This window comes from Streptomyces sp. NPDC048288 (assembly GCF_043201555.1).
GTDB lineage: Bacteria > Actinomycetota > Actinomycetes > Streptomycetales > Streptomycetaceae > Streptomyces.
Window position 1 is genome coordinate 112234 of record NZ_JBICZD010000011.1, and the last position, 57101, is coordinate 169334.

45 protein-coding genes and 1 tRNA gene (2 of these 46 only partly in view) are annotated in these 57101 nt (G+C 71.3%); 23 read left to right on the plus strand and 23 right to left on the minus strand.

The features are described from left to right. Together ACGFZS_RS34775 and glmS are read left to right on the plus strand one after the other, a co-directional pair. Nucleotides 1-249, plus strand: the 3' portion of a protein-coding gene (locus ACGFZS_RS34775) for a hypothetical protein (RefSeq protein WP_355710602.1). Its footprint begins 9 nt before the window's first position; 249 of the gene's 258 nt are visible here — the last part of the coding sequence; its start codon lies beyond the left edge, outside the window; the stop codon is at nt 247-249. A gap of 20 nt (nt 250-269) precedes the next feature. Further along, nucleotides 270-2087: a glutamine--fructose-6-phosphate transaminase (isomerizing) gene (glmS, locus tag ACGFZS_RS34780; protein WP_393798443.1), complete on the plus strand. Its 1818-nt coding sequence runs from the start codon at nt 270-272 to the stop codon at nt 2085-2087. A 158-nt stretch (nt 2088-2245) separates the two neighbouring features. Here the strand turns inward: glmS and ACGFZS_RS34785 are convergent, their stop codons facing one another. Both ACGFZS_RS34785 and ACGFZS_RS34790 read right to left on the minus strand, forming a co-directional pair. Continuing rightward, nucleotides 2246-2812, minus strand: a complete 567-nt coding sequence (locus ACGFZS_RS34785) for a GPR1/FUN34/YaaH family transporter (protein ID WP_359215514.1) — start codon at nt 2810-2812, stop codon at nt 2246-2248. A gap of 154 nt (nt 2813-2966) precedes the next feature. Then, the gene (locus ACGFZS_RS34790; RefSeq protein ID WP_359215517.1) at nt 2967-3494 is read right to left on the minus strand and encodes a universal stress protein; all 528 of its coding nucleotides are present in this window, start codon (nt 3492-3494) and stop codon (nt 2967-2969) included. A 342-nt stretch (nt 3495-3836) separates the two neighbouring features. Here ACGFZS_RS34790 and ACGFZS_RS34795 point away from each other — a divergent pair, with 342 nt between their 5' ends. From ACGFZS_RS34795 to ACGFZS_RS34810, 4 genes are all read left to right on the plus strand, one after another. Beyond that, the gene (locus tag ACGFZS_RS34795) at nt 3837-4100 is read left to right on the plus strand and encodes a hypothetical protein (RefSeq protein ID WP_359215520.1); all 264 of its coding nucleotides are present in this window, start codon (nt 3837-3839) and stop codon (nt 4098-4100) included. 377 nt (nt 4101-4477) lie between these two features. Next, nucleotides 4478-5650 (plus strand): helix-turn-helix domain-containing protein, encoded by a 1173-nt coding sequence (locus ACGFZS_RS34800; RefSeq protein WP_355710612.1) that lies wholly within the window; start codon nt 4478-4480, stop codon nt 5648-5650. Nucleotides 5651-5792: 142 nt separating this feature from the next. Continuing rightward, the gene (gene orn, locus ACGFZS_RS34805) at nt 5793-6395 is read left to right on the plus strand and encodes an oligoribonuclease (RefSeq protein WP_351497616.1); all 603 of its coding nucleotides are present in this window, start codon (nt 5793-5795) and stop codon (nt 6393-6395) included. 125 nt (nt 6396-6520) lie between these two features. Next, nucleotides 6521-6593 (plus strand) — tRNA-His (locus tag ACGFZS_RS34810). An 856-nt stretch (nt 6594-7449) separates the two neighbouring features. On the opposite strand, the gene drmB is transcribed toward ACGFZS_RS34810, so the two are convergent. From drmB to ACGFZS_RS34830, 4 genes are read right to left on the minus strand one after another with little or no spacing between them, the layout of a single operon-like run. Beyond that, nucleotides 7450-9309, minus strand: a complete 1860-nt coding sequence (gene drmB, locus ACGFZS_RS34815; RefSeq protein ID WP_393798444.1) for a DrmB family protein — start codon at nt 9307-9309, stop codon at nt 7450-7452. A gap of 1 nt (nt 9310) precedes the next feature. Then, complete coding sequence (locus ACGFZS_RS34820) at nt 9311-12571, minus strand: helicase-related protein (RefSeq protein WP_393798639.1); 3261 nt, start codon at nt 12569-12571, stop codon at nt 9311-9313. Then, a complete protein-coding gene (locus ACGFZS_RS34825; protein ID WP_393798640.1) occupies nt 12564-14486 on the minus strand; it encodes a UvrD-helicase domain-containing protein in 1923 nt (640 codons plus the stop codon). Before ACGFZS_RS34825 ends, ACGFZS_RS34820 begins: the two co-directional genes overlap by 8 nt. After that, on the minus strand, nt 14486-19180 hold the full coding sequence (locus ACGFZS_RS34830) for a DEAD/DEAH box helicase (RefSeq protein WP_393798445.1): 4695 nt from the start codon (nt 19178-19180) through the stop codon (nt 14486-14488). Before ACGFZS_RS34830 ends, ACGFZS_RS34825 begins: the two co-directional genes overlap by 1 nt. Before the next feature lie 352 nt (nt 19181-19532). Between ACGFZS_RS34830 and ACGFZS_RS34835 the strand changes: the two genes are divergently transcribed. The 5 genes from ACGFZS_RS34835 to ACGFZS_RS34855 all read left to right on the plus strand — a co-directional run bounded on the left by ACGFZS_RS34835 (nt 19533) and on the right by ACGFZS_RS34855 (nt 24206). Then, nucleotides 19533-19853, plus strand: coding sequence for a hypothetical protein (locus ACGFZS_RS34835; RefSeq protein ID WP_393798446.1), 321 nt, complete (start codon nt 19533-19535; stop codon nt 19851-19853). A 653-nt stretch (nt 19854-20506) separates the two neighbouring features. Beyond that, on the plus strand, nt 20507-21316 hold the full coding sequence (locus tag ACGFZS_RS34840) for an alpha/beta hydrolase (protein WP_393798447.1): 810 nt from the start codon (nt 20507-20509) through the stop codon (nt 21314-21316). Further along, nucleotides 21313-22143, plus strand: coding sequence for an SDR family NAD(P)-dependent oxidoreductase (locus ACGFZS_RS34845; protein ID WP_393798448.1), 831 nt, complete (start codon nt 21313-21315; stop codon nt 22141-22143). Before ACGFZS_RS34840 ends, ACGFZS_RS34845 begins: the two co-directional genes overlap by 4 nt. Nucleotides 22144-22271: 128 nt before the next feature. Then, nucleotides 22272-23261 carry an alpha/beta fold hydrolase gene (locus ACGFZS_RS34850; protein WP_393798449.1) on the plus strand — a complete coding sequence of 330 codons (990 nt, stop codon included), beginning with the start codon at nt 22272-22274 and terminating at the stop codon, nt 23259-23261. 63 nt (nt 23262-23324) lie between these two features. After that, on the plus strand, nt 23325-24206 hold the full coding sequence (locus tag ACGFZS_RS34855; RefSeq protein WP_393798450.1) for an alpha/beta fold hydrolase: 882 nt from the start codon (nt 23325-23327) through the stop codon (nt 24204-24206). Between the two features lie 15 nt (nt 24207-24221). On the opposite strand, the gene ACGFZS_RS34860 is transcribed toward ACGFZS_RS34855, so the two are convergent. Continuing rightward, a complete protein-coding gene (locus ACGFZS_RS34860; protein WP_393798451.1) occupies nt 24222-27005 on the minus strand; it encodes an ATP-binding protein in 2784 nt (927 codons plus the stop codon). Nucleotides 27006-27194: 189 nt separating this feature from the next. Next, a complete protein-coding gene (locus tag ACGFZS_RS34865; RefSeq protein ID WP_393798452.1) occupies nt 27195-29909 on the minus strand; it encodes an AAA family ATPase in 2715 nt (904 codons plus the stop codon). Between the two features lie 132 nt (nt 29910-30041). Between ACGFZS_RS34865 and ACGFZS_RS34870 the strand changes: the two genes are divergently transcribed. The 3 genes from ACGFZS_RS34870 to ACGFZS_RS34880 all read left to right on the plus strand — a co-directional run bounded on the left by ACGFZS_RS34870 (nt 30042) and on the right by ACGFZS_RS34880 (nt 32515). Next, a complete protein-coding gene (locus ACGFZS_RS34870) occupies nt 30042-30617 on the plus strand; it encodes a TetR/AcrR family transcriptional regulator (protein WP_393798453.1) in 576 nt (191 codons plus the stop codon). A 101-nt stretch (nt 30618-30718) separates the two neighbouring features. Next, nucleotides 30719-31513 carry an SDR family NAD(P)-dependent oxidoreductase gene (locus tag ACGFZS_RS34875; RefSeq protein ID WP_393798454.1) on the plus strand — a complete coding sequence of 265 codons (795 nt, stop codon included), beginning with the start codon at nt 30719-30721 and terminating at the stop codon, nt 31511-31513. 57 nt (nt 31514-31570) lie between these two features. Continuing rightward, nucleotides 31571-32515 carry a methyltransferase gene (locus tag ACGFZS_RS34880; RefSeq protein WP_393798455.1) on the plus strand — a complete coding sequence of 315 codons (945 nt, stop codon included), beginning with the start codon at nt 31571-31573 and terminating at the stop codon, nt 32513-32515. Nucleotides 32516-32732: 217 nt separating this feature from the next. Here ACGFZS_RS34880 and ACGFZS_RS34885 read toward each other — a convergent pair whose 3' ends face one another. From ACGFZS_RS34885 to ACGFZS_RS34905, 5 genes are all read right to left on the minus strand, one after another. Beyond that, nucleotides 32733-33788 carry a LacI family DNA-binding transcriptional regulator gene (locus ACGFZS_RS34885; RefSeq protein WP_393798456.1) on the minus strand — a complete coding sequence of 352 codons (1056 nt, stop codon included), beginning with the start codon at nt 33786-33788 and terminating at the stop codon, nt 32733-32735. Between the two features lie 96 nt (nt 33789-33884). Beyond that, nucleotides 33885-35342: a GH1 family beta-glucosidase gene (locus ACGFZS_RS34890; RefSeq protein ID WP_393798457.1), complete on the minus strand. Its 1458-nt coding sequence runs from the start codon at nt 35340-35342 to the stop codon at nt 33885-33887. 141 nt (nt 35343-35483) lie between these two features. Further along, nucleotides 35484-36404: a carbohydrate ABC transporter permease gene (locus ACGFZS_RS34895; protein WP_393798458.1), complete on the minus strand. Its 921-nt coding sequence runs from the start codon at nt 36402-36404 to the stop codon at nt 35484-35486. Between the two features lie 14 nt (nt 36405-36418). After that, nucleotides 36419-37411 carry a sugar ABC transporter permease gene (locus tag ACGFZS_RS34900; RefSeq protein ID WP_365344211.1) on the minus strand — a complete coding sequence of 331 codons (993 nt, stop codon included), beginning with the start codon at nt 37409-37411 and terminating at the stop codon, nt 36419-36421. A gap of 389 nt (nt 37412-37800) precedes the next feature. After that, entirely contained in the window at nt 37801-39117 is a 1317-nt protein-coding gene (locus ACGFZS_RS34905) for an ABC transporter substrate-binding protein (RefSeq protein ID WP_393798459.1), read from the minus strand. A gap of 628 nt (nt 39118-39745) precedes the next feature. On the opposite strand from ACGFZS_RS34905, the gene ACGFZS_RS34910 reads away from it, so the two are divergent. Together ACGFZS_RS34910 and ACGFZS_RS34915 are read left to right on the plus strand one after the other, a co-directional pair. Beyond that, nucleotides 39746-41173 (plus strand): GH1 family beta-glucosidase, encoded by a 1428-nt coding sequence (locus ACGFZS_RS34910; protein ID WP_393798460.1) that lies wholly within the window; start codon nt 39746-39748, stop codon nt 41171-41173. Between the two features lie 147 nt (nt 41174-41320). Beyond that, entirely contained in the window at nt 41321-42004 is a 684-nt protein-coding gene (locus ACGFZS_RS34915; protein WP_393798461.1) for a hypothetical protein, read from the plus strand. Between the two features lie 52 nt (nt 42005-42056). Here the strand turns inward: ACGFZS_RS34915 and ACGFZS_RS34920 are convergent, their stop codons facing one another. From ACGFZS_RS34920 to ACGFZS_RS34950, 7 genes are all read right to left on the minus strand, one after another. Then, a complete protein-coding gene (locus tag ACGFZS_RS34920; protein ID WP_393798462.1) occupies nt 42057-42347 on the minus strand; it encodes a hypothetical protein in 291 nt (96 codons plus the stop codon). A gap of 81 nt (nt 42348-42428) precedes the next feature. After that, nucleotides 42429-42647: a trypco2 family protein gene (locus ACGFZS_RS34925; protein WP_393798641.1), complete on the minus strand. Its 219-nt coding sequence runs from the start codon at nt 42645-42647 to the stop codon at nt 42429-42431. Between the two features lie 54 nt (nt 42648-42701). Further along, nucleotides 42702-43115, minus strand: coding sequence for a DNA-binding protein (locus tag ACGFZS_RS34930; RefSeq protein ID WP_393798463.1), 414 nt, complete (start codon nt 43113-43115; stop codon nt 42702-42704). Beyond that, entirely contained in the window at nt 43097-43381 is a 285-nt protein-coding gene (locus tag ACGFZS_RS34935) for a hypothetical protein (protein ID WP_393798464.1), read from the minus strand. The genes ACGFZS_RS34930 and ACGFZS_RS34935 overlap by 19 nt, the downstream gene beginning before the upstream one ends. A 59-nt stretch (nt 43382-43440) precedes the next feature. Then, entirely contained in the window at nt 43441-44907 is a 1467-nt protein-coding gene (locus tag ACGFZS_RS34940; RefSeq protein WP_393798465.1) for a cellulose binding domain-containing protein, read from the minus strand. Between the two features lie 110 nt (nt 44908-45017). After that, entirely contained in the window at nt 45018-46418 is a 1401-nt protein-coding gene (locus tag ACGFZS_RS34945) for a HAMP domain-containing sensor histidine kinase (RefSeq protein WP_355711392.1), read from the minus strand. Continuing rightward, the gene (locus ACGFZS_RS34950) at nt 46415-47125 is read right to left on the minus strand and encodes a response regulator transcription factor (protein ID WP_355711391.1); all 711 of its coding nucleotides are present in this window, start codon (nt 47123-47125) and stop codon (nt 46415-46417) included. Before ACGFZS_RS34950 ends, ACGFZS_RS34945 begins: the two co-directional genes overlap by 4 nt. A gap of 98 nt (nt 47126-47223) precedes the next feature. On the opposite strand from ACGFZS_RS34950, the gene ACGFZS_RS34955 reads away from it, so the two are divergent. Continuing rightward, nucleotides 47224-47754, plus strand: coding sequence for a hypothetical protein (locus ACGFZS_RS34955; protein ID WP_393798466.1), 531 nt, complete (start codon nt 47224-47226; stop codon nt 47752-47754). Nucleotides 47755-47769: 15 nt separating this feature from the next. Here the strand turns inward: ACGFZS_RS34955 and ACGFZS_RS34960 are convergent, their stop codons facing one another. Next, nucleotides 47770-48639 carry a fused MFS/spermidine synthase gene (locus tag ACGFZS_RS34960; RefSeq protein WP_365682153.1) on the minus strand — a complete coding sequence of 290 codons (870 nt, stop codon included), beginning with the start codon at nt 48637-48639 and terminating at the stop codon, nt 47770-47772. Between the two features lie 36 nt (nt 48640-48675). Beyond that, nucleotides 48676-49062 (minus strand): hypothetical protein, encoded by a 387-nt coding sequence (locus ACGFZS_RS34965; protein ID WP_359215598.1) that lies wholly within the window; start codon nt 49060-49062, stop codon nt 48676-48678. A gap of 255 nt (nt 49063-49317) precedes the next feature. Here ACGFZS_RS34965 and ACGFZS_RS34970 point away from each other — a divergent pair, with 255 nt between their 5' ends. Then, the gene (locus ACGFZS_RS34970; RefSeq protein WP_393798467.1) at nt 49318-50745 is read left to right on the plus strand and encodes a hypothetical protein; all 1428 of its coding nucleotides are present in this window, start codon (nt 49318-49320) and stop codon (nt 50743-50745) included. A gap of 104 nt (nt 50746-50849) precedes the next feature. Here the strand turns inward: ACGFZS_RS34970 and ACGFZS_RS34975 are convergent, their stop codons facing one another. Then, complete coding sequence (locus ACGFZS_RS34975; RefSeq protein WP_393660503.1) at nt 50850-51446, minus strand: histidine phosphatase family protein; 597 nt, start codon at nt 51444-51446, stop codon at nt 50850-50852. Between the two features lie 211 nt (nt 51447-51657). On the opposite strand from ACGFZS_RS34975, the gene ACGFZS_RS34980 reads away from it, so the two are divergent. The 5 genes from ACGFZS_RS34980 to ACGFZS_RS35000 all read left to right on the plus strand — a co-directional run. Continuing rightward, nucleotides 51658-52611 carry a phosphatase PAP2 family protein gene (locus tag ACGFZS_RS34980; protein ID WP_393798468.1) on the plus strand — a complete coding sequence of 318 codons (954 nt, stop codon included), beginning with the start codon at nt 51658-51660 and terminating at the stop codon, nt 52609-52611. Beyond that, nucleotides 52565-53782 (plus strand): hypothetical protein, encoded by a 1218-nt coding sequence (locus ACGFZS_RS34985; RefSeq protein ID WP_393798642.1) that lies wholly within the window; start codon nt 52565-52567, stop codon nt 53780-53782. Before ACGFZS_RS34980 ends, ACGFZS_RS34985 begins: the two co-directional genes overlap by 47 nt. Next, a complete protein-coding gene (locus ACGFZS_RS34990; protein ID WP_393798469.1) occupies nt 53773-55362 on the plus strand; it encodes a hypothetical protein in 1590 nt (529 codons plus the stop codon). Before ACGFZS_RS34985 ends, ACGFZS_RS34990 begins: the two co-directional genes overlap by 10 nt. Continuing rightward, nucleotides 55359-56696: an AAA domain-containing protein gene (locus ACGFZS_RS34995; RefSeq protein WP_393798470.1), complete on the plus strand. Its 1338-nt coding sequence runs from the start codon at nt 55359-55361 to the stop codon at nt 56694-56696. The genes ACGFZS_RS34990 and ACGFZS_RS34995 overlap by 4 nt, the downstream gene beginning before the upstream one ends. 112 nt (nt 56697-56808) lie before the next feature. Next, nucleotides 56809-57101: the 5' portion of a hypothetical protein gene (locus tag ACGFZS_RS35000; RefSeq protein ID WP_393660506.1), read on the plus strand. 73 nt of this gene lie beyond the right edge of the window; 293 of the gene's 366 nt are visible here — the first part of the coding sequence; its start codon is at nt 56809-56811; its stop codon lies beyond the right edge, outside the window.

Sequence of the window (57101 nt, forward strand, 5' to 3'; positions counted from 1 at the left end):
GAACTCGTTGATCATCTGGCGCGGTCCACGCCCCTGAGCCGGGGCGAGGCGCTGCGGGTGATCCAGGACGTGCTCGCCTACTTCGACGAGCCGGCCGGGGACTACGTCCGGCGCCGCCACCGCGAGCTCCAGGCGGAAGGCCTGGTGAACGCGGAGATCTTCGACCGGATCGCGGCGGATCTGAAGTACAGGGCGGTCGCCCCGCCGGAGCTCACCCTCCGGCAGCTGCGCCGCATCGTCTACGGCTGAGGAATACGGAACACCTATATATGTGCGGAATTGTCGGATACATCGGTAAGCGCGATGTCACCCCCCTCCTCCTGGAGGGTCTCCAGCGGCTGGAATACCGCGGCTACGACTCGGCGGGCATCGTCGTGACCACGCCGAAGTCCGCCGGTCTGAAGATGGTGAAGGCCAAGGGCCGGGTCCGGGACCTGGAGGCCAAGGTCCCGGCGCGCTTCAAGGGCACCACCGGTATCGCCCACACCCGCTGGGCCACCCACGGCGCCCCCTCCGACCTGAACGCCCACCCGCACATGTCGGCCGACCAGAAGGTCGCCGTCGTCCACAACGGCATCATCGACAACGCCGCCGAGCTGCGCCGCAAGCTGGAGGCGGACGGCGTGGTGTTCCTCTCCGAGACCGACACCGAGGTCCTCACCCACCTGATCGCCCGCTCCCAGGCGGAGACCCTGGAGGAGAAGGTCCGCCAGGCGCTGCGCGTGATCGAGGGCACCTACGGCATCGCCGTCATGCACGCCGACTTCCCCGAGCGGATCGTGGTGGCCCGCAACGGCTCCCCCGTGGTCCTCGGCATCGGCGACAAGGAGATGTTCGTCGCCTCGGACATCGCGGCCCTGGTCACCCACACCCGCCAGATAGTGACCCTCGACGACGGCGAGATGGCCACCCTCAAGGCCGACGACTTCCGCACGTACACCACCGAGGGCACCCGGACGACGGCCGAGCCGACCACCGTGGAGTGGGAGGCCGAGTCGTACGACATGGGCGGCCACGACACGTACATGCACAAGGAGATCTTCGAGCAGCCCGACGCGGTCGACCGCGTGCTGCGCGGCCGGATCGACGACCGCTTCTCCACCGTGCACCTCGGCGGCCTCAACCTCGACGCCCGGGACGCCCGTGCCGTGCGCCGCGTGAAGATCCTCGGCTGCGGCACCTCGTACCACGCGGGCATGATCGGCGCCCAGCTGATCGAGGAGCTGGCCCGGATCCCCGCCGACGCCGAGCCGGCCTCGGAGTTTCGCTACCGCAACCCGGTCGTCGACCCCGACACCCTCTACATCGCGGTCTCCCAGTCCGGTGAGACGTACGACGTCCTCGCCGCCGTCCAGGAGCTGAAGCGCAAGGGCGCGCGGGTGCTGGGTGTGGTGAACGTGGTGGGCTCGGCGATCGCGCGGGAGGCGGACGGCGGCACGTACGTGCACGCGGGTCCCGAGGTCTGCGTGGTCTCCACCAAGTGCTTCACAAACACAACGGTGGCGTTCGCGCTCCTCGCCCTCCACCTCGGCCGCATCCGCGACCTCTCGGTCCGCGACGGCAAGCGGATCATCGAGGGCCTGCGCAAGCTGCCCGCCCAGATCTCGGAGATCCTCGCCCAGGAGGCGGAGATCGAGCAGATGGCCAAGGAGTACGCCGAGGCCCGCTCGATGCTCTTCATCGGCCGCGTCCGGGGCTACCCGGTGGCCCGCGAGGCCTCCCTGAAGCTGAAGGAGGTCTCCTACATCCACGCGGAGGCCTACCCCGCCTCCGAGCTCAAGCACGGTCCGCTGGCGCTCATCGAGCCGGCCCTCCCCACGGTGGCGATCGTCCCCGACGACGACCTCCTGGAGAAGAACCGCGCCGCCCTGGAGGAGATCAAGGCCCGCAGCGGCAAGATCCTCGCCGTGGCCCACCAGCACCAGGAGAAGGCCGACCGCACGATCGTCGTCCCGAAGAACGAGGACGAACTCGACCCGATCCTCATGGGCATCCCGCTCCAGCTCCTCGCCTACCACACGGCGAAGGCCCTGGGCCGCGACATCGACAAGCCGCGAAACCTGGCGAAGTCGGTGACGGTGGAGTAAGCGCCCCGTCAGGGGCGCGGGGAACTGCGCGAGCAACCCCCACGCACCCGCACGGGCCGACGAAACCGAACGGACCCCTCACGTGGGCCACATGGCCACGGAGGGGTCCGCTCTCTGTGTCGCCGGGGACGCCCAACTCCCCGGCGTCGGCTGCCGTTTCAGCCGTGGGCCGTCACCCCCCGGCCGGCAGCCCGCCTCGGAATCGCCGTCGGCCAGTGCGCGAGCGCGGCCGTCGCGGCGTACCAGGCCACCGCTCCCGCCGCCGCGGCGACCCACCCACCGACCTTGGTCAGTGACGAACTGTCGGCGAAGCTCGCGACCGCGAGGAGCAGCATGGACAGGAACAGCAGCCCGTGCATGGCCTGTCCGAGCGTGTCGCCGCCCGCGAGGGTCAACGACAGGGCCACGAGGGCGAAGAGGAGCAGGAAGAGCCCGGCGCCGTTGGCCGAGGCATGGCCGCCGGACGAGACGGCCCAGGTGAACCAGAGGGCGCCGAGGGCCACATAGCCCGTGCCGTTCGCGGCGTCACGGTCACGGAAGGCCAGCAGGCCGACGAGGAAGAGGGCGACTCCGCCCACGTAATGGGCGACTGACACGGCGTCGGACGTGGTGACGTTGTCGATCACGCCGGTGGTGCCGAGGCCGAACGCCAACAGGGTGATTCCCAGGGCGAGTCGGCCGGCCACGGTAGTGGTTCCGCTTCCCGCGGAGACGTCATTGTCCACGGCGGGCTCCCTTCATGCTTTGTGCAGTTGTGCGCGGTGACCGATATATGCCCTTCACAAGGGCACAAACACCTCTGCACGCCAGAAAATTCAGGCACTGCACGAAGGGAGCCGGGCCGTTCCCACGGCACATCTCACCTGGGAGAACGGGGAGTTACGGAATGACAACGACGGGCCGCTTGGCCCGCTTGGCGAGCCGCCCGGCGACGGAGCCGAAGATCCGGCCGACGATCCCGTGGGTCGACCCCACGACGATCGCGTCCGCCTCGTACTCCCGCCCCACCTCTTCGAGTTCATGGCAGATGTCACCGCCGCGCTCGACGAGGATCCAGGGCACCTCGGACAGGTAGTCGGCGCAGGCGAGCTCCAGACCGAGCACCTCGGTGCGGTGGTCCGGCACGTCGACGAAGACGGGTGGCTCGCAGCCGGCCCACACGGTGGTCGGCAGTCGGTTGGCGACATGGACGATGATCAGCCCTGTGCGGGAGCGGTGTGCCATCCCGATCGCATAGGCGAGGGCGCGCTCACTGGAGGTGGAACCGTCGAAGCCGACGACCACTCCGTGCTTGAAGGCGGGATCGCAGGAAGGACGTGGCTCTTCCGCCGCCAGCGCATCGGCCGCCGTGGGGTCGGCGACCGGCCGCTTGCGGTCCGCTGGATCGAAGAATTCGTGACCGGCCATGGCTGTCTCGGCGTTGGGATCCTTGTGTAGGGGAGGGACGACAGTGTGCGGCGGAGCTGTGTCCGGGAAACATCTTCCCAACCCCATACCCCCAAGGGTACGGCGGCACGCCTCCTCAGCCCAGATCCCGCGCACTCTCCGTAGGGGACGTTCCCCGGAGTCGGTTGGGGGTTCCCCGGAGCATGCACGAGGCGCGCCCGTAACGCAATGGTTGCTGCCCCGTACAGGCGGTTTGCACAGGATTCGGACAGGACGGACGCCCACGCACGGTGACCGACCGCTCGAACACGCGTTGATCACGGCACGAGTGCACCACGAGGGAGTACGACAGGGAGTACGACGATGTCCGGACGGCGCCCCACCGCCCCCGAACCACACCCCGCCCCGGACGCCGCGGGCGACGTGGTCCGCTGGGCCGCGTTCTCCTGCGTCCTCGTCCCGGTGGTCCTCCTCTGGTACGGCACCTCGCTGGCCGGCGCCGCCGGAACCGCCCTCGGCCTGGCCGCCGTCACCACCGTCTGCCGGTTCCTGCTGCGCCGCTCGGAGCGCGGGGCGACGGTCCGGGGAGGCGGACGTCACAGCAAGGGCAGTACACCGGTCGACTGACCGGTTTCCGTGCACACGAACGCTTCTTTTCAGCCAACTTCCCGCCCCTGTCCAAGAGGCGCCCCCACCACCCCCAAACCCCCGTTCCACCTGCACGGAAAGGGGCCAGGGGACCCCTCGCACCCTACGCGGTTTGGCCACTGCGACGAGGCGCACTTCCCTGCACGGCCCGTGAGTGCAACGCTTCGTGATCGAATGCTTCACGCCAAGTTGTCATGTCGACAATCGACGGCGTGTCGAACTGGTCAACGCGACACCGCGGAAACCAGTAGATTCGATCTTGACGTCTTACGGCGGGGGACTCGTGCAGGACCGAGGGGAAACGTGCAGGAGCGACACAACCGAGGAGCCGCGACCACCGAGGGGGGCTTAGCAGGATGAGCCACGACTCCACTGCCGCGCCGGAAGCCGCGGCCCGGAAACTGTCCGGGCGACGCCGCAAGGAGATCGTCGCGGTGCTGCTGTTCAGCGGCGGCCCCATCTTCGAGAGTTCCATACCACTGTCGGTGTTCGGGATAGACCGCCAGGACGCCGGCGTACCCCGCTACCGACTGCTGGTGTGCGGAGGCGAGGAAGGCCCGCTGCGGACCACAGGGGGCCTGGAACTCACCGCGCCGCACGGCCTGGAGGCGATCGCACGCGCCGGCACGGTCGTCGTACCGGCCTGGCGCTCGATCACCGCGCCGCCGCCCGAAGAGGCGCTGGACGCACTGCGCCGCGCGCATGAGGAAGGGGCCCGCATAGTCGGGCTGTGCACGGGCGCGTTCGTGCTGGCCGCCGCCGGCCTGCTGGACGGCCGCCCGGCCACCACCCACTGGATGTACGCGCCGACGCTGGCCAAGCGCTATCCGTCGGTGCACGTCGACCCACGAGAGCTCTTCGTGGACGACGGCGACGTCCTGACGTCCGCCGGTACGGCGGCCGGAATCGACCTCTGTCTCCACATCGTGCGGACGGACCACGGCAACGAGGCGGCCGGCGCGCTCGCCCGGCGCCTGGTGGTCCCGCCCCGCCGCTCCGGCGGTCAGGAGCGCTATCTCGATCGGTCTTTACCAGAGGAGATCGGCGCCGACCCGCTCGCCGAGGTCGTCGCCTGGGCACTGGAGCACCTCCACGAGCAGTTCGACGTGGAGACGCTGGCGGCCCGCGCCTACATGAGCCGCCGGACGTTCGACCGCCGTTTCCGGTCCCTGACCGGCAGCGCCCCGCTCCAGTGGCTGATCACCCAGCGCGTGCTCCAGGCGCAGCGGCTCCTGGAGACGTCGGACTACTCGGTGGACGAGGTGGCGGGCCGCTGCGGCTTCCGCTCCCCCGTCGCCCTGCGCGGCCACTTCCGGCGCCAGCTGGGCTCGTCCCCGGCCGCGTACCGGGCGGCCTACCGGGCCCGCCGGCCGCAGTCCGACCGCTCCGAGGCCCCGGAACCGCCCCCGCTGCCGCCGACGGGTCCGCTGCCGGTCCAGTACCCCGAGGGCGTATTGCCGATGCAGACCCGCAGGTCAGCGGCGGTAGGCCTGTCAGCCAGCCTGCCGGGCCCACGCACCGGCAGCTGAGGTGACCGTCCCGCCCACCCGACCGGTTCGGGTGGGCGGCGTCACACCCTCACCCACCCACCGAGCACGGCGGCCGGTCCCGCGCGCCTTCGGCGCCGCACCGGGGGCACCCAAACGCCGACGTCAGCTTTAGGGTGGTCGCATGAACGATCGCATGGTGTGGATCGACTGCGAGATGACCGGCCTCTCGCTGTCCGACGACGCGCTCATCGAGGTGGCCGCGCTGGTCACCGACTCCGAGCTGAACGTGCTCGGCGAGGGCGTGGACATCGTCATCCGTCCGCCGGCCAAGGCACTGGAGACGATGCCGGAGGTGGTGCGGCAGATGCACACCACGTCCGGCCTGCTCGACGAGCTGGCCGGCGGCACGACGCTCGCCGAGGCCGAGGAGCAGGTCCTGGCCTATGTCCGGGAGCACGTCAAGGAACCCGGCAAGGCCCCGCTGTGCGGAAACTCCGTCGGCACCGACCGCGGCTTCCTGGCCCGGGACATGGCCGCCCTGGAGGGATACCTCCACTACCGGATCGTCGACGTCTCCAGTGTCAAGGAGCTGGCCCGGCGCTGGTACCCGCGGGCGTACTTCAACAGCCCGGAGAAGAACGGCAACCACCGCGCCCTCGCCGACATCCGCGAGTCGATCGCCGAGCTGCGCTACTACCGCGAGGCCATCTTCGTACCCCAGCCCGGCCCGGACTCGGACACCGCGCGGACGATCGCGGCCAAGCACGTCCTGCCTGCGGAATAGCCGTTCGGAAGCCGTTCGGAAGGTCTCCGGAGGGACCCCGGTAAAGCCGTGCGCGAGCACCCCTTCGGACCCTGTACACTTTTTCTCGGCCGGTCGGAAAGACCACAGAATGACCGCCGGTCGTGGTGGGTGTAGCTCAGCTGGTAGAGCACCTGGTTGTGGTCCAGGATGTCGCGGGTTCGAGTCCCGTCACTCACCCTATGGGATAGGCCTGTGACCTGCGAAAACGCAGGTCACAGGCCTATCTGTCGTTTGGCCACGGCCGAACGGCGGCTCATCCGCCCGCGATTCGAGTCGTCCGGGAAGGAGCAAATAGGCCGTAAGTCCGCATAGAACTCCACTTAACGTATGCATCTAGTGACACACTGTGTAGATTTCATTCATCGATCCGCCACTGAGTGACGGGTCCTGATCAGAGCCATGGCCCGTCCTTCAGAAGGGCGGCGTAAACCGTCGCGGCACTGACGCCGAAGCCAGCCTGCAGTTGTTCCCGTATCCGTGCCCGTCCGCGCATAGTTGAGAAGTGCCGCCGTGACTCGCCGGCGCCCGAACGCGTAGAGCGCGGGCTCGATGAACCAACGGCAGAAGCTGGGGTCGGGTCATAGGCGGCTGCGGCCATCAACGGCGCGAAGAACTCCTCGTACAGGGTGACGCGTTCGAGTAGTGATCGGCATGCAGGCGCGGGGCGCCGTAGGGGTCGTGGTGTTCGGCGCGGATGGCGCGGATCTCAGCGACTGCCCGGTCCTCGGCCGCCTGACGTCCGGCTCGGGCCAGTGCGGTGGCCTGATGCCAGTAGCATCTGGAGTGGGACACTCCAGGAACCCGGCACAGCCGCTTGGCGCCGAAGTCGGCGAGATTGCCGGAGATGAAGTGTCCCAACGGCAGGGGCTCACTTCACCTCCCGAGCTTCGTGATCCATTGTCAGGGTGTCCACTCCCAAGGAGCAGACTCGCTCCTGGCTCCTTCGTTCAGGCTGCTGCGGGAGATCGGCTGCCTCCGCCAAGACAGTCGGAGAGTGGCACCGGAACGGCGTCCGCGGAACATCGGGACCGGATCACTCGTCTGCCCGGGGGTAGTAGCCGGTGATCCCCAGCTCGGGGGAGCCCACGAGCAGCGCGCGGTCGAGCAGGATGTTGTTCAGCTCGCAACTGGTCTCTGGGAGCAGGATGCATGCATGGCACGCGGCGAGGTTGAGTCCGTCCGCGCCGCTGGCGTCGGCCTCCATGCACAGCGGGTCGGCCGAGCACCACGCGATGCGGCGCAGTGCCGCGTCAAGTGCGGAAGTGAGTCGGTCGGGCTGTCCTTGGGCGATGATGCCGCCGAGACTGCCGGCCGAGTCGCTGGTCGCGGTGTACAGGAGGAAGGCCGCCATCTCGTCCGAGACGTACAGGCGCTCCCGCAGGGCGGCGGCGGGGTAGCCGCAGTCCAGGCTCCACTCGTTGATGAGCGCGTGCGCCAGGGTGTGCACGAGGACCAGTCGGGGTGACACCGGTGATTGAGGCTGCGCATCGCCGCGTTCGTGAAGCATCTTGAGGTGCCGCTTCCGCAGGGCCTTCACCCGAGCGCCCGCCGGTTCGGATTCCACCGTGGACTCCCAGGCGCGCAGGCGGTCGGTGTCCAGTCGAACGAAGACGCCCTCGCCGATCACCTCGATCGCGGGAAGCCAGGAAACCGCGCCTCGATGGAGCCGGGCACGCCGACCGGGCGGGTCGGACGGCATCGGGGCGATGACCCGGGTGAACGCGGTCAGGGCACGCACTTCACGCAGTCGCTTGACGAGCATCGTCTGCTCGACGCCGGGCACAGTCGGTGAGCTGGCCGTGACGTTCGCGGGGACACACACGAAGTGTTGGTTCTCGGGGGTGTCCTCGGTGGTGGAGCTCAACTGACGGAACTCCTCGGTGCGTAGCCGGTCCGCCAGTTCGAAGGCGTCCGGGTTCTCCGGGTCGGCGTCCTGTTCGCGTTCGGCCGCCTCGAGGGTGCGCACGGCATCGACGATGTCCGCGGGGGTGTAGCGGCCGTCGGCCAACCATCCCTCGTCCAAGGCGTACTCGGCGATACGTGCGTCGTCCTTTCCGACAAGGTGCCTGCGGTGCTCGCGCCGCATGACCATCTGCATCAACGCCTTGTGCCACGGCGGAATGGTCAGGGCGGAGCGGACCACCGGGAACCAGGCCGCGGATGCACCTCGCTGCAGGGCTTGCAAGGCTTCCCCACAGCCTGGTTGCGTCGCCTCGTCACCGAACCAGGGACGGTGCCCCTTGCAGGTGATGCCCAGCCGTGCCATCTCCTTACCGCTGAAGGCTCCCTCGAGGGAGGCCTTCTTGCCGCAGCTGCATTCGATCACGATGGAGCGTAGGGATGCGGTGCGCCCGGTGGAGATCAGTTTCATCCGGCACCGGTCCGTCGATCCGTGAGATGCGGCTTCCCGGCGTCGGTGGGTCCACTCCCAGTAGGGGAACTCGGACAGGTGGCCCTTCGCGCAGGCCACGATGAAGCGGGAGGGGGTGACCGTCCGATCGCATTGTCCGCAGTGGCCGCGGCCCTTGGGCGAGTTGAACCCGCTGTAGGGCTTCAGCGCGCCGCATCCTTGGCAGGAGTACGTGGTGGGGAAGCGTCGCACGCGTACCCCGTCACCGGCAGGTGGATCGGACGCCGGAGGCAGGTGGAAACCCCGTACGTGCAGGTCGCTTTCGAGTCGGGGTTCGTGGATGTCGAAGTCCGGTTCGACCTTCCATGTGTCCAGTCCGCTCACCAGGAACGACTGGTCGCCGATGGCCACCATCGCCCCCACGCCGTAGGTGGTGATCTGTTGGGCGCGGCGCACCGCGCCGAGCCGTCCCAGTACGCCTTGGGGCGACGGCTCCTTGCCCTCTTGGTCTAGGCGACGTCGGCTGCCCGAACGAAGTCCCATGTCAGGCCTCCAGATACAGGTCGGATTCGACGTCCACGTCGCGGAAACTCCACATGGTATCGATGGCTTCGGTCAGGTCGTCATCGTTGTGGGCGCGCAGCAGTGCAGTGTCCGCCTGGCGCTTCTCGCGGGGGCGTCGACGCCGGGGTGCCTCGTAGACCAGGTGTGGGTTGTCGGCAGCGTATGCGCACCAGTCCTCGATGATCCAGTCGATCTCTTGTGCCACGTGGTCGGCTTCGACCGGGTCGATGTTCCGGGCCCTCTCGACGAGCGCGTTTCTCAGATCGACGAGCCGGTCGGCGTAATTCTTGACGCTGCCTGCGGCCGTGTTGGGACGGGCGTCGGGGATGGTGAGGCGAGCGAGCCCGATGAATGCGGCGTGCAGGGCACGGTCGCGCGCTCGCGGCGAGAAGGGGGTGACACTGGTGGACTCGACCTGCCGGTAAAGGGCCGAGTGGTAGGGGACGAACCCCTCGTAGTGTGAACGGTCACGGGAGCGGGCCGAGTTGAAGAGAGTGACGACGAGCCCGGGATGCAGACGCCCCACGCGACTGGTCGCCTGGATGTACTCCGCGGTGGTCTGTGGCTGTCCCAGCACGGCCATGAGGCCCAGACGGTCCACGTCCACGCCCACGGAGATCATGTTGGTGGCCAAGACGATGTCGGAGGCGGTCTTGGGCCAGCCGGTCTCCAACTCCTTGAGTTTGTCGGGGATGCGGCTGGACGCCACGCGGCTGGTCAACTCGGTGAGCTGGTCCACCTCGCGTGCACGCCCCTTCGGCAGGCCGTCTGCGCTCGCCAGGAGCTCCAGACGCTGGTGGACGTCGTCTCGGACCTGTAGCTCCGCGGCGGCCAGTAGGCGAAGGCTGTTGAAGTAGCCGACCAGCGTCCAGTACGCGTCACGTGTGCACTCGTCGCCGTCGATGACGGCTGCGTGGTGCAGCAGCGCCGCGTAGGCGCGCACCAGCAGTGTGGCCTGGGAGGTGCCGGGGGCGAGGAGCCCGACGTAGCGGCGGGTGGCCTTCTTGTCCGCCGGCGTCTCGACGGCGAACCAGGAGTCGCGGGCGTCGAGGCCCGCGGGCGGGAACTGGGCCACCTCCGGTCGGTCGAAGAGGGCCTTTCCCTGCTCCTGGGCGCGACGGATGGTCGCCGTGGACGCGATGATCTTCGGGCGGTCGCAGGCCAGGTCGATCGCCGCCTCGTAGAGTCCGGCGAGGGTCCCGAGCGGTCCGGAGATGAGGTGCAGCTCGTCCTGGACGATCAGTTCCGGTGGCGGGGTCTCGAGGTGTTCGATGTCCTGGTTGAAGATCGCCGCCACCTGTTCGCGCCAAGCGATCTGAGCGAACTTGTCGGCCGTCGCGATCACCAGGGTGGGGTGGTGATGGTAGACGGCTTCGTCCACCAAGTGCACCGGCAGGCCCCGGTGGAATGCACAGCCGCCGTTCGGGCAGCGGATTGCCAGGCGTCGCTCCTGTGCCTCCACGGTGTAGGCGTGGTGGTCCAGTACGGTCCCGCACCAAGGGCAGGACCTGAGCTGCACGGGATTGGCTTCGTGGAGCTGTTTGCCTTCGGCCAGCCTGCGCAGGCCCGTCTCCGCGGACTTCTCCTTGTCCTGTTTGGTGGTCAGGTAGTTGGGGGTGGCGGCTTTGCCGACCCACATGCCGATGGAGATCGGCTCGTCCCCGAGGACCTCGGGTTCCTTGCGGCGCATGTTCTCCATGACGCAGATGAGTGCGGAGGCCCGTTCGAACTGCTGCAGTGTCAGGAGACGGAGCGTGTAGCGCATGAGCACGGTCACACCTGCACCCCGCTCCCCGAGGCGCAGGCGGCGTAGGAAGGTGGTGAAGGCGATGAGACCGAGGTAGGCCTCGGTCTTGCCACCGCCGGTGGGGAACCAGAGCAGGTCCGCGGTTTCGCGATCGGGGTGGTTGGGGTCGGTTATGCCGTCGAGGCACAGCAGGAGGAACCCGATCTGGAAGGGACGCCAGACTCCGTCTTCGACGGGCTCGCCGACCTTGTCCTTCTTGATCCACGAGGTGCGGGCTCGCTGGGTTGCCATGGCCCGGTTGGCCAGGCGGAAGGCACGCATGGCCTGAGGATCGCGCTCCAAAAGAGCGATACCCGAGTCCATGCGGCGCCGGGCCCGGTCGCACAGCTCGAGCTGTTGGTCGAGAACCCGCGCGAAGTCGGCATCCACGCGATGGTGGGCGCGCAGCGTCGAGGCGTCGATCCGGCGATCCGCGGTCCAGGCGCCGTAGGCGGTGGTCAGCCCTCGCAGAGCCCGGACGACGTCGATGTCGTCGGCGTCGGCCAGCCACCGCATGCCCAGCGAGTCCACATCGATGTCCGGGTTGGAATCGGTCAGCAGCACCTCGTGGGACGGCGCGAATTCGCTCCACACCGCTGACGTCGCGGCCGGTGCACAGTCCTGCGGCCGCAGGTCGCGCGGTGTGGGGGGCCGCCAATGCCAGTCCGCCGCGCAGCCGTGTCCGGTGGCGAAGTTGGGGGCGTGCCGGTGCAGCAGTCGGCTCAGGACCACCTCGTCGTCCGTACTGGGCGGCGCGGGCCGCTCAACCAGAGCCAGGGAGCCGTCGCCGGTCGCGACACGGATCTGTGTCTGGAAGAAGCAGAAGGTGTCCCGGATCTGCCCCGATGCGATCTCGTGGGTATTGACCAACGTCGCGGTCACGGCGACAACGCCCCGGGGAGCGTTGGGGCGGCGTACCCGTACACGTAGTTCGAGGCCGGGGGCGAGAGGGCGCGGTTCCTGCCGCAGCTCGGTGACGTTCACCGGCACGGACGGAAGGGACAGGGGGCGCCGCCGCCAGTACAGGTCCTGCTCATCGGTCGTGCGTCGTTCCGCACGCTCGGCCGTGGTGGGGACGCCAGCTTTGTCGACCGGGTCGTACACGGCGGCGGTGACAGTAACGGTGACGGTCTGACAGACCGCGGGGTCGACGGCGAAGGTCAGCCCCAGGGCCGAGGGCTTGCGGACGCTCGCCAGGGTGACGCCGGTGTCGGGGGTCTCGTCCATGGTCAGGGTGGAGTCGGCGTCTTCGTGGTCGAGTTCACGGGCCTCGGCGACGAGACCGTCCTTATCCCGAATGCGTGGGAACAGCACACCGAGGGCGTAACTGGTCACGGGCCAGTCGCCGATGGTCTCCGTCGAATCGGCGTCCGCCCCCGTGGGACCGAGGAGGTCGCGGCGCAGCCGCTTGACGAGTTCCTCCCTGAACCGATAGTGCTCGTGATGGTCATTCATGGCTGCCCTCCGACACGCCGGTGGTGTGGTCGTAGTGGAAGCGGCCCAGTCCGCCCAGGCGCGGGGCGAGCCAGACGCCGTGATCACCCAGCCCCGCAGCGCTGCCGGCGGCGGCGCTGCCCCTCACCGTCTCGGCGGACTCGATACGAACGCCGGTGATCTGACGGGGCCACGTGGACGGGCGATGTTTCGGCCCCTGGCGTTGATATCGGTGGAGGTCCTTCCGGAAGGAGTCCGACACCACCCCTATCGGGCGGTCGCCGGCGTGTATCAGATAGCCGGGCGACATGCCCCCGAAAGCGTCCCCCTCCTCGCCGGTGGGAGGCGTGGCGTCGATCCTGTCCAGGGTGACGGAGGTGCCGGCCGTCAGCTCCTCACGGAAGAGGCGCTGCAGGTCCCTCACGTCGCTGGTGAATCCGATCGTGCCCGCGGGGTGGGTGACGTGCACGTCCCCGCTCTTCATCTCGACGCCCCTGCGTTCCCATTTCTTCCAGCCGTAGCGACCCCACCGCCCGGTTACGGGGCAGCGACGCACCTGACGGACGTCGGGTGAGGGATGACGGTAAAGCTCCTCGCGCGGTCGGGTCATCGCGACGTACAGGGCCCGGATCTCCTCGGAGGCCAGGGTGGGGGAGTCGAAGCGTGCCGCATCCAGAGGGTCGGGGTCGACGACTAGGACGCGGTCGAACTCCAGTCCCTTCGCGCGGTGGAAGGTGGACACCATCAAGTGGTGTTCCGGCTGAGCTGTCAGCTCGTCCGGGAGCCGGTCGCCAGCCAGCGCGTCGCGCAGACGGTCGAGTACGACGGCGCGGCCGGTGGGGTCACCGAAGGACCCACGCAGCAGCCGCCACAGGCGGTCACCGTCGGGGACCGCGAGAAGCACGTGCCCGGCGTGCTGGAGATCGTCCCAGGCGCGGCGGGACAGCGAGGAGCCGTCGACTTCCCGCAACAGGGCCTCCAACCACACGGGGGCCGAGCGGTCCCGAGTGCCCCGGCGCAGCTGGTGATCGACGCCGAGCGTGTGCAGCTGCTCGGACAGGAGCAGCGCCTGGCCGTTGGTGCGGCACAACAGTGCGGTGGAGCGATCCGGGTCGTTCAACAGGTCCCGGAAGTAGGCTTCGTTGAGGTCGCCGAAGTCGTTGGTTGCCAGCAGCTCCTGACGGAGTTCCTCGTGAAGGGCCTCGGCGCCACTCGCGTCGAGATCACCACTGTGGCACACGCGGGCTTCGAACCGCAGAGCTGTGCGCGCCTGTTCCGTGCGGGCGCGGAAGTTTTGACTGAGCGTGAGGTGAACGAGGTCGTCACCGAACAGGGTGCGCAGAGAGCGGAAGAAGCGCCCCGGTTCTCGGACCAAGTCCTCCCTATTGCTGACCGAGAAGGCGTAGATCGCCTGCGCGGGGTCGCCGACGACGGTGAATCCACAGTCGAAGCGTTCCAGCAGATTCTCCACCAAGGTGCTGCGTCCTCCCGTCAGGTCCTGCACCTCGTCGACGACGACGTGGCGAAGGTCCTTTTCGAACAGGACGTCCGCCCGGCCGTCGGCGATCGCGTCGGCGGCCTGCTCGATGCGTTCATCGAAGGAGGTGCTGCGCCAGTCTGTTGCGGGATCGATCCGGGTGAGCACGTCCAGCGCCCAGGAGTCGAAGGTCGTGACCCTGACCTGTCGTGCCTCCTCACCGCCCTGCAGGAGGATCCGCTCTCTGAGTTCCCGCACGGCGGCCCGGGAGAAGCTCAGTACCAGGATCTCTCCTGCGCTCAGCCCTTCGTCATCCAAGAGGTGGTCCAGGCGTCGCACCAGCGTGAAGGTCTTGCCTGCTCCAGCTCCGGCCGTGACCAGGACCAACGCGTCGGCGGGCTGTTCCACGACGGCCGACTGCTCCGGAGTGAGAGGGCTGTTGGTTCCGTACGCATCCATCAGTAGGCCTCCTTCCACAGGTGCTCGAACTCCGTGTACGCCAGGGCACGGCCGAAGTTCTCGATGTTGTCGCGGACGTTGAGGATGAGGCACTCGGGCTCCCCGCCGTTGGCGGGGCCGCGCAGTCCACGACCGATCATCTGCACGTAGGTGTTGGGGCTGTAGGTGGGGCGCGCCACGACCACGGCACGGACCTTCGGCGCGTCGAAGCCCTGTGTGAGGACCCCGTAGTTCGTCAGGACCCGTATCTTGCCGTTGCGGAAGTCCTCGATGCGTTTGGCCCGGATGCTGGATCTGGTCTTCGACTCGATGAAGGCGGCCGAGACTCCGCGATCGTTGAGCAGCGCGGCGAGGACCTTGGAGTGTTCCACGGAGGTCGCGAAGACGAGGACGGGCCAGCCTTTGTCGAGCTTCTCGATCTCCGCCACGATGCGCTGGGTACGGGAGACGTCGTCGGCGAGTTCCTTGGTGATGTCGTCGGGAATGCGCATGCCGTTGTTCTGCAGGACCGTCTCGGCCTGGGCAGGCGACAGTGCGACGCGACCGCCGGGGAGCTCGCGCTGCTCCACCTTGGAGAGCACCCCGAGGCGTTGCAGGTGTCGGTGCGCCGCGTTCTCGTCGTCCCCGTCGAAGGCGCCAAAGTCAAGGCGGCGCTCACCGAAACGCTTGACCAGGCGTCGGGTCTCCTCGTCGTTACGGCCGCGATAGGCGGTCGCGGTCAGGCCTATCAGGGGGCGGGAGACCCGGTACTGATCGATGCCCAACAGATCCAGGATCTTGGTGTAGGTCTTGGGGATCGCGAAGTGTGCCTCGTCGATGATGACCGCCGCGGCGTAGCGCAGCCACGCGTACCGTTCGTCGGCCAGACGCTGGACGAGGGTGTCGTCGATGGCGACCACCAGGTGATGTCCGTCGCTGAACGGCTCGGGATGGTGGCCCTGACGCATGCGGCTGATGTGCAGCTTGGAGGCGGAACCGAGGTGCGGCCACAGGAACTCCCAGGTGGCGATTGCCTGCTCGCACAGCTCCTCACTCTGCGCGATCCACAGCACCGGTCCGACCAGGTGGCCGTCGCGCATGGCGCGGATGGTCGCCTCTGCCGCGACACGGGTCTTGCCGGCTCCGGTCGGCAGGCTGAGCATCGCCCGCTGCGGGGTGTCCTGGACCAGGAGGCGATACATGTTGGTTACGACCGTGATCTGATAGTCGTGCAGTTCGGCGAGGGTTCGAGGCCCCATGACGGCGAAGCTCGTGGGGGGTGGCGTGTCATCCGGGTCGCCGGCCCAGGACGCGGGGAAGCCGTAGGTGCGCAGGAACGCTCGAGTCCTGGACCCGCCCACCCACTGCGTGGGCGTGTCTTCGAATCCCGCCTCACGGAAGGCCGTGGCGAGGGTGCGCAGGACGTCGTCCCCGTAGGAGGCCATCACCAGGCGCGCGACACGCAGGTCGTCGGCCGGGGCGCCGCGCAGCTCCTCGTCGGTGATCAGCAGACCCGCGGGAAGCCGGTCGCGCAGACGGTCGACGCCGAGGGCCAACAGCAGTTTGCGGGCGACGTCGGGCTCCCGGCGCACCTCGACGAACTTCTCGTTCTCCCGGTCCTTGACCTGCTGCGCCAACAGGGCGTGGCAAGCGGCCTCGTCGAGGCGAAGGCCCAGCGCGGCGACAACCGCCATCAGCATCGACAGTTCGTCCTCGGGGCCGCACAGCAGGATGTCGGAGCCGGAACGCGTCTGGGTCAGCGGTTCTTCCTTCCGCCCATGGCTGGGGGTGGTCACCACGCGCACGAGCGAAGAGCATTGAACGATCCGAAGGTCCGTGTCGTGCGGGAGGCGCTGCTTGAGCCGCGGGTAGACGTCGAACAGAGGGGTTGGATCGCCGGCCGGTACGTGCTCGATCTCCTCCTTGATGGCGTCTTCGGCATCGGGCATCAGCCACAGCCTGCGCATGAGCTCGACGTCCGCCGCGGTCGGCGCGAGGAGCGCGGGCAACCGATGGGCCCTCAGGGAACGGTACTTGGCAGGATCGTGGGTCACATAGATGTCGCCGTCCGGCCGGGACGCCCACTCCTCACCGACGCGGCACCGGGTGTCCTCGTCGCTCGGCCAGGGGATATCGGCTTCGCCCTCCGCGGCCCGGGCGAGGAGGGCGTAGGCGCGACCGACGAGGACGTCGTCGTCGGTGGCGGCGAGGCGCTCGAACAGGACATGCCAGGCACCGGCCGGGACGTCACGGATCTGCGTGGCCAGACCCAGCGCCGCCGCGATCTCGGAGTCGACCTCGGCGACGGGAAGGAGGTCACCCTGCGCGCGCAGCTCGGGGGCGACCGACCCGGTGACGCGGTGCAGCCCCTGACTGGTGGGCAGGTGCGCCCTTTGCTGTATCAGCCACACGATGGGGGAGGCGACCGCGACCTGCGCACCCGTGTTCGGGCGGCGCACGGTCCAGGTGTGCGGGACGCCGTGGCGGGGCAGGGCGCGGACGTAGGCGGCGCGTCCCTCTTCGGAAAGATCCAACAGCAGTGCCAACGGCCCCGCGGTGTCGGAGCCCTCGACAACGATCGCCTTGGGACCGACGTGTCGGCCGGGAAGCGACTGGTTGAACTCGCCGAGCGCGTACTCGAAGTACCCGACGAACCACGCTGCCTCCTGGTCGACATGCGCAAGAGTCGGGATCTCCGAGGCCCCCAGATCCCTGAGCACCGCCATGTCCGGACCGTGGAAACGCGGATCGACGGCCGCGTGCGCGTCGCGCGACAGGTCCGAGGGGACAACGCGACCGGGCAGCAGGCACACGTTCAGAGGACGGAAGCGGCCATCGCAGCACCGTACGTGGATCGTCTCCCGGTAGCCCGGGCATCGGTCCCGGATCGCAGCCACCGTCGGGGCGCCACCGGCCTGGCGCGCAAGCTCCCAGAACTGGGCCCAGCCGCCCTCCGTGTACCCGGCGAAGCCGATGTCCAAGACGGCTTCCAGGCGGCCTACGGCGCTGGCCTCGGTAATGCCCAGGATGGACAGGGCCTTCGAAGCCTCCCGGTCGAGGGCGATCTCGGGATGCACGTACTTCTGACCGTCGTGAAGAGGTCCGGACGCCGTGACACGCCGGTACACGCCTCCCGGTTCGGGGACGTGGAATTCGCCGTCCTCGGTCAGCAGGATGCTTGCACGGGCGGCCTCCGCGGCGTGCCCAGAGCCCTTGGACTTCATGTCGGCGGCGATGACCAGAGCGAGGATGCTCGCCGCGGGAGTACCGTCCGACACCACCGCCTCGAGCCAGTCCTTGACGGACGCGGCGTGTCTGTCCGCCCGTTCCATGACGTCGCGCGCGCGTGAGCGACGCTCGCGGGCCTCGACGCTGTGATGCACCCAGTCCGCCGGACGACCGGGGTGTTCGGCCCACAGTCGCAGCCACTCCGGCTGCAGGTTCTCGGGGTGCAGGTGCAACTTCTTCGGCTCGCGCAGAGTACCTGTCTGGTCGGGAATGCACGCACGCACGACCGCCGCGTCCAGCACATCCGAGCTGAGCTGGCGGTCCGCCCACTGGACGGCCTCGCGTCCGCGGGCGGTCAGCAACGTGAGATACGAGCCGGGGTCGTCCGCCTCCACGAGCTTGGACACGGAATCGACGATCAGCTCCGCGGCCGCTCGGATCAGTTCGGTGTTGAAGGGGCTCGTCTGGAGGTTCTGGCGGTCGGGGTTGGTCTGCCAGGCCGCGTTCAGCACGCCGGTGAGGGTCGTGTTGTAGTGGGTGGGGAAAAAGGCCCAGAACTCGCCGCGTTCAGAGCGGTTCTTCACCCCCTTGCCGGGCACCGCCCAGGAGATGCGAATCGTCGGTCGACCGTGCTGGTCACCCGCCGCCTCCAGCGCCCGCGGCGAGGGCGAGTGATCGCGGGAGAACACCCGCCACTGCTCCGTGCGGATCTGCTTACCGTCCAGCTGCTCGCGGATGGTGTGGGCGTCGCCGGAGGCGTCCTGGTTGATGACGCGCAGGCGGTGACGGCCGCTTCGCGCGTCCTCGAGTATGACGGTGTCCACATGAGGGGAGAACAGCTGGAAGTGCACCGGGAAGTTGTGGAGATCACCGCCGAGCCGCTCAGCCGCACCCGGCTTCAACGGCAGCACTACGACCGTGGAGGCCCACTCCATCAACGTGTCGAGGCGGCGGTCTCGCTTGCGTTCCGCGACGTCGTCCAACACCTGGGCCATCCGAAGGACCGGCGTCTCCTGATCCTCCGGAACCGGCACGGTGGCCCGGATCAGTTGAGAGGACCACTGCTTGTCGAAACCAAAGCTACCGCTGGTGCTGAAGAAACGAGGGGTGTCACAGACACTGAGCACGGACTTCACGCCCACGCCGAAGCGCCCGATCTTCCCGCCGCGTTTGGCCGACGAACTCATGTGCAAAATCGTGTCCACGCCCTGCGGGGAAACGGGGGTACCGGTGTTGGCGCAGTACAGGTGAGTGTCCGTCAGGACGACCTGGATACGCCCCTCGCCCTCGTTCTGGATCTCGTCGGCGCCGTTCTGGACGAGTTCGTAGATCTGCCGGTCGCTGTAACCGCCCCTGAAAATATCGCGCTCCAGGTGCGCATGTTCCAGCACGTGCCGGTGGTCGGCTCGATAGACGTCGAGACTGCGTCGCGACAACTCGCCTACGGCTGTCAAGACATCAAGCAGATGGGACTCGAATTCCTGCATGGTGCGCGTGACTCCCTTTGACCCTGAAGCATCAGGGTCAGCATCGTGATCGATGAGTGTGCAACAGGAGCTGCGCACCGCATGCAGACGCAGACGACGCGCGCGGGGATCGCGGTTGCAGCGTCGCCTCTGAGGTACAGCGGCATCCTTTCGCTGGCCACAGTGGTTATGGGGGAGGCCCACAGTGAGCGAGTCAAGGTTAGAACTTGTGAAGCTTCAGCGACAAGACAGTGCATGAGATGCGTGCATTCATGTTGAAATTGATGGGCAGAGACACATGCACCCAGGATCACTATCAATGGTCTCGATTTAAGCCGTTCGTGGTTCGAGTAGGTGCAGGGTGATGGTGCGGGTGACGAGATGGGTTCGGGGGCCGTTAGAACTGCGGGTCGGCATCGAGTCCGAGACCGGCACCCTCGTCCGCAACCAGCTGACCATGGGGCCCGCCGGCGAGATGCCCCTGCCCCGCCCGGGCGTGTACGAGGGCTACGCATGGGGGGCCGGACGCGAAGCGACCTCCGCCTACTACGACGAGACTCTGACCAGCATCAGCGACGACTGGACCCCGGAGCAGATCCGGCAAGCCCGGAACCAGTGTCCCGCCAACGAACGCTACGTCCTTGACCTGGCCTTCGCGCGGGAGCCCGAACCGGACGACGAGGATGACGACTGACTGCCCGCGATCGCCGGACACGGGGACTCTTCGCGGAGAGGTGCGCCACGCCAAGCAACTCTGCTTGACACAGAGAGGCAGAGACAACGGTCAGGGATTCGGTGCCCGCTGTCACTGCCCGAGTCGGCAACCGGAGCCCCTTCAGCAAGGCTGCAAAAAGGGATCGGTTTCACCGTGCGGACGGCGACGGAAGCATGAAGGGCCGCCAGGAAGACAGGACCGCCCTATCCGGCGAGCGGCGCGCGGCGCGCGAGGGCACTAACCCCCGCGCCTCACGCGCACCCATCGTCCCCAACGGGAACGTTTGGCCATGGCCAAACCGGATGCCGCACAGCGTCATCCAGCGTCATCACCTGTCACCCGTACGCCCGGATTTGCCCACCTGCACAGCAAAGACGCAGGTCACGATAGCGATACGAAACAGGTTCGAGTCCCGTCACTCACCCTTGCATGAAAGGCCCCCGGCCTGCGGAGACGCGGACCGGGGGCCTTTTTCGTCGCTCGTGTGAAGGCCTCGATTCCCGTTCGTGTCATACGAGTTGTGGGCTTCTGTGCGGGCGTCCCGCTGGGGTGTCTCCCCGGTGCGAAGGGGCCGGGGTTTCCGGTTTCGTGTACATGCCGGGTCAGGACACCGACACAAGAGAGGCCCAGCCATGACCGTTCCCGTTCCCGTGGTCTTCGTTCACGGACTCTGGCTGCACAGCACCTCCTGGCAGCCGTGGATCGATCTGTTCCGCGCGGAGGGCTACGACCCGTCCGCGCCCGGGTGGCCCGGGGACCCCGACACCGTCGAGGAGGCGCGGCAGAACCCGGAGAGCGTCGCCGGCTACGGCATCGACGACGTCGTCGAGCACTACGCGGCCCTGATCGAGGCGCTGCCCGTGCGGCCCGTCGTGATCGGCCACTCCTTCGGCGGGATGATCGCGCAGAAGCTGCTCGGCCAGGACCGCGCCGCCGCGGCGGTCGCGATCGACGCCGCGCAGATCAAGGGCGTGCTGCCGCTGCCGCTGTCCGCGCTGAAGGCGACGTTCCCGGTCTTCAAGAACCCGGCCAACAAGCGCCGGTCGGTCACGCTGACCGCCGAGCAGTTCCGGTTCGCCTTCGGCAACGCCGTCGCGGAGGAGGAATCGGCGGCCCTGTACGAGCGGTGGACCATCCCCGCGCCGGGCAAGCCGCTGTACGAGGCCGCCTCCGCCAACTTCAACCCCCACTCGCCGGCGAAGGTCGACACGGAGAACAGCGGACGCGGCCCGCTGCTGCTCGTCTCCGGCGGCAAGGACCACACGGTGCCCGAGGTCGTCACCCGGGCCACCCTCAAGCAGTACCGGCACTCCGAGGCCGTCACCGACATCATCAACTTCCCCGACCGCGGGCACTCCCTGACCATCGACGGCGGCTGGCGCGAGGTCGCGGACACCGTTCTTAGCTGGCTGCGGCGGCAGAGTGTGGAGACCGGGCGATGAGTTCCGGTGCGTCCCGGACCGTCGGATCGTCCGGCGCGGACGCGGGCCTGGCCGGGCGGACCGTCGTGGTCACCGGGGCCGGGCGGGGCATCGGGCTGGCCGTGGTCGAGGCCTTTCTCGCGGCCGACTCCCGGGTCGTCGCGGGGTCGAGGGAACGCACCGAGGCCCTCGACGCGCACGTGAAGCAGGGTGCCGAACTCACCGTCGTGGAGGTCGACCTCGCGACGCCCGACGGTCCGGCGGCGCTGGTCGCCGAGGCCGTCGCGCTCCACGGCGGTGTCGATGTCCTGGTGAACAACGTCGGAGCGGTACGGCCCCGGGTGGACGGCTTCCTGGGGGTGACCGACGAGGACTGGGAGTGGACGTTCACGGTCAACCTCATGGCCGCCGTCCGCGCGACCCGGGCCGCCCTGCCGTACCTCCTCGCCACCGGCGCGGGGCGGGTGGTCACCGTCTCCTCGGTCAACGCCCGGCTGCCCGACCCGCTGGTCATCGACTACGGCGCGGCGAAGGCGGCGCTGACCAACTTCTGCAAGGCCCTGTCCAAGGAGGTCGGGCCACACGGTGTGCGGGTCAACACCATCGGTCCCGGCCCGGTGGAGACGGCGCTGTGGCAGGGCGTCGGCGGTGTCGCCGCCACGGTCGGCGGGGCCCGGGGTGTCGACCCCCGGGAGGTGGCCCGCGGCGCGGCGGACCAGACGGTGACCGGCCGCTTCACCCGGCCGTCCGAGGTCGCCGATCTCGTGGTCTACCTCGCCGGTCCGCAGGCGGCGAACATCACCGGCGCCGACTTCGTCATCGACGGCGGCCTCGTCGAATCCCTCTGACCGGCCGTCACGACTCCCTCTGACCGGCCGTCACGGCTCCTTCTGACCGGCCGTCACGACAGGGCGGGCGCCGCGTGTTCCGTGCCGCGCCTTTCCTGCCTCCCCCCGCGCATTCCCTGGAGAGATCAGTGAGATTACGTCTGTCCGGATCCCGCCCCCTGGCGGCCGCGGCCCTCGCCCTGGCCGTCTGCCTCGGCGCGACCACGCTCACGGCCTCGGCCTCGGCCAAGCCGGTGTCTCCGGCCGGTGAGCGGATGCCCGCCGGCTTCAGCGAACACCGGACCCGGGTCGCCGGGACCGGCATCGACTACGTCATCGGCGGCCACGGCCCGACCCTGGTCCTGATCCACGGCTACCCCCAGACCTGGTACGAGTGGCACGGCATCATGCCCGCGCTCGCCGAGCACTACACGGTCATCGCGCCGGACCTGCCCGGCGCGGGCCGCAGCGACGCCCCCGCGTCCGGCTACGACAAGAAGACCATGGCCGCCACGCTGCACGCGCTCCTGGTGTCGCTCGGCAAGGACCGGGACGTGAACGTCGTAGGCCATGACATCGGCACCATGGTCGCGTACGCCTATGCCGCGCAGTATCCGCGCAGTGTCAGCAAGCTTGTGCTCAGCGAGGCGCCGATCCCGGACGCGGGCCTCTACGAGTTCCCGTCGCTGACGGCCCAGGGCCCCGGGGCGTGGCACTTCGGTTTCTTCTCCTTGCGGACCGGCCTCCCGGAGAGCCTGGTCCGGGGCCGCGAGCTGACCTGGACGACCGGCTTCATGCGGGGCATCGCGGTGCACAAGGACGCCCTGGCCCCGGAGGACCTGCGGGTCTTCGCCTCCTACCTGCGCGACTACGCCCACCTGGAGGCGAGCTTCGCCTGGTTCCGGACGTTCCCGCAGGACATCGCCGACAACGCGCGGTTCGGGAAGAAGCCCCTGACCATGCCGGTGCTCGCGATCGGCGCCGACGGCAGCCTCGGCGCGTCGGTCGCGCGGCAGGTGCGGCACTACGCCACCCACGTCACCCCGGCCGTCGTCGCCGACTCCGGCCACTGGATCTACGAGGAGCACCCGGAGGAGACGACCGCCATGCTGCTGCGTTTCCTGGGCACCCACCGATGACGAGAAGGCGACGATGACGAGGAGGCGGGGGTGACGGGGATGACGGGATCAGGCGCCCTGGGGATGACGGATCACGACGGAGTCCCGTTGGTCCACGGGCGGCCGCGGGTCAACGGGGTCGATCTGCACTGTGCGACGGGCGGCAGCGGCGAGCCGGTCGTCCTGATCCACGGCGTGCCGAAGACCATGTTCTTCTGGCGCCACGTCATCCCGCTGCTCACCCCGCACCACACGGTCGTCGCGGTGGACCTGCGCGGATTCGGCGGCTCCGGACGCCCGGCGACCGGGTACGACACGCGGACCCTGGCCGCCGACGTCGCCGCGCTCATGGCGACGCTGGGACACGACCGGTACCGCGTGGTGGGCGAGGACTGGGGTGCGGCCGTCGCCTACGCCGTCGCGGCCTTCCACCGCCCGAAGGTCGTCCAGCTCGTCTTCCAGGAGACGAGACTGCCCGGCCTCCCCGTGCCCGCCCTCGGGCCGCTCGACGCCGAGGATCCCCGCACCGGCTGGCATCGCACGCTGTTCGGCCTGCCGCACTACCCCGAACTGCTGATCACCGGCCGGGAGCGGGCCTTCTGGACGTACTTCATGCGGCGGATCATGTGGGACCCGAGCGCGTACACGGCCGCCGACGAGGACGAGTACACCCGAGGGCTCGAAGAACCGGGCGGCAACCACGCGGTGTTCGAGCTGTACCGGGCGACGGAGACCGACGCCGAGCAGAACCGGGCGCAGTTCGCCGTCCCGCTGGAATGCCCGGTGCTGGCCGTCGGGGGGCGCGCCTACCTCGCCGCGGAGCCCGGGGAGCAGATGGCCCGGGTCGCGGTCGACGTGACGCCTGTGGTGATCGAACGGGCGGGGCACAACATCCCGTTGGAGGCACCCGCCGAACTCGCGCGCCGCTACCTCGACTTCTTCGCGGCCGGGACGGCGGCCGCCTGAACGAGGACCGCGGCGTCATTCCGCGGGCGCCGGGCCCGGTTCGCCGATCGCGCGGGGGATCTGTCGGCGGGAGGTGATGCCGAGTTTGCGGAACACCTTGTTCAGATGGAACTCGACGGTCGAGGCGGTGACGAACAGCCGCGTCGCGATCTCCGTGTTGGTCAGCCCCGCGGCGGCCATGGAGGCCACCTGCCGTTCCCTCGGCGTGAGATCGAACCTGGCCTCGTCGGTGCGCCTGCGGGCCTTCTCGCCGGTGGCCAGCAGCTCGGTCCGGGCCCGCTCGGCGTACGGTGCCGCGCCGAAGGCCTCGAAGCTCTCGTACGCGGCGCGCAGGTGCTTCCTGGCGTCGGAACGCCGTTTGCGGCGGCGCAGCCACTCGCCGAACAGGAGCCGGGTCCGGGCCAGTTCGAGGGCCAGCGGCTGCTGTCCGAGCAGGTCGACGGACTCCTCGTAGAACTTCCGGGCGTAGTCGCCGTCGGCCGTCAGGGCCCGGCCGAGGGCCAGGGCGCCCAGCGCCCAGGGGGTACCGGCGAGCGGGGCCCGTTCCTCCAGCCGCGCCAGGGCTCCGCGCACGCCGGCCCGGTCGCCGGTGCGCACGCCGGCCTCGACGAGCAGCGGCAGCACGAGGTTGCCGCAGGCCGGGGGGTCGGCGTCGAAGACGGCTCGGGCGTGCTCCGTCGCCTGCCGGTAGTGGCCGCGTCCCAGCTCGAAGAGGGCCAGCGCGTGCCGCGCCAGCAGCTGGTGCAGGCCGAGGCCGATGGTCCGCAGCTCCGCGGTCCGCCGCACCGCGGCCCGCAGCTCGGCCTCTTGGCCGGTCAGGGCGAACAGGTGGAGCCGGTTGATGTCGCCGCCGCCGGGGAAGCCGGTGTCGGCCGCGATGACGTCGAACTCGGCGAAGCGGACCTCCGCTTCCCTGAACCGGCCGTCCCAGAGGAGGTGGCGCGCCTCGGCGAGCAGGGCGATGCCCAGGGCGTAGAGCGCTCCCGTCTCGCGGTTCGCCGCCGCCAGCCGGCCGGTGAGTTCGCGCCCGGCCCGGACGTCCCACAGGTCGTCGCAGGCCATGGACATCATCACCGCGAACGGGCTGTGCGCGTCCTCGATCCGGTCGCCGCCCCGCAGCCCGTCCAGAGCCGCGCGCAGCACGGGGGTGCTGTGCTCGTAGCCCTGGGCCACGCGGCGGGCCAGACCCTCCATCAGCAGGTCGCGGCCGCGCGCGGCGGGGTCCGGGTCGTGCCGGGCGGCGACGGCGGCGGCCGCGACCTCGCCCAGCGACGTGCCCCGTGTGCAGTCGTGGGCGACCAGCGCGGCGTGCAACGCCTCGCAGAGCAGTTCCCAGGTCAGTCCCGGGTCCCGCGTGTCCAGCCCGGTCACGGCGTCCATCAGCATCGCGGGGATGTCGGCGACGACGATCTGGAGCATCTGTGCGGTCGCCCGCGTCCGCAGTTCGCGCATCCGCATCACCGGGCCGCGGATGTCGGCGCCGGCCAGGTCCATCGCGGTGCCCGCCGCCGACGCGTCGCCGGACAGCAGATGGGCCTGGGCCGCGTCGAGCAGGCGCTCGGCCCGTTTGTCCGGGTCCCCGGTGAACTCGGCGGCGCGCGACAGGAACAGGGCCTGCTGGGAGTAGCCGCCGCGGGAGCGGGCCCGCTCGGAGGCGGCCTCCAGGTCGTCGGCGACTCCGTCGTCCACGCCCTCGGCGGCCTCGGCCCGGTGCCAGGCGCGGCGGTCGGCGTCCCGCACGGCGTCGCAGACGGCGGCCAGGGCCGCGTGCACCCGGCGGCGCTCGCCGGGTTCGGCTCCGGCGTAGACCGTCGAGCGGATCAGGGGATGCCGGAAGGCCGTCGGCGTGTCCCGGCCGAGGATTCCCGCGGCGACGGCCGGCCGGGCGGCGCGGGCGGACAGGCCCAGCCGCCCGGCGGCCCGCCACATCGTCCCCGTGTCGTCCGAGGGGGCCGCCGCCAGCAGCAGCAACAGGGTTCCGGTCTCCGGCGGGAGGGCTCGGACCAGGCGCCGGAAGTGGCTCTCCAGGAGCCGGCCCACCGGCAGCGGCTCGGGCAGCGGGGCGATACCGGACAGCTGCTCGGCGGCCAGGGCGTCGGTCAGCTCCAGCAGTGCGAGGGGATTGCCGCCGGTACCGGCGACGATCCGGTCGGCCACCGTGGTGTCCACCCGCCCGGCGCCGAGGGAGAGCAGTTCCCTCGCCTCCGGCTCCGGCAGGCCGGTCACCGCGTGCGTGTCCAGCGCGTCGAACAGGCCGTTGTCGCCGAGCCCGTCGCGGACGGCGATGATCAGGCCCAGGGAGTCGGCGTGTAGTCGGCGGGCGGTGAACGCGAGCGCCTCGGCCGACTCCCGGTCCAGCCAGTGCGCGTCGTCCAGCAGGAACAGCAGCGGCTGCTCGGCGGCGGCCTCGGACAGCAGCGTCAGCGTCGCGAGACCGACCAGATAGCGGTCCGCGGGCGGCCCCGGAACCAGTCCCAGGGCGGCGTCCAGCGCGGCCCGCTGCGGTCCGGGCAGCCGGTCCGCCCGGTTCAGGAACGGCCGCAGCAGCCGGTGCAGCGCGCCGAAGCCGAGTCCGGTCTCGGACTCGACCGCGGTCAGCCGGACCACCCGCAGTTCCGCGGCCCGGTCGGCGGCGTGCTCCAGGAGCCGGGTCTTGCCGATCCCGGGTTCGCCGGTCAGGACGAGGGCTCCGCTGAGGCCGTCGCGCACCGCGTCGAGCAGCCGCCCGATGGCCTCGCGTTCGGTGTGGCGGCCGACCATCGGCGGTCCGGATGCCTGCTGGACGCCGTTCCACACCATGGGACCGCTCCCCCTTGTCGATGTCCTGGCAGCCGCTGTCCTGGCAGCCGCTGTCCTGGCAGTGGCAGTCCTGGCAGTCGCAGTCCTGGCAGTCGCAGTCCTGACGCTGTCCTGACATGGGGAACGCTAGGAACACCGGGCCGGTGGAAGCGAGCGTCATGTGACGGTGGTCTGCCGGTCCGGTGCCGGTCAGCGCAGTGCGCTGACCACCGTCCGCAGCTCGGCGCGCGAGACCACGCCCAGCTTGGGGAAGATCCGGTGGAGATGCGAGCTGACGGTGCGGTGGGACAGGTAGAGCCGCTGGCCTATCTCGCGGTTGGTCAGCCCGTCGGCGGCGAGCCGGACGATCTGCAGTTCGTGGGCGGTCAGCCGGTCCCGGGCGTCCGGGGCCCGGCGGCGGCTGGTCTCGCCCGCGGCGCGCAGTTCCCGGCGGGCCCGTTCCCCCCAGGGGATCGCGCCGAGCGCGTCGAACATGTCTCGGGCGGCCCGCAGATGGTCGCGGGACTCGACGCTGCGCCGCCGGCGGCGGAGCCATTCGCCGTAGGCCAGGTGGGTGCGGGCCCTGGTCAGCGGCCAGGCGCTGAGGTCGGTGCCCAGCGCGGCCGTGAACAGCGGGTCGGCGTCCTCGTCGGCGGCCAGCAGCGCCCGGACCAGCCGCAGATCGGCGTGGAGCACGGGCGCGGAGGTGACCGTGGCGATCTCCTCCAGCTCCGTGACGACGGGCCGTACGGCTTCCCGCCGCCCGCAGTGCGTCGCCGCGTCGACGAGGTCGGCCACGGTCGTCAGCCGCAGGGACACCTGGAACGCGGGGTCCGCCGGATCGTGCAGCCGGCGGAAGTGCCCGAAGGCCTCCTCGAACCGCCCCGCGCCCAGCGCGGCCAGCCCGCGTGCGGTCGTCGCGGTGGCCAGCACCGGACGGGCCCCGGCCGGCAGCCCGGTCTCCTCCGCCTCCTCGGCCAGTCCCAGGGCGGACTCCTCCTCGCCGCGCAGCGCGGCCAGCTTGGCGGCGGTGGCGGTCATCAGCGCGTACATCATCGGCTGGCTGGTCTCGCGCGCCAGTCTTCGTGACTCCTCGGTCGCGGTGATCGCCGCGCCGAGGTCGCCGACCACGAGCGCGCTCCACGCGTCCGCGCCGACCGTCCGGGCCAGCAGTCCCAGGCGTCCCTGGGCCCGCAGCGGCGCGCCGCCGGCCGCCGAGAAGGCCCGCGCCAGATCGAAGCCGCCGACGAGGAGCGAGGCGGTGCTGAGCATGCGGTAGGCGCGGCCGCCGTCTCCCTCCCGCAGGGCGACGTGCCGGGCGCGGTCCAGGACGAAGGCGCCGCGCTCGACCGGCGCGGCGTAGGCGCAGATGGCCAGCCGCCAGGGATCGAGTTCGTCCAGCTCCATCCGCTCCACGGCCCGCAGGACCGTACGGCGCCCGGCCGGGCCCGGGTCGGACCAGAAGCACAGCTGCGCGGCGCTCCACAGGATCCGCAGCGCGAGCGCCCGGTCCTCCGCGGCCATCTCCTCGGCGAGTGCCGTCAGGGAGTTGGCGCCGGAGGAGTGGCTGTGCAACCCCTCGTCGAAGCGGCCGCGCAGCCAGACGACCGTGGCGTGCTGGCGCCGCGACAGCGGCCCGGTGAGCGCCTGGCCCAGCAGCCGGGTCACGGTCTCGGGCCGGCCGAGCTCGACGGCGAAGTCCGCGGCCCGCAGCAGCCGTTCCGCCCGGCGGTCGGCGTCCTCGCTGAGCGCGGCGGCCTGTTCGAGGGTGGTGACGGCCGCCGCGATGCCGCCCCGGCGGGCGGCCCGGTGCGCGGCGTCCTCCAACGCGGTGGCGACCGACTCGTCCGGGTCGTCGGCCGCGGCGGCCTGGTGGCGCAGCCGCCGGTCCGGATGGTCGTCGAGTACGGCGGCGAGTGCGGCGTGCGCGGCGTGGCGGACGGCGGTGGGCATGGTCTGGCGGATCGCCGAGCGCATCAGCGGGTGCCCGAACCGCAGTTCCGTACCGGCGACCTGGACGAGCCGGGCGCGTACGGCCGGGTCGAGTTCGGCGGTTCCGGCGGTGCGGCCGGTGAGCTGCCGGGTCGCGCGGTAGATCTCGGGGAGGGACGGGCTGTCGTCGAGGGCGGCGATCCGCAGCAGGCTGCGGGTGACGTCGGGCAGGGTCTCCAGGCGGTCGGTGAAGGCCCGTTCGAGCCGCTCGGTGAGGGGCAGTTGGGTGATGTGCGGGTCGGGCGAGGCGCCGAGGGTGCGGGAGAGCTCGGTCAGGGCCAGGGGGTTCCCGGCGGCCTCGGCCAGCAGCCGGCGATGCGCGGTCGGCCGTAGATCGGGGGCACGGTCCGCGAGGAGTTCCGCGGCCTGGCCGTCGGTGAGCGGGCCCAGGGTCACGGAGGTGAGTTCGTCGGAGTTCAGACGCGACCGGTAGCCGTCGCGTGCGGCTCCCACGACGACCACCGGCTCGGTGCCGATCCTGCGGGCCACGAAGGCCAGGACGCTGGCGGTGGCGTCGTCGAGCCACTGGACGTCGTCGACCAGAACCAGCACCGGCGCGGCCGCGGCCGCGTCGGCCAGCAGGTTGAGGACCGCCAGGCCGACCAGGAAGACGTCGGGGACGGCGGCCCCCGCGTGCCCGAGCGCGGTGTCCAGGGCCTGCCGGTGCGGCGCGGCGAGCCCGGCGGCGGCCGCGGCCAGCGGGCGCAGGACGAGTTGCAGACCGGCGTAGGGGATGTCGCTCTCGGCCTCGACGCCGCTGGTGCGCAGGACCCGGTGGCCGAGCCCCTCGGCGAGGGCGGCGGTCTCGGCGAGCAGCGCGGTCTTCCCGATGCCGGGCGCCCCGCGGACCAGCACCGCGCTCCCGTGGCTGCGCGGCTCGGCCAGCAGCCGGCGCAGCAGCTCCAGCTGATCGTCCCGACCGATGAGCTCCACGTTCCCCCCATCAGCCGGGCCACCGGACTCGGTCTGCCTGGAGGGTCAGACTACTGCGCCGTGGACCGCGCCGGGCGGGCCGAGCCACCCATTGTGGATTGACTATTCCACAAAGCGCGCTACGCTGTCCCCATGGCACGCAACAGGGAGTTCGACATCGACCGGGCGGTGGACCGCGCCATGGATCTGTTCTGGCGCCAGGGCTATGCCGAGACCTCCCTGCCGGACCTGCTGAAGGAACTGTCGATAGGCAGCGGCAGCTTCTACGCGGCCTTCGGCTCGAAGGAGCAGCTCTACCTCCGCGCCCTCGACCGCTACACCTCCCTCCAGGGCCACGACCTGGAGGCGGCCCTGGACGGGACGCCCGGGATCCGGCCCGCGATCCGCGGGGTACTCGCCTCCCTGGTCGAGGCGGACCTGGCCGACCCCACGCGCGGGTGCCTCGTGGTCAACACCGCCACCCAGTGCGGCGACCAGCCCCAGGCGACGGACCGCGTCAGCACCGCGATCCGGCAGGTGGAGTCCTTCCTCGCCGGCGCCCTGGAACGGGCGCGGGCACGAGGGGAGATCTCCGCCGAGAAGAACCCGAAGGAACTGGCGAGGTTCCTGACCACGTTCATCCAGGGGATCCGCATCGTCGGCGGAGCGCGCATGGAGAGGGACTTCATGGAGGACGCCCTGTCCACGGCGATGCGCGCACTGGACTGAAACCCCGCCGAAAACCCCCGCCCCGGAGCGCCCGCGCCCGCGCTTCGCCCTACCCTCATTATGTATTGATCAATCCAGAAAGAATCCCGGAAGGAACCGTCATGGAACTGCACCTCAAGGACAAGGTCGCCGTCGTCACCGGAGCCAGCAAGGGCATCGGCCTGGCCGTGGTGGAGAGGCTGGCCCACGAGGGCGTCAAGGTCGTGGCCGGCAGCCGCTCCTCCACTCCCGAGCTGGACGCCCTGGCGGCCGGGCACGACGTCCTGATCGTGCCGGTCGACCTGTCCACCGCGGCGGGAGCCGAGACCCTGGTCCAGCGGGCCGTGGAGCGCCACGGGCACCTGGACATCCTGGTCAACAACCTCGGCGCCGCCGAACCCCGCGAGTCGTTCCTGGAGGTCGACGACGCCGGCTGGCAGCGGATCTTCGACCTGACCTTCTTCAGCGCCGTCCGCGCCAGCCGCGCCGCCCTCCCCCACCTGATCGCGGCGGGGGACGCGGCCATCGTGAACATCACCTCGATCAACGCCCGGCTGCCCTTCCCCATGGTGGTCGACTACTCGGCGGCCAAGGCCGCGCTGACCAACCTCAACAAGTCCCTGTCCGAGGAGTTCGCGCCCCAGGGCGTACGCGTCAACGCCATCGCCCCGGGCCCGGTCCGCACACCGTTCTGGACCGCGCCGGGCGGCTTCGCCGACGCCACCGCCGCGGCCGCCGGGACCACCGCGCAGGAAGCGCTGGACGTCGTCGTACCGCAGAGCATGGGCATCACGTCCGGACGCGTCAGCGAGGCGCACGAGATCGCCGACCTCGCCCTGTTCCTCGCCTCCCCGCTCGCCGCGAACATCACCGGCACGGAGACCCTCGTCGACGGCGGCCAGACCAAGACGCTCTGAGCCCCGGGCGGCGCCAGCCCCGCGCCATTCAGCTTCCGACCCAAGTGGAGAAAAGAAATGTCGGTCGACGACCGGATCACCCCCGAGCCGCTTCTTCAGCTCGGCCTGGGCTTCATGGCCTCCAAGACGCTGCTCAGCGCGGTGGAGTTGGGAATCTTCACCACGCTGGCCGACGGCGGCCGCGACCACGAGTCCCTCACCTCCGCGGCGGGCCTGCACCCCAGATCCGCCGCGGACCTCTTCCTCGACCGGGCCAAGCCGTCGTACGTCGGCGGCATCCTGGAGATGGCCGACGCACGCCTCTTCGGCTTCTGGAACAACCTCACCGACGCGCTGCGGACCGGCGCCCCGCAGAACGAGGTCGCGCACAGCGGCGCCCCGTTCTTCGCGACGCTCAGCCAGGACCCGGTCGCCTGGCGCGCCTTCCTCAACGGCATGAACGGCGTCAGCACGCCCCTCGCCGCAGCGCTGGCCGCCGACTTCGACTGGACCGGCCGCCGCCATGTCGTCGACCTCGGCGGAGCCCTCGGCGCCGTGCCCGCCGCCGTCCTGCGCTCCCACCCGGACATCACCGGAGCCGTCTTCGAACTTCCCCCGGTCCGCCCGGTGTTCGAGGAGTTCGTCGCCGCCCACGGCCTGACCGGCCGCCTCACCTTCCACGGCGGGGACTTCTTCGCCGACCCGCTGCCCGCGGCCGACGTCTACGTCATGGGCCAGATCCTCCACGACTGGAACCCGGAGCAGCGCCGCTTCCTCCTCCAGAAGGCCTACGACGCCCTGCCCGACGGCGGCACCCTCATCGTCTACGACGCCATGATCGACGACGAGCGCCGCCACCACACCTACGGCCTGATGCTGTCCCTCAACATGCTCATCGACACCGAGGGCGGATCCGAGTACACGGTCGCGGACGCCACCGAGTGGCTCCGGGCCACCGGCTTCGCCAAGGTGGAGACCCGCCCCCTCGTCGGCGGCTACACCGCCGCCTACGCCACCAAGTGAGCTAGGGCCTGTCGTTTGGATCATGCCGGCGTCGCGGGGCGTGGCACGCACATCTGCCGCGTTGTCGTCGGTTGTCGACGTCCCCCAGCCTACGGCCGGGAGGTGCCCCCACCGCGTCGCCGCCCTCCTCCGCCTTGCAGCTGCACGCACCACGCCCCGCTCGGGTCGGCCGACAAGGCACCGTGAGCCACGGCCGGCCTGATCCAAACGACAGGCCCTAGGAGGACGCCCGGGCCACCAGTGCCGTCGGCAGTACCGCGTGTCGGCGCTCCAGTTCCCGGGCGGCGGCCGGACGGCGGTCGGCGATCTCGGCCAGCAGCAGGTCGATCATGGCGCGGCCCATCCCCTCGATCGGCTGGCGGACGCTGGTGAGCGGCGGGTCCATGTGACGTGCGATGGCCGAGTCGTCGTACCCGACCAGCGCCACGTCCTCGGGGATACGGCGGCCCGCCACCCGCAGCACCTGGCGGGCGCCCGCCGCCATCACGTCGGAGCCGGCGAACACGGCGTCGAGGCCGGGCTCGCGCTCCAGCAGCCGGGCCATCGCCCGCCGGCCGCCCTCCTCGGTGAAGTCGCCGGGCTCGATGAGGAGTTCGTCCGCCGCACGGCCCGCGTCGCGCAGGGCGTCGCGGTAGCCGTCGACGCGGCGCTGGGCTCCGTAGACGTCGAGCCGGCCGGTGATGTGGGCGATCGTGCGGCGGCCGCGGGTCAGCAGGTGCTCCACGGCCGACCGGGCGCCGCCGTAGTTGTCGGAGTCCACCGAGGTCAGCGTCTCCTCAGCCGAGCGGGGGCCGCTGATCACGGCCGGGATCTCCAGCTGGGCGAGCAGGTCGGGCAGCGGGTCGTCGGCGTGCACGGACACCAGCAGCACCCCGTCCACCCGGTGCGCGGCCAGGTACTGCGCGAGCCGGCGCCGCTCGCGGTCGCTGCCCGCGAAGATCAGCAGCAACTGCATCTCGGTCTCGGAGAGTTCGGCACCGACGCCGCTGAGCATGTCGGAGAAGTACGGCTCCGCGAAGAACCGGGTCTCGGGCTCGGGCACGACCAGCGCGATCGCGTCCGTGCGGTTGGCGGCCAGCGCGCGGGCGGCGGTGTTGGGGACGTAGCCGAGTTCGTTGACGGCCGCCTCCACGGCCGCGCGGGTCGCGTCGCTGACCCGGGGCGAGCCGTTGATCACCCGCGACACCGTGCCGCGGCCCACGCCGGCCCGGGCGGCGACCTCCTCCAGGGTCGGCCGCCGAGCGCCCCGGCCCCGCTCACCCTTGACCGTCATGGTCGCCGCCTTCCGTTCGCAGCCCTCAGGCCAGGAAATGTAACAGCCGGGGCCCGGCCGCTCCGGGCCCCGTCACGCCCCCGGGGCCGTACCGGGTCAGCCCTGCTCACCGGCGCTCGGCAGGGCGTTCCGGCGGATCACCTCCGCGTACCAGTGTGCGCTCGCCTTGGGGATGCGGCGCTGGGTGCCGTAGTCGACGTAGACGGCGCCGAAGCGCTTGGAGTAGCCGTAGGACCACTCGAAGTTGTCCAGCAGCGACCACAGGAAGTAGCCGCGCACGTCCGCTCCGTCGGCGACGGCCTGCCGGACGGCGTCCAGGTGGGAGTGGAGGTAGGCGATCCGCTGCGGGTCGTTGACCCGGCCCTCGGGCGAGACGTAGTCGTCGAAGGCGGCGCCGTTCTCGGTGACCATCAGCGGCAGCCCCGGGTGCGAGGCGGCCAGGCCGGTCAGCAGGGTGTGCAGCCCGCTCGCGTCGATGGCCCAGTTCATCGCGGTGAGCTGGTCGTTGGCCAGGTGGAAGGTGACGTCGTCGGCGCCCGTCCACGGGGAGTGGTCGCTCGCGCCGTGGCCGTCGTTGCGGGTGCCGGGGCCGCCCTCGACGGCCGCGGAGACCACGGTCGGCGAGTAGTAGTTGACGCCGAGCAGATCGATCGGGCGGGAGATCTCGGCCAGGTCGCCGTCGTGCACCAGCTCCGCCCAGTCCACCAGGTGCGCGGTGTCGGCGAGCAGGTCCTCCGGGTAGGCGCCGTCCAGGATCGGGCCGGTGAAGATCCGGTTGCCGACCGCGTCGATACGCCGGGCCGCCTCGGCGTCCGCGGCGCTGTCGGTCAGCGGGCGCACCTGGTGCAGGTTGAGGGTGATGGAGGTCTGCGCGGTCGACGGCAGGTTCTCGCGCAGCGCGCCGACCGCCAGCCCGTGGGCCAGGTTGAGGTGGTGCGCGGCGCGCAGGGTGGCCGCCGGGTCGGTGCGCCCCGGGGCGTGCACGCCGGATCCGTAGCCCAGGAAGGCGCTGCACCAGGGCTCGTTGAGGGTGGTCCACACCCCGACGCGGTCCCCGAGGGCGCGGGCCGTGATCTCGGCGTAGTCGGCGAAGCGGTGCGCGGTGTCCCGCTGCGGCCAGCCGCCCGCGTCCTCCAGTTCCTGCGGCAGGTCCCAGTGGTAGAGGGTGGCGACCGGGGTGATGCCCGCTTCGAGGAGTTCGTCGGTGAGCCGCCGGTAGAAGTCCAGGCCGCGCTCGACCGCGGGCCCCCGTCCGGTGGGCTGCACCCGGGACCAGGAGACGGAGAACCGGTAGGCCTTGAGGCCGAGGTCCTTCATCAGCGCCACGTCGCCCTTGTACCGGTGGTAATGGTCGGCGGCGATGTCACCGGTGTCGCCGTTGCGGACCCGTCCGGGGGTGTGGCTGAAGGTGTCCCAGATCGACGGTGTACGACCGTCCTCGGCGGCGGCACCCTCCACCTGGTACGCGGCGGTGGCGGCCCCCCAGACGAAACCGGGCGGGAAGGAGGTGTCTGAGGCCGACTGGGCAGTGGTCTCGGTTCGTACGGCGGTCATCTGAGAGCGCTCCCGGAGTGGCGTGGAGAAGAAAGGGGGGAAAGGAGGCAAGGGGGGAAGGCGGGCAAGGGGGCAAGGCGAGCGGGGGAAACGGGGCGGTGGGGCGGGCCACCGGGAACGGGTGGGGCGGCCCGCCCGGCGTCAGCCCTTGACGGCGCCCGCCATGATGCCTCCGACGATCTGCTTGCCGAAGATCACGAAGACGAGCAGCAGCGGCAGCGTGCTGATCAGCGCGCCGGCCATGACGATGCTCTGGTCGGGGGTGTAGGAGGCGCTGAGCTGGCCGAGCGCGACCTGGAGGGTGGGGTTGTCCTGGTTCAGGGCGAGGAAGGGCCAGAAGAAGTCGTTCCACGCCTGGACGAAGGTGAGCATGCCCAGCACCATCATCGCGGGACGGGCCGCGGGCAGGACCACGTTCCACACGATGCGGATGTTGGTCGCGCCGTCCACCTTGGCCGCCTCGATGAGCTCGTAGGGCAGGGCCTCCAGCAGGTACTGGCGCATGAAGAAGACACCGAAGGCGCCGACCAGGGTCGGGAAGATCACCGACTCCAGTTTTCCGCCCCAGCCGATGTCCGCCATCATCATGAACAGCGGGACCACGCTGAGCTGCGGCGGGATCGTCAGGGTGGCGATGACCGCGGTCATCAGGGCGCCCCGGCCGCGGAACCGCATCTTGGCGAAGGCGTAGCCGGCCAGGGTGCAGAAGAACAGGGTGGCCGCGGTGATGCAGCCCGACACGATCACGCTGTTGACGATGGCCTTGCCCAGGTGGGCCTGTTCCCAGGCGGTCTGGAGGTTGCTCCACAGTCTGCTGCCCGGCAGCAGCGGCGGTGGGCTGTCGAGGACCCGCTGCTGGTCGTGCGAGGCGGCCACCAGCGTCCAGTACAGCGGGAAGACCGAGCCCAGGCCGACGACGACCAGGGCGAGGTAGGTGAGGGGGCCGCCCTTGAGCTGCTGCCCGGCGCCGAGCTTGAGGCGTACGCGGTTCCTGCCCGGGGAGGCGACCGGCGGCACCGGGTCGAGGCTCGGTGCGGTGTTGGTGGGGCTGGTCGTGGTCATCGATATCGCTCCCGTCAGGCCGCGCTCTTGCGCAGGAACCGGCCGACGATCAAGTTGATCAGGGCGATGAGCAGCAGCAGGGCGAGCATGGCCCAGGCCACCGCCGCGGCCGGGCCCAGATGCCCCAGCTTCCAGCCGTAGTTGTAGAGGTAGATGCTGAGGGTTTCGTACTGGTGCTCGTTGCCGCCGGTGGAGCCGAGCGTGCCGCCCTGGAGCAGCAGCGGCTCGCCGAACAGCTGCATGGAGCCGATCGTCGAGATGACGATGGTGAACAGGATCGTCGGCCGCAGCGAGGGAATGGTCACCTTGCGGAACTGCTGCCAGCGGGTCGCCCCGTCGATGGAGGCGGCCTCGTACAGGTCGGTGGGCACGGCCTGCATGGCCGCCAGGTAGATCAGCGCGTTGTAGCCGGTCCAGCGCCAGATCACGATGACCGAGATGGCGATCTTGGACGTCCACTCGCCGTTGCCCCAGTCGGTGTTGCCGATGCCGACGAAGTGCAGCACCCAGTTGAGGATGCCGCCGTCGGCCCGGAACACCAGGGCGAAGACCAGGGCCGCGGTCGCCACCGAGGTGGCGTACGGGGTGAGCACGACCGTCCGCCAGAACGTGCTGGCGCGCAGCTTGTAGTTGAGCAGGTGGGCGAGGCCGAGGGCCACGAGCAGCTGCGGGACGGTCGAGATGACGCCGATCAGGAAGGTGTTCGTGACGGCCGTCCAGAACTCCGAGTCCTGGAGGATCTTGGTGAAGTTGTCGAAGCCGACCCACTGCGACTGGTCGAGGCTCGTCATCTCCACCCGGTGCAGGGCTATCCAGCCCGTGTAGAGGAGCGGGTAGAGCCCGAAGGCACCGAAGACGAGGAAGAACGGAGCGATGTACGCGTACGGGGACGCGAGGTCGTCGAAGCGCCACAGCCGGCTGCGCCAGGTGCCGCGTCCGTTCGGCACGGCACCGGAGCCGCCGGCGGGCGGGGTGGGGGCACCCCGTGTGGGTGTCGTCGTTGCCACGGGGGATTTCCTTCCTGGGGGGATTCGGCCGGGGAACGGGGGCGGGACAGGGCGGGGCCGGACGGCGACGCCGGGGTCTCGCACCGCGCCGGACCCGGCCGGGGGACGCGGCGCGCCGGTGTCCGGCGCGCCCTACCCACGCGCCGGGCACCGGAACCTCGTACGGCACGGCGCGGGGGGGGGGGGGGGGGGGGGGGGGGCCCCCCCCCCGGGGGGGCGGCCCCCCCCCCCCCGGGGGGGGCGCGGGGGGGGGGGGGCGCCCGCGGGGGGGGGGGGGGGCCGGGGGGCGGGGGGGCCGGGCGCCCCCACCCCCCGCGCGGGCCCCCCCCCCCCCCCCGGCCGGGGGGGGGGGGGGGGGGGGCGGGGGGCCCCCCCCCCACCGCGGGTCGTCAGCCGATCACCTTGTCGATCGCCTCGGTCGCGGCCTTCCACGCGTCGGCGGGCTTGGTGCCCCGCTGCTCCATGTTGTTGATCTGCGTGGAGATGGTGTCCTTGATCGTCGCGTCCTTCGGGCCGAGCACCGCCTCGGGGATGGTCTTGGCCTCGTCGGCGTAGATCTGGCCGATCGGCGCGTTGTTGAAGTACGGGAGCGTCGCGTTCTTCACGCCGGGCAGGTCATAGGCGCCCTTGTTCGACGGGAAGACACCGATCGCCTTGAAGACCTCGGCCTGCTGCTCCGGGGCGGTCAGCCACTTGACGAGGTCGGCGGCCTCCTTGGCGTGCTTGCCGCTCTTGGGCACGGCCAGGAAGGAGCCGCCCCAGTTGGCGGCGGTCGAACCGGGGGCCTTGGCTATGTCCCACTTGCCCTTGAAGGCGTCACCGGAGTTGGTGGAGATCTGCCCGGCCATCCACGCGGGGCAGGCCACGGTCGCCACGCTGCCCTTGCGCAGCGCCGCCGTCCAGGCGTCGGTGAACTGCGCCAGACCCTGGGTCAGCTTCTTCGACGCGGCTTCGGCAGCCAGGTTCCAGCCCTGCTGAACGGAGGCGCTGTCCTTGTAGATCGGCTTGCCGGAGGCGTCGTAGTACTGCTGCGCCGAGGAGCTGACGACCGCGTTGTACATGGCGCTCGCGGAGTCCATGAAGTAGGTGCCGGACGGCGCCTTCTTCTTGTACTGCTCGCCGAGCTTCAGGTAGTCCTCCCAGCCGCCCGCGACGGCCTTGGCGACCGCGTCGCGGTCGGAGGGCAGACCCGCCTTGTCGAAGAGGTCCTTGCGGTAGCACAGGGACATCGGGCCGATGTCGGTGCCGGCGCCGATGACCGTGCCGTCCGAGGCGGTGGCCTGCTTCTCCTTCCAGGAGACCCAGTCGTCCACGTTGATCGTCTTGCTCAGGTCGGTGAACTTGGCCGCCTGGGTGTCGACGACCTCCTTGATGCGGCCCACCTCGATGCCGGTGACGTCCGCCAGGCCACTGCCCGTGTTCAGCTGCTGAAGGAGCTTGGGGTAGTAGTCCTGCTCGTTGGCGGTGGTCTCTTCCTTCACCGTGATGTTCGGGTGCAGCTTGTGGTACTTCGCGAACAGGTCGGCCTCCTTGTAGCCGAACTGCCCGAAGTCCGCCACCGTGAGAGTGATGTTCCCGTTGGAGTCCGAGGCGTCCGAGTCGCTGTCGCTGCTGCAACCGGTCAGCAGCAGCGCCGAGGCGGTCAGGACCGTTGTGGTCAGGGCCGCAGCTCTGCGGCCGCGGCGACCGGGTCGGGTGATGCGCATTCCACTACTCCTTGTTCCAGTGGGGAACGGGATCTCAGGAAACAGACCGCCGGGGACCGGCGATCCGGACCTGCCCTCTCGGTGCGAGCAGCGGCCGGCCCACCGCACTCGACGTGCGGCGAAAAGGTGCTGGTCAACGAGGTGCGGTGACGACAGAGGGAAAGGCCATGGGGTGGTTCGCTCCACACGGGAGAGATTCCCCGGCTACCCGTGGGACCGCTCCCACGCGGCATGCCGGAAGACTGGTTCCTGTCGGGCCGACTGTCAAGACTTGAAAACGGCGTTGTTGCCCAAGCGTGTTCCGGACGTCACGGGAACGTGTCGCGCCGGGGGGTTTCACCGGCCCGACATCAGCCCGCCTCATCCAGGAATCACGCAGGTCACAGACGCGACAGCGGTCGACGTCCCGGGAATTGAGCCGCTCACCACCGCACGCCCGGGGTTTCCCGGACCAGAACGCGGCACACCCGGACCGGACGCCGAGAGGTGAACGATGGGCTTTCCGGAGCGCCCACCAGGGACCGGGCGCCCCGGGCCGCCGGCGGGTCCGCGGGAGCCCGGCGACACCCCTATGCCATGGGAGCGCTCCCATGCATAATGGCGACAAGCCGACCATGGGAGCGCTTCCATGCCCGATTCGCCGACCGAGGCCTTTCCTCCCGCCTTCCTCTGGGGCGCCGCGACCTCCGCATATCAGATCGAGGGGGCGGTGCGGGAGGACGGCCGCACCCCCTCCATCTGGGACACCTTCAGTCATACGCCGGGCAGGACGGCCGGCGGCGAGACCGGTGACATCGCTGTCGACCACTACCACCGCTACCGCGACGATGTGGCGCTCATGGCGGACCTGGGCCTGAACGCCTACCGCTTCTCGGTCTCCTGGTCACGCGTCCAGCCGACCGGCCGGGGCCCGGCGGTCCAGGTGGGCCTGGACTTCTACCGGCGCCTGGTGGACGAGCTGCTGGCGAAGGGCATCAGGCCCGCGATCACCCTCTACCACTGGGACCTCCCCCAGGAGCTGGAGGACGCGGGCGGCTGGCCGGAGCGGGACACGGCGTACCGGTTCGCCGAGTACGCGCAGATCGTCGGCGAGGCGCTCGGCGACCGGGTGGAGCAGTGGATCACCCTCAACGAGCCCTGGTGCAGCGCCTTCCTCGGCTACGGCTCCGGCGTGCACGCCCCCGGCCGTACCGACCCGGCGGCCACCCTGCGCGCCGCGCACCACCTCAACCTGGCCCACGGCCTGGCCACTTCGGCACTCCGCTCGGTGATGCCGGCCCGCAACCAGGTCGCCATCAGCCTCAACTCCTCGGTGGTACGGCCGCTTTCGCAGGACCCGGCCGACCTGGTGGCGGTCCGCACCATCGACGACCTGGCCAACGGCGTCTTCCACGGCCCGATCCTGCACGGCGTGTACCCCCCGTCGCTGTTCGCGGCGACGGCGTCGGTGACGGACTGGTCCCACGTCCGGGACGGCGACCTCGCCGCGATCCACCAGCCGCTGGACGCGCTGGGGCTGAACTACTACACGCCGACGCTGGTGTCGGCGGCGCGGCACGCGACGGCCGGTCCGCGCGCGGACGGCCACGGCGCCGGCGCCCACTCCCCGTGGCCGGGCGCCGACGACGTCGCCTTCCACCAGACCCCGGGCGAGCGCACGGAGATGGGCTGGACGATCGACCCGGCGGGCCTGCACGAGCTGATCATGCGCTACACGCGGGAGGCGCCGGGCCTGCCGCTCTACATCACCGAGAACGGCGCCGCCTACGACGACAAGCCCGACCCCGACGGCACCGTCCACGACCCCGAGCGCATCGCCTACCTGCACGGCCACCTCTCGGCGGTCCGCCGCGCCGTCACCGACGGCGCGGACGTGCGCGGCTACTACCTGTGGTCCCTGATGGACAACTTCGAGTGGGCGTACGGCTACGAGAAGCGGTTCGGGGCGGTGTACGTCGACTACGCGACCCTCGCCCGCACCCCGAAGTCGAGCGCGCGCTGGTACGCGGAGGCGGCCCGCACGGGAACGCTGCCGCCGGCCCGGCCGGCGGCCTGACCGGGCAAAAGCGGGGCGCGGCACCCGGAGGGGAGTGCCGCGCCCGTCTCACAGGAACCCCTCAGCGGCCGATCAGCGGCCTCTCAACTCCCTGGCGTCTCCTAGGACGTACGAGGTGATCGGGCCTCGGGGACAACGGAGGACGTCATGGGTTTCGTCGCGCTGGTGATGGTGGCACTGCTCGTCGCCGGGGTGGTGGCCTTCGCCGGCCGGAACCGGCAGCGGGCCGCGGCCGGTGCCGGGCGGACGGCACAGCAGGACTTCACCGCCGACGCCGGCGCCGAGGCCACCCGCTGGGTGGACCGGCTGGGCGGGGGCATCGCGACCCTCGACGCGGGCGACGAGCGCGCGGCGCGCCAGGCGCTGGCGGACGCGGCGGAGCGTCATCGCGCGGCGCGGAACCAGATGGCGACGGCGTACACCCCGGCGCAGTACGCGCTGGTGACCCAGACCGCGGTGGAGGGCCTGCACTACGTACGGGCGGCCCGCACCGCCCTCGGCCTCGACCCGGGCCCGGCGCTGCCGCCGATGGGCGCGGCGACGGCGGGGCAGCAGGTGACGGTGGGCGGCCAGACGTACACCTCCGCGGACCGCCCGGGTGCCGGGACGCCGTACTACTACCCGGGCGGTTCGGTCGGCGGCCGTTCCGTCCCCGGCGGCTGGTACAGCACACCGTGGTGGAAGACGGCCCTGGTCGCGGGCGCGGCGGGGGTGGGCGGCATGCTCCTCGCCGACGCCATCCTCGACGGCTTCCACCACCACGGCCCGCCACTGGGCGGCCCCGGCGGCCCGGGCGGGTTCGGGGGCTTCGGGGGGCCGGGGATCTTCTGACGGGGCGACCGCTCGACCACGTCGAGCGGTCTTCCGTGCCGCGTCCGATGAGCTAGGCGTCGTCGAGGCCCAGGTGCGCGAAAACGGCGTCCCGCACGTCGCGCACGGCATCAGGATCGACCACGGCGAGGACGGAAACAGCGTGAGGCGGCGAGGCGGCGAGCGAGGTGTGCGCGCCGCTTCTGCCGGTGACCAGAACGCCGAGGTCGACGGGAGCGCGCGCAGCGTGACCGGTCGCGTCCAGGGTGCGCTCACCCCTTCGGTCCGCCTGGAGTCCGGCCCGCACTGCGGACGCCCCCTCGATGACATGCGCGGCCGTCAGCACCTTGCCCGGCGCGATCACATAACCCGTGCCGCGCCGGCCGGAAGCACCGCTCGGCAGAGTGACGATGATCTCCGCGACCTGCTCCGGCCGCAGCCCCGCTCAGCACTCGCCGTCAACCTCGCCGCCTGCGATCAGCACCGGCCGCACCGTGCCGTCCGCGCCTGCCTCCCTGCTGACGGCGACGGTTGCCTCAACGTCCACCGGACCGAGTTCGAACCGCAGGGCCTCGCCCTGCCCTTCGAGTAGAGCGGTAGTCAGCTGTTGTCGCAACTCGCGGATCACGTCGGCCAGTTCGATCAGGTTTCCCCCTTGCGCCACAGTGCTCAAATGCCACAAGCCACCGTCTTGGCACAGGGCTCCCTCACACTCCGACTAGACAGCCACCAGCCGTACTCTCTCGCCGCAGAGTCTGGTCATGTCGTCGACGTCCGAGGTGATCATGACGACCGGACGGCGTTGCCGCAGTGCCATCTCCGCCACGGCCGCGTCAATCGCGTACTTGTGACCGTGCAGTCCCGCATCGATCAGCATCGCGGAAGCCGCCTTCGCCTCTTCGTCACCGACGGACACGATCCGCAGACCTGAGAGGACCCAGCTCAGCCGTGCCTTGTCGGTCTTCCGATGGACCGCCTCGATGAGGGTGAGCGCGCTGATCACCACTTCCATGCCTCGCCTGCGCGCCTCGGCGACCAGAGCCACGACGGGCTCGTGATCGCCGACGAACTTGGACAGCCCGTCGCAGTCCAGGACCAGGGTGCCCTCATGGCTCAGCTTGCGGCGGGCCACTGGCCCTCCTCGGCGAATACCTCGTCGAAGATCTCGCGCGCCCGCAGCGCCTCCTGCTCCGAGATCGTCCCCTTGCGACGTTCGTAGTCCGCCAGGTACTCGTCCAGGATCTCACCACGCAGTTCACGCTCGACCGCGGCCGTGATGAAGGCCGAGAACTCCCGCTTGCCCACCCGCTGCCGGATCGCCTCGGCCGTTCCTTCCGGAAGCGAGAGGCTGACCCTGGTCGCGGGCCCTTCTCCGACTCCGTATGAGATCTCGTCCATGGACCCGAGATTATCAAAGAAGTAGGAAAAGGGCCTGTCGGCGACCGCGCGGGGCGCCGTCAGCCGATGGCGGCGAACGCCTTCGAGAAGGCGTTCTTGTCCTGGAGGATCGAGCTGCAGGTGGCGTCCGCGGTGGGCTTGGCGCCGCCGGCGCACTGCTGGTCGCGGGTGGCCGACCACATGGAGAGCCAGCCGATCCCCTTGGACTTGGCGAAGTCGACCAGCTGGGTGGCGTCGTCGACCTTGAAGACCTCGGCGGAGACGTCGTTGACGCCGATCATCGGGGTGACCGCGACGGCCTTCCAGGCGGCGGAGTCGGAGAGGCCGAGGACGCTCTTGATCTGGGCCTGGGTGGCGGTGGCCGCCTGGACGGCGTAGGTGCCCATGTCGCCGTTGTACGCGGGGCCGTAGTCCATCGCCATGATGTTGACGGCGCTGATCTTCACGCCGTTGGCCTTGGCGTCCGCGAGCAGGTTCACGCCGTCCTGGGTGAGGCCCTCCGGCATCACGGGGAGGGTGAACGACACGTCCAGGTCCGGGTGCTGCGCCTGGAGCTTGGCGATGGCCTTGGCGCGGTTGGCGTTGGCCGTGGTGTTGGGCAGCGCGCCGCCCTCCACGTCGAAGTCGGCCTTGGTCAGGTCGTAGGCGTCCACGACCTTGCCGTACGCCGTCGCCAGCGCGTCCGCCGAGGAGCAGGTGGTGGCGAGTTCGGAGCCGGACGCGCCGCCGAAGGAGACCCGGACGTCACCGCCCTTGGCGCGCAGGGCGCCGATCTGGGACGCGACGCCGTCGCTCGCCAGGTCCGTCACCCCGCCCCACTTCGGCGTGCAGCCGCCGCCGTCGGTGACGAAGGCGAGGTTGTAGTTCTTCACACCGGTCGCGTTCGCCGCCGCGAGGAGGTCGAACGCCGGGTAGAGGGAGGTGTCGACGTACGGGGCGAAACCGGCGGAGGCGGTGGTGCCGGTGCCGCTGCTCTGGGTGGGGGTGGCGGAGGCCGTGGCCGTGGGGGTGGCCGTCTTGGTCGGGGTCGCGGTCGGGGTCGGAGTCGGAGTCGGGGTGGCGGACTGCGTCGGGCGGCCGCTGGGCTCGGGGGTGGCCGTGCCGTCCGCCGAACAGCTCGCGTTGTCGATCCGGCAGCCGGTCGGGTCCCCGCTGCCGTTGACCACGAAGCCGACGGTGTCCGCCTCGCCGGCCGCCAGGCCGTCCGTGTCCCACTTCGGCGGCTTCACGGTGACGTGCTGACCGCTGACGGTGTACTCGGCGTTCCACAGCGAGCTGAGCCTGGCGCCGGCCGGCAGGTCGAACTCCAGCGTCCAGTCCTGCTCCCTGGCACCGCTGTTGTTCGTGACGACGTACTGGGCGGTGTACCCGGTCGACCAGTCGCTGGTCTTCGTGTACGCGGCGCCGACCCCGGCGGCCTGCGCGATACCGGTGAACAGGATCGCCCCGCCACCGACCACGGCCGCCGCGACCAGACCGCCTATCGCCTTGTTCCTGCCACTGATTCTGCGCCGGTGCGTGCTCATGCGCGTGCCTGCCTTCGCCTGCCGAATTGGGGGGGTGCGGCAGCACGCTAGCGACCGGGATTCGGACAAACGGCCTGATAGGGACGGCCGTTGGGGATCTTAGGGTGCGCTTAAGGAAGGGATCGGGACCGATTAAAGGTCGAGACCATTCTCCGGCGACGCATCGACCCCCGGTGCCCCCTGCCCCTGCGCTCCGGCTTCCCGCCGTCCAGCTGGAGCCAGATCCGCACCTCGGTGCCGCCCAGCACCGACGAGCCGATCCGCACGTCCCCGCCCGTCGACTCGGCGAGCCGGCGCACGATGTCCAGGCCGAGCCCGGTCGACCCGGCCGCCCCGGACCCCCGCCCCCGGGCCATCGCCGCCTCGGGGTCCCGGATGCCCTGTCCGGCGTCGGAGACCAGCACGATCACCGCGTCCTCCGCGTTGTGCACGTCGACCGCGAAGGCGGTGCCCTCGGCGGTGTGCCGGAAGACGTTGCCGAGCAGCGCGTCGAGCGCGGCGGCCAGGTCGGCGCGGGCCACGGGTATCCGCACCGGCCGCTCCACGCCGGCCACCCGCCACTTGCGGCCCTCGTCCTCGGCGAGCGCCGACCAGAACCCCATGCGCTCCCGCACCACCTCGGCCGCGTCGCACCCGGCCCCCGGCCCGATCGCCGCCGTCTGCGGCTTGGCCTCCCGGGCGGTACGGATGATGGTGTCGACCTCCCGCTCCAGCTGCGCGACGGCGGCCCGGGTCTGCTCGGCGGCGGTGCCGTCCCCGAGCGAGGCGGCGTTCAGCCGCAGCACGGTGAGCGGGGTCCGCAGCCGGTGCGACAGATCGGCGGCCAGCTCCCGCTCGTTCGCCAGCAGTTGGACGACCTGGTCGGCCATCGAGTTGAACGCGACCGCCGCCAGCCGCAGTTCGGTCGGCCCCTCCTCGGGCACCCGCGATCCGAGCCTGCCCTCGCCCAGTTCGTGCGCGCCCTCGACCAGCCGCCGGGCGGGCCGCACCATCCGCACACCCAGCCGGTCGGCGACCGCGACCGAGCCGACGACCAGCGCCAGGCCGACGGCCGCGAGCACCGCCCAGGCCGTGGAGACACCGTGGGTCACCTCGGACTCGGGCACGTACACCTCGACGACCGCGATGGCCCCGGAGCTCAGCGCCACGGGCTGCAGCAGGGTCGACCCGCCGGCCACCTCCGTGGTGGAGGCCCGCCCCAGCTTCCGTACGGTCGCGATGTCCCGGCCGGCCGCGCGCTGCCGCCCGATGTCGACGGCGGCGCCGCCGTCCGTCGCCGGTATGTGCACGGCCATGCCCGCGTCCAGCCCGGCCGCGGCCACCACCCGCTCCAGCTGGTCCCGGTCGGTGGTGATGGACAGCGCCGGGGCGACGGCGGCCGCCTGCCGCTCCGCGTTGGAGAAGGCGCGGTCGCGGGCCAGTTCCTTGACGACCAGGCCGAGCGGGACCGCGAAGGCGACCACGACCATCGCGGTGACCGCCAGCGCGACCTTGACCAGTGCCCATCTCATCGGACCGGCCCCCGCTCCGCGCCCGGCGGCTCCAGCTTCACGCCGACCCCGCGCAGGGTGTGCAGATAGCGCGGCCGGGCCGCGGTCTCCCCCAGCTTCCTTCGCAGCCACGACAGATGGACGTCGATGGTCTGGTCGTCCCCGTACGACTGCTGCCAGACCTCCGCCAGCAGCTCCTTGCGCGGTACGACGACCCCGGGCCGCCCGGCCAGGAACGCCAGCAGGTCGAACTCGCGCCGGGTGAGATCGAGCCGCGTCCCGTCCAACTCGGCCTGCCGGCGCAGCGGATCGACGGTCAGTCCGCCGACCCGCAGCACACTGGACGGCGCCGGCTCGCCCCCGCCGGACCGCGCCCGGCGCAGCACGGCGGCCATCCGCGCCGACAGGTGTTCGACGGAGAACGGCTTGGTCAGATAGTCGTCCGCACCGGCGTTGAGCAGCCGGACGATCTCCGTCTCGTCGTCGCGCGCGGTGGCGATGATGACGGGCACGTCCGTGATGCCGCGCAGCATCTTCAGGGCCTCGGAGCCGTCCAGGTCCGGCAGTCCGAGGTCCAGGATCACCACGTCGAAACGGAAATGGGCGACCTCGCGCAGCGCCTCCAGTGCGGTGCCGACGCTGCGCACGGTGTGCGAGGCGTCGGCGAGCTGCCGGATGAGCGCCGAGCGTACGAACTGGTCGTCCTCGACCACGAGCACACTTGCCATGCGCCGCACCGTACGCCATGCGGCGGACGCTGGTCTGGGCCTGTGGATAACTCGGGACGAGTGCGCGCGGCGGTACCGCTGAGGCAGTATGGCCCGCGATGCGCAGAGGACTCGTACACGTACTGGCTTGGCTGCTCGCCACGGGCGCGGCGGTCACGCTGTCGTGGTGGGGCGTCCACACGGTGATGACGGGCACGGCCTACGACCCGCCCCGCGCCCTGCCCGTCACGGCGGCGGACGACGACCCGACGACCCAGGGTTCCAAGCCGCTGGCGTCCGCCACCTCCCGCGCGCCGAGTCCCTCCCGGACCGCCGCGCCCCGCCCCTCCGCGACCCCCACCCCGACGGCCTCCCGCACCCCGACCACGGCCCCCAGCCCCTCCCCCACGGCCTCCGCCTCCGCTTCGGGCCAGGTCAAGGCCTACGACACGGACGGCGGCCGGGCCGTCTTCGACCTGGGCGAGACCAGCGCCACGCTGGTCTCGGCGACCCCGGGCACGGGCTGGTCCATGCAGGTGTGGAAGACGGAGTCCTGGATCCGCGTCGAGTTCAGCAGGAGCACGGACCGCGTGTCGGTGTTCTGCACATGGCACGACGGCCCGCCGAACGTGCAGGTGGAGACGTACTGAGGTGCCGTCCGGTGCCTAACGGAACACCGACGGCGGCGGAGCGGGCGAGGCCACGGCCGCCTCGTCCGTCACCGCGACCGCCCCGCCCGTGAAGTCCCGCAGCGCCCGCCCGTGTTCGACGCGCCCCGGGTGCGGGTCGGATGCGCAGCGCCGGGTCAGCTCGGCCACCGGCAGCTGCACGTCGGCCGCCATCAGCACCGCGTTGCCGAACCGCTTCCCCCGCCACACCCCGGCGTCCGCCACCACCGCCACCTCCGCGAACCGCGCCCCCACGGTGGCGATCTGCCCTCTCAGGTGGGCCAGCGGCGGCCCGTCCGCCAGGTTGGCTGCGTAGACACCCCCCGGCCGCAGCACCCCGCGCACCGCGTCGAGGAACTCCGTGGACGTCAGGTGGGCGGGCGTGCGCGCCCCGCTGAACACATCGGCGATGACCAGGTCCGCCCATGCCTCCGGAACCTTGCCCAGTCCCTCCCGGGCGTCCACGGACCGCACCCGGATCCGCGCGCCGGGATCCAACGGCAGCTCCCGGCGGACGAGTCGGACCAGCGCCGCGTCCCGCTCCACGATCTGCTGGGTGGACCGGGGCCGGGTCGCCGCGACGTACCGGGCGAGCGTGAACGCCCCGCCGCCGAGGTGCACGACCTGCACCGGCCGGCCCGGCGGTGCGAGCAGGTCGATCACATGGCCGAGGCGGCGCTGGTACTCGAAGCCGAGGTGCGCCGGGTCGTCGAGGTCCACGTGGGACTGCGGGGCTCCGTCGAGGAGCAGCGTCCATGCCCGGGCCCGGTCGGGGTCGGGTATCAGCTCGGCGAGGCCGCCGTCGACGGCCTCGACGACCGCGTCGGCGGCGCCCGCCGCGCGCCGTGAGTTCCTGGTCCTGCCCATTCCGCCATTTTCCCAGGCGACGGCCGTGGGGGAAATTCAGCGGCAGCTGTCCGCGGCCTCGATCATCCGGGCCGCCTCCCCGAGCGCCCGGCGCAGCACCGCGGGATCCGTCGCGAGGTCGGCCTCGCCGGGCGGCAGCAGCCAGTCGGAGCCCTCGACCGGCGGCTCGGGGTTGAGCCGCAGCCCCCGCCCGTCGGTCTCGGTGCACGTGCAGGTGGAGCCGGGGACGTCCCAGCCCTCCGCCGTACCGGCCGGCACCACGAAGCCGAGGGTGTCGCCCCCGTCGTCGTGGAGGACGGGCCCCACCGCGTCCCCGGCCCCCCGGCGCAGGATGTCGACCGCCTCCAGGCCCTGCCGGGCCGGCACCGTCACGAGGTCGCATCCCGCGTCGTCACAAGGATCGTTGCTCTGGCTGGTCTCCATCCCGGCCTCCACCGCGCAGCCCTCTTGCAGTCCATGACGTCCAACGCGCCACCGCGTCAACGGCTACGGCGGAAGTCAGCCGCAAAGGATGGCAGTTCATGGCAGATCGTGGATGAGATATCCGGTTTGTAGCCAAACCCAGCGTCACGGGTCCAACACAGCAGGTACGTTCTTGCCCGCCGGAATCAAGGGTCCACTCGGACAACTCACCATGAGTCCGGCATGGTTCGACGGTTCGCACGAGAGGACCCGGCCATGGCGTCGTCAACCACGACCTCGTCGCAGCCCGATCGGCCGGTACGGCCGAACCTCGCCTTCCGGCAGCTGCGCGGCCGGCACTCGCCGGCCGAGTTCGCCGCGCTGGTACGGCGTGCCGCCCGCGAGATCGGCGAGCGGGTGAGCTGTGACGCGCGCTACATCGGCCGGGTCGAGGCGGGTGAGATCCGCTGCCCGAACTACGCGTACGAACGGGTGTTCCTCCACATGTTCCCCGGTCGCACGCTCGCCGACCTCGGCTTCGCGCCCCGGTCGTCCGTTCGCGGACGCGGGGCACGGTCGCCGGAGGACGTGCCCCTCTCCCTCATGCGAGGTGAGACGCAAGGGGCCGTCGAGCCGTATGACGACCCGCAGGACCCGTACGAGACGCACGACAACTACGAGGAGAGCGACGTGCTGCGTCGCCTATTCATGACCGGCGGGGGCGCCACCGTGGCCGCCGCCACGCTGGGACCCCTGGGGTCCACGATCGACGCCGTGGCGGCGGACCGGCCGGTGCGCCGCGCCGGGTCCTCGCACGCGGCCGCCCTGGAGGAGGCCGTACGCCGGATCCGGCTGCTGGACGACCGGCACGGCGCGGACGGGCTGTACCGGCGCGCGGCGGCTCCGCTGCGCGCGGCGTACGCGCTCCTTGACGCGGGCGCGACCCGGCAGACGACCGCCGAGCGGTTGCACTCGGGCGCCGGTGAACTGGCCATCTCGGTGGGCTGGCTGGCCCATGACTCGGGCCGCTTCGACGACGCCCGCTCGCACTACGCGGAGGCGCTGGCGACGGCGCGGATGACCGGGGACCCGGGGCTGGAGGCGCACGCCTTCTGCAACACGGCGTTCCTGGCGCGGGACGCCGGGCGCCCCCGGGAGGCGGTCCGTGCCGCCCAGGCCGCGCAGCGCGTCGGGCGCCCGCTGGGTTCGGCCCGGCTGATGTCGCTCCTCGCGTTGCGCGAGGCGGGCGGCTGGGCGGGGCTCGCCGACCGCACCGGCTGCGAGCAGGCGCTGGCCCGTGCCCAGGCCCTCTTCGAGCGGGGCCACTCGGAGTCCGACCCCGAGTGGATGAGCTTCTACGGGGAGGCCGAGCTGGAGGGGCTGGAGGCGCAGTGCTGGTCCATGCTGGGCGACTGGCCGCGTGCCGCGCGGCACGCGCGCCGGGCCGCCGAGCTGCAGGATCCGCACTTCACGCGGAACATCGCGCTGTACACGGCGGAACTCGCCGACGACCTCGCGCGGGGCGGCCACCCGGACGAGGCGGCGCGGGCGGGGATGCGGGTGCTCGACCTTCTGGACCAGGTGCAGTCGTCGCGGATCCAGGGGATGCTGGCGGGAACGGCACGCGTACTGCTGCCGCACCGGCGGGCCGGCGGTGTCCAGGAGTTCCTGGACCGGCACACGTCCACGCCGAGGGTTGTGTAGGGCCGGGTCTCGGCTGCGGGTGAGTGGGGGCTGGTCGCGCCCACGCGGCGGCAGCCGCACATCGACACAGCCCCGCGCCCCTGACGGGGCAGGTCCTGCCAGGGTCAGCCGGCCAGGTGCCCCAAGTCGTTCCAGCTCTCGATCGCCGGCTCCCCGTAGGCCCAGCCCAGCACGGACAGCGACGTCGGGTTCAACCTGATCCGTGCCGCGAAGTCCAGCGGGAGGCCCAGCCAGCGCGCTCCGATCGACCGCAGGATGTGGCCGTGGGCGAAGACGAGGACGTCGCGGTCGGCCGAGCGGGCCCAGGAGACCACCTCGTCGGCGCGCGCGGTCATCTCGGTCAGGGACTCCCCGTCGGGCACGCCGTCGCGCCAGATCAGCCAGCCCGGCCGGGAGGACTGGATCTCCGCGGGGGTCAGGCCCTCGTACGCGCCGTAGTCCCACTCCATCAGCGTGTCCCAGGGGGTCGCGCGGTCGCCGAAGCCCGCGAGTTCGCAGGTCTCGCGCGCGCGTGCCAGCGGGCTGGTGCGGACCTCGGCGTCGGCGAGGCCGTCGAGCGGCGGCCGGTGCAGGCGCTCGCCGAGCAGCTTGGCGCCCCGGCGCCCCTCCTCCAGGAGCGGTACGTCGGTCCTGCCGGTGTGCTTGCCGGACAGCGACCACTGCGTCTGTCCGTGCCGGGCCAGCAGGATGCGCGGTGCCATGGAGGACGAACCTTTCGGAAGAAATTCGGAAGCGGGACACCTCCATCATCACCCACGCTGGGAACGCGCCGGGAACGGGCAACCCGGTGGGCGTTCTCCGCGTCTTTGAGGGCTGAGCACCCCGCATGGGCGGGAACACGCGCAACGTAAAGTGTCACGGTCGGCCCGCCGGTCGCCGCGCAGACAGGGACGAGAAGGGGGAGGCAGTCGGATGCCGCAGACCGAGATACCGGGCACCGAGGTGACTGCGAGAACCCGGCTGCGCTGGTGGACCGAGCTGCCGCTGATCCTGCTGGTGTACGGCTGCTACTCGGCCGGCCGCCTGCTCGCGCGCGGGGACACCACCACCGCCGTCGACCACGGTCTGGCGATCCTGCGCATCGAGAAGGACCTGCGCCTCAACGCCGAGCATCCGCTCAACCGGCTCTTCACGCACGAGGCGTGGCTCGGCGTACCGGCCGACTTCTGGTACGCCTCGCTGCACTACCTGGTCACCCCGGTGATCCTGGTCTGGCTGTTCCGCCGGCGCGCCGAGGCCTACCGCCGGGCCCGCACCTGGCTGATGACGTCCACGTTCATCGGCCTGATCGGCTTCACCCTGCTGCCCACCTGCCCGCCCCGGCTGCTGGACGCGAAGTACGGGTTCGTCGACACGATGGCCCAGTACAGCTCCTACGGCTGGTGGGGCGGCGACGCCAGCGCCCCGCGCGGTCTGGGCGGCATGACCAACCAGTACGCGGCGATGCCGAGCCTGCACTGCGGCTGGGCGCTGTGGTGCGGGGTGATGCTGTGGCGGTACGGCAACAACCGGCTGACCAAGGTGCTCGGTGTGGCCTACCCGGTGCTGACCGCGCTGGTGGTCATGGGCACCGCCAACCACTACTTCCTGGACGCGGTCGCGGGCGCCGTCGTCATGGGCGCCGGCTTCCTGCTCGCGCCGTACGTGATGCGGGCCGCCGATCTGGTCCGGCGGCGGATCACCCCGCGCGCCTCCCTCGTCGCAGCGCGCTCGGAAGGCGCAGGCTCCCCGATTGTCAGTGCCGGATGCCAGACTTCGGCGGGTGAGCGAATTCCATCGCAGCGCGAGTCCCGGCTCGCCTCCGGCGCCGAACCGGACGCTGCCCCCACAGACGCGGGGGACGGCGCTCCGGCACCGGCTCGCTGAGCTGCGCGGCCCCGACGTCCCCGCCAAGGCCCTCGACGCGCGCGCCCTCGCCGCGCTCGCCGCGAACCCGGGGTGCAGACGGCGCGCGATCCTGGACGGCGCCGGGGTGGACAAGACCGCGCTGGCGGGCGCCCTCGGCGCGCCGTCGGCCTTCGGCCAGTCGCAGTTCGCGCTGACCCGGGGCAACGCCTTCGAGGCGAAGGTGAAGGCGGACGGCGGGGCGGAGCTGCTGCGGCTGGTGCGCGAGCACCTCGATCCGGGGGCCGAGCCGGCCGAGCCGACCGGGCGGGCCGCCGCCGTACCCGATCTGTCCGCGATCGGCCCCGAGGGCCGCACGGCCCGCACCGCCCTGGCACTGCGCGAGGCCGCGACGGCCGCCGAGCCCGCCGAGAACGGCGAGGACGGCGAGGACGGCGAGGACGGCGAGGACGGCGAAGGCAGTGAGAGCGGCCAGGGCGGCCAGGGCGGCGGCTGGGTCCTGCTCGACCATCCGATGCTGGCGCTGGAGGTGGCCGGCTCCCCCGCCTTCCTGGAGCCGGACGCGGTGGTGGTGCACCCGGACGGCAGCTGGACGGTCGTGGAGATCAAGTCGTTCCCGATGCTGGACGGTTCCGCCGACCCGGCGAAGGTGGGCGCGGCCGCCCGGCAGGCGGCGGTGTACGTCCTCGCCCTCGAAGAGGTCGCGGCCCGGCTCGACCCGGCCCCGCGCGTGCGCCACGACGTGCTGCTGGTCTGCCCCAAGGACTTCTCCAACCTGCCCACCGCCTCCGCCGTGGACGTCCGCAAGCAGCGCGCGGTCACCGCCCGCCAACTGGCCCGCCTCACCCGCGTCCAGGACATCGCCGACGCCCTCCCCGAGGGCACCTGTTTCGCTCCCGGCCTGCCCGCCGAGCAGCTCACGGCGGCCGTCGAAGCGGTCCCGGCGACCTACGCCCCCGAGTGCCTGTCCGCCTGCGAGCTGGCCTTCCACTGCCGGCAGCGGTCCCGCGCGGCCGACGAGGTGACCACGCTCGGCCGCGCGGTCCGCGCCGAACTGGGCGGGCTGGCCACGGTCGAGGACGTGCTGTCGGCGGCCCGGGGCGAGAGCGGCGACGCCGCCGACCCGGCGGTCGCGGCACTGCGCAGGGCGGCGGCGCTGCGCGCGGAGGCCCTGGGGGTCCCGTGTCCCTGATCACCACCCTGGCCCGCCTCGAAGCCGTGAGCACCGGCACCGCCCGGACCGCTGCCACCGTCCGCCACCGGCATGTCTCCGAGCACCCTCTCGTCCTCGTGCCGCTCACCACGGCCGGTGAGGCCGGGGCCCCGCTCGGCGCGCTCGTCGGCACCGACCGGGACGCCCCGCGCCTGCTGGTCGTACCCCAGCCGCGCGACCGCGACCTGCGGTTCGCCTTCCTCGCCGAACTCGCCGACGCCGTCCTGCCGTACCTGGACTCCTACGCCGGGACCGTCGAGGCCGCCGAGCGCACCGAGACCGACCCGGAGACCGGCAAGCGGGTCAAGGTCGAGGTCGAACTGTGCGCGGACGCGCCCCAGTTGATCGTCCCGGGCCGCGCGGGCATCGAGTACGTACGGCTGCTGGGCCGCTCGACGCGGTTCCGGCGCACGGCGGAGCAGGACCCCGAGGCGCCCTTCCCGGCCCCGCCCCGGGTGCCGTTGCTCGGCCGCTGGCTCACCCACTTCGGCGAGCGCGCCCGCGTCCCCGGCTCCTCGCTGCTGCTCGCCATGACGGACCTGCTGTCCCGGCACTGGGCCACCGGCCAGTCCGGCATCGAGGACCAGCACCTGGGCGCGCTGCTCGCCTGGATCGACCCTCCGCGGGGCAGCACGGGCGCGGCGGCCGCGCGCGTGGCCGAGCTCGCCCGGGACCCCGACGGCCAGTTGGTGTGCCCGCCGGCCGGGCCCGCCACCGACCCCGCCTTCGACAACAAGCTGCTGGCCCCCGCCTTCGAGCGCTACGACCGCGCCCGCACCGCCCTGGCCACCGCCGAGGACGGTCTGCAGGCCGACGACCGGCTGGCGATCCTCACCGCCGCCGAGCGGGAGATCCGCGACCTCGTCGAGAGCCGCACCCGGCCCACCTGGGACGCGGTCTGGCGCGGCCTCGACCTGCTGCGCGGGCTGCCCGAGGGCGCCCGGGTCGAGGAGCGGTGGACGCGCGACCGCTGGTCGTTCACCAGCCACCGGGACCGCGTCCTGGCGGGCGAGCCCCCGCAGCCGCGCCGCGACGACGCGGTCACCGCCGCCAACAAGCTGGCCACGCGCGAGCGCGAACAGGCCCGCCTGGACGCCCAGGAGGCGCTCGACGACCCGCTGGTGATGGCGGGACGGCGGCTGTCCGGGGAGGCGTTCGCGGGCGAGGTCCTCGATGTCGTCATGGCGTACAGCGAGGGCAAGCGGCCCAGCCCGCGCCCACTGGTGACCGTGCGCACCGAGGACCGGCCGTACCTGGGCGAGCGCGCGAAGGCGTACCGCTCGCTCGGCGGCAAGCCGCAGTCCATGGAGTTCGTCGGGTCCGAGGGCGAGGGGATCCTGGTGCTGCGCGTCCTGGACAAGATGGGCCGCGGCAAGGAGCCGGAGGAGGGCTCGGTCCCGGAGAAGGGCGACCGGCTCACCTTCACCCTGTTCGAACACGAGCAGCGCGGCGGGGCGAAGCTGCCCGACCCGGAGGCGACCCCGTGGACACACGGCGGCCCGCCCGGCGAGGCCCCGCCGGAGGCCCCCGACGCCACGACCCGGGAGGACGTCCTGTGACGACCACGGCCTTCGACCCGGGCGCCGAAGCCGCCCGCGCCACCGCCGCGATCCTCCACGACACCCTGAACGGCACCGACCGGGGCGTGGTCGTGGACTCCCCGCCGGGCGCCGGCAAGTCCACGCTGGTGGTCCGCGCGGCGCTGGAACTCGCCGACGCGGGCCGCCCGCTGATGGTGGTCGCGCAGACCAACGCCCAGGTCGACGACCTCGTCCTGCGGCTCGCCGAGAAGAACCCGGAGCTGCTCGTCGGCCGCCTGCACAGCAGTGACGCCGACCCGTACGACAAGGCGCTGGACGACCTGCGAAACGTCCGCAAGTCGGCGAAGGCGGCCGACCTCAGGGAGGCGCCGGTCGTGCTGTCCACCGCCGCGAAGTGGGCGCACGTCCAGGTGGACGAGCCCTGGCGGCACGCGATCGTCGACGAGGCGTACCAGATGCGCTCGGACTCGCTGCTCGCCGTGGCCGGGCTGTTCGAACGGGCGCTGTTCGTGGGCGACCCCGGCCAGCTGGACCCGTTCGCGATCGTGGGCAGCGAGCAGTGGGCGGGCCTGTCGTACGACCCCTCGGCGTCCGCCGTCTCCACCCTCCTCGCCCACAACCCGGGCCTCCCCCAGCACCGCCTCCCGGTCTCCTGGCGGCTGCCCGCGTCCGCGGCCCCGCTGGTCTCCGGCGCGTTCTACCCGTACACCCCGTTCCGCAGCGGCACCGGCCACGGCGACCGCCGCCTCACCCTCGCCGTCCCCTCCGACGGCTCAGGACCCGACCGGGTGATCGACGAGGCGGCCGAGTCCGGCTGGGGCCTGCTGGAGCTCCCCGCCCGGCACACCCCGCGCACCGACCCCGAGGCGGTCCGGGCGGTGGCGACGGTGGTACGACGGCTGCTCGACCGGGGCGGCGCGGCCCTCTCCGAACGGTCACCGGACGCCACGCCCCTGACCGCGGACCGGATCGCGGTCGGCACGGCCCACCGGGACCAGGCGGCGGCGGTCCGCGCGGCCCTCACGGAGCTGGGCGTGAGCGATGTCACGGTCGACACGGCGAATCGTCTCCAGGGCCGCGAGTACGACGTGACCGTGGTCCTCCACCCGCTCTCCGGCCGCCCCGACGCCACCGCCTTCCACCTGGAGACCGGCCGCCTCTGCGTCCTCGCCTCCCGCCACCGCCACTCCTGCATCGTCGTCTGCCGAGCCGGCGTCACCGACCTCCTCGACGACTACCCCTCCACAGAACCGGTCCAGCTGGGCACCCTCGTGAAGTTCCCGGACGGATGGGAGGCGAACCACGCGGTCCTGGCACACCTGGCCGAGCACCGGGTGGCCTGGCGGCCGTGACGGGCCGAGCGCACAGTCATCCCTCGGCCTCAGGGTCCCCTTGCGCGGGCGCGAGACAATGGACGGTGGCCCATCGAACCGTTGGCACCGAACCGTACGAGGAGGACCAGACATGGCGGAGCCCACGCCGCGTCGGAACGAACCGCGGCGACGCCCCGCGCCCCTGCTCTTCGAGCCTGTGGAGGCGGTCGCCGATCCGGAGCACTTCTTCGGCCTGGAGTCGCTGGACGACCCCGGGACGCTGCTGAGCCGTGCGACGGAGCTGACCCAGGCGTTCCGGGTGGCCACCGACCGGGCGGTGGAGTTCCAGGCGATGGCCGCCGCCCAGCTCGCGGACCCGCGCCGGTTCGACCGTCTGACCCCGGCGGACATCGCCGAGCGGGCCGAGTGGACCGAGGACTACGC

What these genes read in the sequence shown, in the direction of transcription:
- glmS (WP_393798443.1), top strand. Translation starts at nt 270, where the DNA reads ATGTGCGGAATTGTCGGATACATCGGTAAGCGCGATGTCACCCCCCTC.
- ACGFZS_RS34790 (WP_359215517.1), bottom strand. Translation starts at nt 3,494, where the DNA reads ATGGCCGGTCACGAATTCTTCGATCCAGCGGACCGCAAGCGGCCGGTC.
- ACGFZS_RS34795 (WP_359215520.1), top strand. Translation starts at nt 3,837, where the DNA reads ATGTCCGGACGGCGCCCCACCGCCCCCGAACCACACCCCGCCCCGGAC.
- ACGFZS_RS34800 (WP_355710612.1), top strand. Translation starts at nt 4,478, where the DNA reads ATGAGCCACGACTCCACTGCCGCGCCGGAAGCCGCGGCCCGGAAACTG.
- orn (WP_351497616.1), top strand. Translation starts at nt 5,793, where the DNA reads ATGAACGATCGCATGGTGTGGATCGACTGCGAGATGACCGGCCTCTCG.
- drmB (WP_393798444.1), bottom strand. Translation starts at nt 9,309, where the DNA reads ATGGGACTTCGTTCGGGCAGCCGACGTCGCCTAGACCAAGAGGGCAAG.
- ACGFZS_RS34820 (WP_393798639.1), bottom strand. Translation starts at nt 12,571, where the DNA reads ATGAATGACCATCACGAGCACTATCGGTTCAGGGAGGAACTCGTCAAG.
- ACGFZS_RS34825 (WP_393798640.1), bottom strand. Translation starts at nt 14,486, where the DNA reads ATGGATGCGTACGGAACCAACAGCCCTCTCACTCCGGAGCAGTCGGCC.
- ACGFZS_RS34830 (WP_393798445.1), bottom strand. Translation starts at nt 19,180, where the DNA reads ATGCAGGAATTCGAGTCCCATCTGCTTGATGTCTTGACAGCCGTAGGC.
- ACGFZS_RS34840 (WP_393798447.1), top strand. Translation starts at nt 20,507, where the DNA reads ATGACCGTTCCCGTTCCCGTGGTCTTCGTTCACGGACTCTGGCTGCAC.
- ACGFZS_RS34845 (WP_393798448.1), top strand. Translation starts at nt 21,313, where the DNA reads ATGAGTTCCGGTGCGTCCCGGACCGTCGGATCGTCCGGCGCGGACGCG.
- ACGFZS_RS34855 (WP_393798450.1), top strand. Translation starts at nt 23,325, where the DNA reads ATGACGGATCACGACGGAGTCCCGTTGGTCCACGGGCGGCCGCGGGTC.
- ACGFZS_RS34860 (WP_393798451.1), bottom strand. Translation starts at nt 27,005, where the DNA reads ATGGTGTGGAACGGCGTCCAGCAGGCATCCGGACCGCCGATGGTCGGC.
- ACGFZS_RS34870 (WP_393798453.1), top strand. Translation starts at nt 30,042, where the DNA reads ATGGCACGCAACAGGGAGTTCGACATCGACCGGGCGGTGGACCGCGCC.
- ACGFZS_RS34875 (WP_393798454.1), top strand. Translation starts at nt 30,719, where the DNA reads ATGGAACTGCACCTCAAGGACAAGGTCGCCGTCGTCACCGGAGCCAGC.
- ACGFZS_RS34880 (WP_393798455.1), top strand. Translation starts at nt 31,571, where the DNA reads ATGTCGGTCGACGACCGGATCACCCCCGAGCCGCTTCTTCAGCTCGGC.
- ACGFZS_RS34885 (WP_393798456.1), bottom strand. Translation starts at nt 33,788, where the DNA reads ATGACGGTCAAGGGTGAGCGGGGCCGGGGCGCTCGGCGGCCGACCCTG.
- ACGFZS_RS34890 (WP_393798457.1), bottom strand. Translation starts at nt 35,342, where the DNA reads ATGACCGCCGTACGAACCGAGACCACTGCCCAGTCGGCCTCAGACACC.
- ACGFZS_RS34895 (WP_393798458.1), bottom strand. Translation starts at nt 36,404, where the DNA reads ATGACCACGACCAGCCCCACCAACACCGCACCGAGCCTCGACCCGGTG.
- ACGFZS_RS34905 (WP_393798459.1), bottom strand. Translation starts at nt 39,117, where the DNA reads ATGCGCATCACCCGACCCGGTCGCCGCGGCCGCAGAGCTGCGGCCCTG.
- ACGFZS_RS34910 (WP_393798460.1), top strand. Translation starts at nt 39,746, where the DNA reads ATGCCCGATTCGCCGACCGAGGCCTTTCCTCCCGCCTTCCTCTGGGGC.
- ACGFZS_RS34915 (WP_393798461.1), top strand. Translation starts at nt 41,321, where the DNA reads ATGGGTTTCGTCGCGCTGGTGATGGTGGCACTGCTCGTCGCCGGGGTG.
- ACGFZS_RS34935 (WP_393798464.1), bottom strand. Translation starts at nt 43,381, where the DNA reads ATGGACGAGATCTCATACGGAGTCGGAGAAGGGCCCGCGACCAGGGTC.
- ACGFZS_RS34940 (WP_393798465.1), bottom strand. Translation starts at nt 44,907, where the DNA reads ATGAGCACGCACCGGCGCAGAATCAGTGGCAGGAACAAGGCGATAGGC.
- ACGFZS_RS34945 (WP_355711392.1), bottom strand. Translation starts at nt 46,418, where the DNA reads ATGAGATGGGCACTGGTCAAGGTCGCGCTGGCGGTCACCGCGATGGTC.
- ACGFZS_RS34950 (WP_355711391.1), bottom strand. Translation starts at nt 47,125, where the DNA reads ATGGCAAGTGTGCTCGTGGTCGAGGACGACCAGTTCGTACGCTCGGCG.
- ACGFZS_RS34955 (WP_393798466.1), top strand. Translation starts at nt 47,224, where the DNA reads ATGCGCAGAGGACTCGTACACGTACTGGCTTGGCTGCTCGCCACGGGC.
- ACGFZS_RS34960 (WP_365682153.1), bottom strand. Translation starts at nt 48,639, where the DNA reads ATGGGCAGGACCAGGAACTCACGGCGCGCGGCGGGCGCCGCCGACGCG.
- ACGFZS_RS34965 (WP_359215598.1), bottom strand. Translation starts at nt 49,062, where the DNA reads ATGGAGACCAGCCAGAGCAACGATCCTTGTGACGACGCGGGATGCGAC.
- ACGFZS_RS34970 (WP_393798467.1), top strand. Translation starts at nt 49,318, where the DNA reads ATGGCGTCGTCAACCACGACCTCGTCGCAGCCCGATCGGCCGGTACGG.
- ACGFZS_RS34975 (WP_393660503.1), bottom strand. Translation starts at nt 51,446, where the DNA reads ATGGCACCGCGCATCCTGCTGGCCCGGCACGGACAGACGCAGTGGTCG.
- ACGFZS_RS34980 (WP_393798468.1), top strand. Translation starts at nt 51,658, where the DNA reads ATGCCGCAGACCGAGATACCGGGCACCGAGGTGACTGCGAGAACCCGG.